Consider the following 55,763-nt stretch of genomic DNA (forward strand, 5'->3'; position numbering starts at 1 on the left):
CTCGATGCCGCCAGCCTGGAGGATGCCCAGGCTTTCTTCGACCAGTTCTATGCCCCCAACAATGCGGTCATCGTGGTCGCCGGCGCCATCGATCGCGACGAGACCCTCGCAACAATCGAGCAGTATTTCTCCGGCATTCCGGCCGGCAACGCCCTGCCCGAGATCGACACGTCCGAACCGCGCCAGGAAGAAGAGAAATTTGCCGTTCGCGAAGACCCGCTGGCCAATCAGCCCGCCCTCGCCGTCGGCTATCACATGCCCGAGCGCGGCACGCCGGAATATTACGCCATGATCCTGATCGATCAGTTGCTGGTGCAGGGGGATGACAGCCGGCTCAACCAGTCGCTGGTCAATGAGGAGGGTTTCGCCTCGGGCGTGTTTGGCGGCATCAACCTTCTGGGCAATGCCTTCAATTACGACGGTCCGATGCTGTGGACGGTCGGCATGATCCACGACAGCGAGTTCACCGTCTCCGACGTCATGACCTCGCTGGACGCGACCATTGAAGGCGTCCGCACGGATCTGGTCAGCGAGACAGATGTCGAGCGCGCCCGCACCAAGCTCCTGTCTGAGTTTTACGGAACCGTCGACACGGCGACCCGCTTCGGCCTTGTCGACCTGCTCGCCTCCTTCGCGATGTTTGATGACGATCCGAGCCGGATCAACCGCATCACGGACGGGTTCGAACAGGTCACGCCGGAGCTGATCCGCGCCACCGCGCAGGAATATCTGCGCCCGACCAATCGCACCGTGCTGGAAGTCCGCCTCGCGGACGAAGACGGCTCTGAGTGACCAGGACCCCGGAAGGAATGAGACAGATGACCATTCGACTTTTCCAGGCGGCCCTGTCGGCTGCCAGCCTCGCCCTCCTGCCCGGCCTCGCCACGGCCCAGCAACCCAGCGAGCAACCGCCCATCGGCGAGCCCGTGCCCTTCGAACTGCCGCAGACACAGGGCTTCACGCTCGATAACGGGCTGGAGGTGACCTTCATCCCCTTCGGCCTCGCACCGACGGTGACCCTCTCCCTGCAGGTCCGCGCCGCCAATCTCGATGATGGTGAACAGACCTTTCTCGCCGACCTCACCGGCGCGATGATGGAAGCCGGCGCCGGTGGCCGTTCGGCCGAGGCGATTTCCACCGAGATCGCCGCCATGGGCGGCGCGCTCGATGTCGGTGTCGGTCGCCACACCACCAATATCGGCACCGGCGTGCTCAGCCAGTACGGTCCCGACGCCGTCGCCCTCCTGGCCGATCTCGCCTTGCGTCCGAATTTCGACGCGGACGAGTTCGAGCGGGTCCGCGCCAACCTGGTGCGCGATGTCGATGTCCAGCGGGCCCAGCCCGGCGCCATCGCCACGGAAGCCTATGCCCGCATCCTGTTCGGCCCCGATCATCCTTACGGCAATACCCTGCCGACCGAGGAACAGCTGCGCGGCTATGAGCTGAGCGATGTCGAGGCCTTCTATGCGGCCAATTACGGTGCCGGTCGGGCGCGTCTCTATGTCGCCGGCCATTTCGATGCGGCGGTCATGGAAGCCGCGATCCGCGACTCCTTCGGCGCGTGGCCAACCGGCAACGCCGATACGGCGACCGGCGCACCGGCCAGCGGTGGTCCGATCGTCCGGCTGATTGACCGGCCCGGCGCGCCGCAGACGACCATTCGTCTCGGCTTCCCGGCGATGGCGATCGGCGCGGAAGATGCGCCGGCGATGACGGTGATGAATGCCCTGCTGGGCGGATCCTTCACCTCCCGGCTGACCCGCAATCTGCGCGAGGACAAGGGCTATACCTATTCGCCCGGCTCCGGCGTGACCTGGACGATGGATGGCGGCTACTGGACCTTCAACGCCGATGTCACCGCTGCCGACACGGCCGCCGCCCTGCGTGAAACCTTCAACGAGATCACGCGCCTGCAAAACGAGACGCCGCCAGCCGACGAAGCCAACGGCATGCGAAACTGGCTGGCCGGCATCTTCATCCTGCAGAACGCCTCGACCGGCGGGCTGATCAACCAGCTCGGCCAGCGCGACCTCTATAGCCTGCCGGATGATTATCTCGACCGGTATGTGCCGAGCATCCTGGCGGTCAGCGATGAGGATATTTCAGCCATGGCCCGCGATTACCTGCCGCTGGACCAGATGGTCCTGGTGCTGGTCGGCGACCTGTCGGTCATCGGCGACGATGTCCGCGCTTTGCCGGAAGTCGCGGCTGCGGAGATCCGGGAATAGGTGGAGCCAATGGGGGACATGTATGATTAACGCGCGGCGATAATCATACATGTCCCCCTTTTGCGTGAAAGAGACTGCCGATGAATGATCGCGTCATCGCACCGCTGGCCGCGTTCGCGCTTCTGGCGTCGCCAACCCTGGCCGAGACCGGAAACGGCATGCCGGAATGCCGGATCGCCGACGTGGCTGGCGAACTGTCGGCGGACCCGTCCGACGTGCTCGAGAGCGGCTTTACCCGGCAGGATATCCGGACCCTGACAACCAGAATGTGCTCGGGCCTGGTTCTATGGGAATCGGGCGGGCGCGAAGATATTGGCGAAGCAATCGAGATGTTTATCCTCGATTTCAATGGCTGGGATCGGGACACCCCGCATTTTCAGTCGCGCGTGGCAGGGTTCTGGAATGCTCATGTCGAGCACTTCATCTGCCGCAACCACGGGCATGCCTTCATGGACCAGCACTTCTTGATGCGAACCGTGGAAATGCAATACTATCAGTATGTTCTCACGGCCTACATGCTGCAGGATGAAAGCCTCTATCCGTTCGATATGAACATTGTGCAGATCGATCAGCACGGCCGCGCGGAAACGCTGCTCGATCACCTGGACGCGATCATTGCCGATCCGGGTCAGCATCCGGACTACAACATGCCCGAGCTCAGGGGGCTGCGAGAAATGCTCGTGAGCTTTTACGATGCCCGCTCCGCGTCCGAGGTCTGTCCCTGACACACGCGCCTGACGGCCAGACCTAGTCAATCGCCTGCGCAAACATGATCCGGTGACCGTCCGGCGTGGCGACGCCGAATTCGCGCATGCCCCAGGGCTGGTCGGTGAGACGGTGGATGATGTCGACCCCGGGCCCCCTGATTTCGTCATGGAAAGCGCGCACATCCTCCAGCTCGACATAAGCGAAAAACTGGTGATCGCCGAGCTGCGCCGGCGGGATGGCATCCACGCAATGCCCGATCCGGAGATAGCAATTATCGCGGCGCAGGAAGGCCCAGCCCTCGGCTCGCAGCCAGTGCTCGAAGCCCAGCTTCTCGACCCACCAGCGCGCCGTCGAGTCGAGATCATTGACGGCCAGTACATAGGTTGATCGTGTCACACGTGTCGTCATGGCTTGCTCCTGCGTTCCGCTCCGCCTAACCGGAGACCTCCATCCTTATGACAGGCTCCGCCATGACCGGCATCCCCCGGCTCGACGATCCGCACGGCTTCATCCGCAGCCACACCGCCCTGATGGCCCCGCCGCTGGTGCCCGAGGTCTCGCTGCACCTCGCAGTCGAGACCGTGGCGATCTGGGAGCAGACCGAGGAGGCGCTCGGCGAGATGGGCCTGCCGCCACCTTTCTGGGCCTTCGCCTGGGCAGGCGGTCAGGCGCTCGCCCGCTATTGCCTCGACAATCCCGGCATCGTCGCCGGCAAGCGGGTGCTGGACTTTGCCGCCGGCGGGGCCGTGTCCGGCATTGCCGCGATGAAGGCGGGGGCGGCCTCGGTCGAGGCCTGCGAGCTCGATGCCTTCGCCATTGCCGCGATCGAGAGCAATGCAGCGGCCAATAACGTGACGCTGACACCCCGGCTCGGCGACCTGGTCGGCACGGATGAGGGCTGGGATGTGGTGCTGGCCGGCGATGTCTTCTACGAAGCCGAGCCGGCACGCGTGATCGGCGGCTGGCTGGAACAGCTTAATGCCCGCGGCGCCACCGTGCTGATCGGCGATCCGGGTCGCTCCTTCCTGCCGCAGGACCGGCTGGAGAAAATGGCCGAATACGCCGTAGCCGTGACCCGGGACCTGGAAGACCGCGAAATACGCCAGGCCAAGGTCTGGAAATACCGCTGACGCTCCCCTCGGACGCAGAATCAACCCAGTCTCGTCTGCATGGCCCGCGCTCGCGCCGTAGACCGGCGATTATTCCTGCTGCTGGAGATTGCCGCCCGGAAGCTCAACCGGGATGCCGACGCACGCCTGAAATCCGTTGCCGGTGTGACCTCGGCCCAGGCGGCCGTCCTCTTCCTGCTGGCCCGACGCGGCGAGCGGCGCATGGGCGATATCGGCGAGACCCTGTCACTCAATCCGCCGGCCGTCACCGGGCTGATCAACCGGATGGAGGGGCTGGGCCTGGTCACCAAGACCGCTTCGACGACAGACAAGCGGTCCTCGGTCGTCTCCCTGACCGAGAAGGGGCGCGCCCTGGGCGACACCGCCGATCCTATCCTGCGCGATTTCAATACCGAGCTGGAAAGCCGCCTCGGCGAGGATGACAGCGACATGCTGCATCGCGTCCTGACCCGGCTGGCCGTCAATATCTGAGCATGTTTTGCGTATGACCGCCATGCGGCACAAGTGACGTTTACGTAAACTGATTCACGGTGTTCAAGCCCCCCGCTTTTGCTCTAGGCTCGCCGCAGCCAACAAGCCTGAACAGGCAAAACATCACAAGGGAGGCTCGCGTGAGCGAACTGGTTCTGGTCGAAACTGCGGATCGCATCCGCACCATCCGATTCAATCGTCCGGCGAAGAAAAACGCCCTCACCCAGGACATGTACTCCGCCGCCGCCGAGGCGCTGGAGACGGCCGACACCGATGCGTCGGTACGGGTCTGCATCCTTACCGGGGCCGAAGGCGTGTTCACCGCCGGCAATGACATTGTCGACTTCACCCAGCGCCCGCCGGAGTTTGGCGAACATGACACCCCGCCGGTGCGCCGCTTCATGCTGGCCCTGCTCAATGCGCAGAAACCGGTGATTGCGGCCGTCGATGGTCTGGCAATCGGAATCGGCGTCACCCTGCTCTTGCATTGCGACCTTGTCGTGGCCTCGACCCGCGCCGTCTTCAAGACGCCCTTCGTCGATCTCGCCCTGGCGCCGGAATTTGCCTCCTCCCAGCTCATGCCGCGCATCTTCGGTCATGCCGTGGCCGCCGAACTCCTGTTGCTCGGCGACACCTGGGACGCGACACGCGCCCGCGAGACCGGCCTGGTCAACCGCGTCACCGAGCCGGCAAGAATGGAAGAGACGGCCCGCTTCATGGCCGCCATCCTGGCCGCCAAGGCGCCGACCTCGCTGAAAGCCTCCAAGGCCCTGATGCGCCAGCCGGCCGAGAGCATCGAGGCGCGCATGGACCGCGAGAACACGATCTTCGCCTCACAGCTTCAATCGCCGGAATTTGCTGAAGCGGCGGCGGCCTTCCTGGAACGCCGCGCGCCGGATTTCGACAAGCTGGGCTGAGCCGGTCAGACGGCAACAGGGACAAAGGGGACACAACATGAAGAAACGCTATTTCGCCGGCGGCGCGATCGCCGCCCTGCTCGCTGCCGGGGTCATCGCGCTCAACCTGTCACCGATCGGCCGGATCTATCTGCCCTCGGGCACCGGGATCGTGGCCAAGCAGATGTGTTCCCTGACCTGGGTCTCCGGTCTTGAGTCCGACCAGGCCTATGATCTCTACCTCGCCCCGCTGCTCGGCGATGCCGGCAGCCTGATAGGCTATGAGATGGACGCGGAAAATCGCGAGGTCACCTCGTCCGTGCTCGGCCTGTTCTGGCATCAGCGCGCCGTCTGGCGCGACGGGCTGGGCTGTACGCTGGTGCATGGCGGCCACGGCTTCGATGCCGAGCTCACCGTCCCTGTGGAGCAGGACTTCGTCCCGCTGGAACTCGACACCGCCCATCGCGACCAATGGTTCGACACCGAGGCGCTGGATGCGGCCCTTGCCGACGCCTTCGACGAGATCGAGGCCGATAGCCGCCACACGCTGGGCGTCGCCGTCCTGCACCAGGGCCGCCTCGTCGCCGAGCGCTATGCCGACGGCGCCAGCCGCGACACACGTTTCCATGGCTGGTCGATGACCAAGAGCGCCATGACCACGCTGGCCGGCGCCCTGGTCGAGGAAGGCCGTCTGGACATCGATGCCGAAGGCGCGGTCCCGGCGCTGGCGGAGATTGATGATATCCGCCTGTCGGAGATCACCATCTCGCACCTCTTGCGCATGGCCGGCGGGCTGGCCATCGCCGAGGACAATACCGGCACCGACCCCAACTCGGAAATGCTGTTCACCCAGTCCGACATGCCGCTTTATGCGGCCACCCGCGAGCGCCTGCATGCGCCGGGCGAGCACTGGCAATACATGAGCGGCAATACCATCCTGGCGACCGACACCATGCAACGCCTTCTCGGCGACACATTGCCGGACCAGGTCGCCGGCCTGCGCGCCCGCATCTACGAGCCGCTGGGCATTTATTCCGCGATCATGGAACCGGGCGAGAACGGCGTCTTCCAGGGCTCGTCCTACATGTATGCCACGGCCCATGACTGGGCCCGCCTCGCCCTGCTGTACATGAATGACGGCATGGTGGACGCAGAACGCATCCTGCCGGAAGACTGGTACGACATCGTCGCCGAGCCGACCCCGGGCTCGAATGGCGAATACGGAATGGGCTTCTGGCTGCCCGATGAACGCTCCAGCCTGCCGACGGACACCATCATGATGAGCGGTTTCCAGGGCCAGTGGGGCTATGTCATGCCGGAACAGGAGCTGGTCATCGTCCGCTTCGGCGCCACGACCGGCGTGAACTCCCGCTCGGGAGGACTGGCCCTGGCCGTGCTCGACGCGCTGCAACCGCCGGCCATGGATCCGGCCATGGACACCGACAGCGACGTGGATGGCGCACCCGAAGGCGCGCCGACGCCTGATGAGTGAGGGTTTTCAGTGATAGCCTAGGCGGCGACGCAGAGCGGCGGCGTCTCGGCAATCACGCCCAGCATCAGGATCCGGTGGACATACTGGCTGACCGCGAACGGGCCGGCGCGTTTCTCGCTGATGGCGCTGGCCAGGAGATGATTGACGTGCCCGTCCGGCGTCCTGGCCACGGCCCAGGTGTCGAACTGACGGCGCAATACCGGCACGAACTCCAGCACCTGAAGGTCAAAAATCCGTGCATCGGCCTCAGCGCGGCGGTGAAAGGCGCACAGATCGTCGCTATTGCCCTCGATGATCTCGAGCAGAAAACCGGATTCAACAACCAGCCTGCCCGTCAGGACGTCATCAACGCTGGTCTGGAGGCAGCACGCCAGCAATGATCCAAGCTCGCCGCTCAAGGCTGCCGACCCGGTTTCCACCGTGGTGCGGGCCGCGAGGACCATTCTATGCAGCATGCCTGAATCCAGTTCCGTTGAGCAGACGGCGCGATTTAGCGAGAGTTTTTGAACATCTTTTCAATAATTTGACCGGGCTTTGACTCAAACTCTCCTCAAATTTTCACGGTTTGAGGCAAGCCACTGACCCTGCGACGGAAAGCGGGCTGGACTTTCGGCGGTGAAGTTGCAGTTTCGGATGCACAACAACGCAGGACTGCCCGCATGGCCTACAAGTCGCTCCGCGAATTTCTCGACCAGCTGGAAGCCGAGGGTGATCTGGTCCGGGTCACCACGCCGGTTTCGACCGAGCTGGAAATGACCGAGATCCACAAGCGCACCCTGCATGCGGGCGGGCCGGCCATCCTGTTTGAAAACGTTATCAATGAGCGCGGCGAGAAGAGCGAGATGCCGTGCCTGGTGAACCTGTTCGGCACCGTCAAACGGGTCGCCCAGGCGGTGACGCTGGGCGGCGAGGCCCGCACCACCGGCGCCGAACTGCGCGAGGTCGGCGAACTGCTCGCCTTCCTGCGCCAGCCCGAGCCGCCGCGCGGCGTGAAGGAAGCGGTCGAGCTTTTACCGCTGGCCAAAACCGTGATGTCGATGCGGCCGAAGACCGTAAAGAAGGCGCCCTGCCAGGAGGTTGTCCTGACCGGCGAGGATATCGATCTCGACCGTCTGCCGATCCAGACCTGCTGGCCCGGCGAACCGGCGCCGCTGATCACCTGGCCCCTGGTCGTCACCAAGGGCCCCTCGGACGACAAGCAGGATGATTTCAATCTCGGCATCTACCGCATGCAGAAGCTGGGCAAGGACCGCACCCTGATGCGCTGGCTCAAGCATCGCGGCGGCGCCCAGCACTATCAGCGCTGGAAGGATACAAAGCCCGACCCGCTGCCCGCTGCCGTCGTGCTCGGCGCCGATCCCGGCACCATTCTCGCCGCCGTCACGCCCATCCCCGACACGCTGTCGGAATACCAGTTCGCGGGCATTCTGCGCGGCAAGAAGGCCGAGCTGGTGGACTGCAAGACGGTCCCGCTCAAGGTTCCGGCCGAAGCGGAGATCATCCTGGAGGGCCATGTCCTGCTCGACGAATACGGCCCGGAAGGCCCCTATGGCGACCACACCGGTTATTACAATTCCGTCGAGCATTTTCCGGTCTTCCAGATCAGCGCCATCACCATGCGCAAGGATCCGATCTATCTGACCACCTATACCGGTCGGCCGCCGGACGAGCCGGCGGTGCTGGGCGAGGCGCTCAACGAGGTCTTCATCCCGCTATTGCAGCAGCAATTCCCGGAAATCCTCGATTTCTGGCTGCCGCCGGAAGGCTGTTCCTACCGCATCGCCGTGATCTCCATGAAGAAGGCCTATGCCGGCCATGCCAAGCGCGTGATGATGGGCGCCTGGTCCTTCCTGCGGCAATTCATGTACACGAAATGGATCATCGTCGTGGACGGTGACATCGATGCGCGCGACTGGAAGGATGTGATGTGGGCCGTCTCGACCCGCATGGACCCGGCCCGCGACATCGTCACCGTCGAGAACACCCCGATCGACTATCTCGACTTCGCCTCCCCGGTCTCCGGCCTCGGCTCCAAGATCGGGCTGGATGCGACCAACAAGATGGGCCACGAGACCAACCGCGAATGGGGCGAAAAGCTCGACATGGACGACAAGACGAAAGCGCGTGTCGATGCGATCTGGGGCGAGTTGGGGATTGAGCTGGGCTGACGGCAGGTTGCAACAGCTTTGTCATCCCGGGCGAATGGCCTGCGAAGGCAGGCCGCAGACCCGGGACCCAAACGCCCGGTGCTGCCAGCTTCTGCGTCAATGGGTCCCGGATCTCCGCCCGGCTCGAGGCCGGGCCTGCGTCCGGGATGACACTCGAACAAGATATGCGCCACGCCCCATCCTCGCTTCGCTCGGTTCACTTCCCCACGATGTGGGGAAGAAAAGTGCAAGCCTGTCCCCATCCAACGTCCCAAAAGCCATCATCCACCCTCATTTTTCCCGGAGGCGCGCAGCGCCATCCGGGACCGACGGGCGACTCATCGCTAGCCGGAGATGGGAGCAGGTCCCGGCTCTCCACCCCGCTTTCGCGGGGCTCCGGCCGGGAAAAATGGGATCTTTTCCTCCCCACATCGTGGGGAGGTGGCTTGGCGCACAGCGACAAGACGGAGGGGCCGCCGCAGGCGGAGTGGCACGCTCCCCCTCGCTACGCTCGGCCCCATCGACCCAATGCTGTGCATTGGCCCACTTCCCCACAATGTGGGGAAGAAAAGTGGGGTCGCGCCAGCCCTTCAGGTCTGGCCGGTCTTGATGCGCACATCGGCCGGTGGCGCCTTGTACCTCTCGAACGCATCCAGCAGGGTCGTCACGCGATCCGAGACGACGAGCGCGCCACGGTGTTCCGGCGACAGGAAGCCCTGGCCGGTCATCCTGTCGAGGAAAGCGACGAGGTCGTCATAATAGCCGTTGACGTTCAACAGGCCGACCGGATGGCGATGCTGGCCGAGCTGGGCCCAGGTCCAGATCTCGAACATTTCCTCCATCGTGCCGATGCCGCCGGGCATGGCGATGAAGCCCTCGGACAGTCGCACCATCTTGGCCTTGCGGGCATGCATGGACTTGACGACGTGCAGGGTCGTCAGCTCCATGTGGGCGATCTCTTTCAGGGCGAGGAATTCCGGGATCACCCCGATCACCCGGCCGCCGGCGGCCAGGGTGGCGTCGGCGATCCGCCCCATCAGCCCGACCCGTCCGCCGCCATAGACCAGCTCGATTCCGCGCAGGGCCATGACCTGGCCGAGTCGGTCGGCGGCGGCCAGAAAGGCCGGATCCTGTCCGGCATTGGAGCCGCAATAGACGCAAATCGATTTCATGGCGGGCCCAAAAGACTTGGAAACGGACGGACCATCCCTATCCTGCCGGGGAGTCGCCAGGAGACCAGGATGAAAAAGGTCGCAGCCGTGATAATCGCGCTATTGCTGATCGGCAAGGCACAGGCCCAGATCACGGAGCCCGTCGCCTTGCCCTCACAAGTGTGCCGCGGCTATTTTTTCGTGCCGGTGACGCTGGAAGTCCGCGAGGGCGAGAGCCCCGCCGACCGGACATTATGGTTCCTCTACGACACCGGCGCCTCGACCAGCTATGTCGATCCGGACAGTCTGGAACGGGTCGCCGGACGCCGGATCAACAGCGGCGTCCGCGCGAGTTTCGGCGAGGTTTCGGTCGGGGATTTGCAACTGACCGGTCTGCGGGCCCGGGTTCGCGATCTCGATCACCTGTCGATCGCGCTTGGCCGGGAGATCGACGGCATCCTGGAATTCGACGCCTTCGAGGACGTGCTTCTCACCCTCGACTATGCCGTCGGCGAAATGCGGGTGGTCTCCGGTGCGCTGCCGCAACCCGACAATGTCACCATATTCGACGCCAATGGTCCCGATACCCGCCCCTGGCTCCGGATCGGTTTTCCGGGCGGGGAATGGCGGCGCCTGCTGATCGACAGCGGTGCCGCTCTGAGCGGTGTCATCCTGCGCAATATCGAGCGCTATGACACGCTCGCCCCGCCGCGTGCAACCGGCGCCGCGGTCCGCTTTTCGGAAGTCGAGCGGCGCTCGGCGGCGCGGCTGCGCGGCAATCTGATGATCGGCGATCATGCGCTGGAACAGCCGGTGATCCAGTCGACACCGGAGACCGAGCTGATCGGCGGCGAGGTGATGCGGCATTTCAGCTGGACCTTCGACCAGCGTCACGAGCGGGTGCAAGTGCTGCGCAATGATCCCGCTGTGCCGATCACCTTCGAGCCGATGGTCACCCATGGCCTCGTCCTGGTACCCGAGGATGACGGCATGCGGGTGGCCGCCGTGATCGCCAATTCGCCGGCCTTTGATGCCGGCGTCGAGATCGGCGACTTTGTCACCCATTTCAATGGCAGTGAAATGCGCACACGCAGCTGCGAACTCGGCGGCGAGCCACCGGCCACGCTCGATCTCAGCCTCATCCGCGATGGCGCGCCGCTGGAACTGACACTGAGGCTCTACCCGCTGGTCGACTGAGCCTGACGGACATGATCGGCCATGATCCGGATCGCCGCGATGATACGCGCCGGGTCGGCATCAAGAGCGCGCTCGCCAATGACGAGCTCGAGGGCAGGAACCGGATCATGGTCGAAGTGCCAGAAATGGTTGCCCAGCCAGACCCCGCTCGCCTCCGCCGCAGCGTCACGCGCCGCCCCGGCAGTCGCAACATCACAATCAAGGCGCAGATGCATCATGTTGACCTGCGGCGGGTTCGGCGTGATGGCCAGCCCGTCGCGCTGTCCGACGCCGGCCGCAATCTCGCGGGCCCGGTCAACAAAACCCGGCATCTTGCCAAGGCGCATGTCCAGGACCCGCAGGGCATCGGGCACCATCGGCCAGGGCGAAACCAGTCGACCGCCCATCCGGGCCAGCCACAGGCGCGCGGCGTCGATGAAGTCGGTCTCGCCCGCCAGGATCGCGCCGCCGGACGCGCCAAGATCCTTGTAGAAAGAGACATAGACCGAGGCGAAACCGTCACAGATTTCCGGCCAGCCCTGTCCCGGCCAGGCGCTCGGGAGGGCCCAGATCCGCGCCCCGTCCATGTGGAGCGGCAAGCCTCGCGACGCCGCGCGGGCCTTGATCGCGACCAGTTCGTCCCAGGACGGCAGGGCACCGCCATTATGGCGCTGCGGCAGTTCGATGAAGGCACAACCGGCCGACTCGGGCAGGTCGTCTGCCTTGAGGGGCCGTGACCAGGCACCGATCTCCAGCGGGCGCAGCCCGTGCAGATGGATATGGCCATCCTCCTCGTGCAGGGCGAGATGCGAGGTCGGGTGCAGGGCCAGCCGATTGTCCCCGGCATCCGTACAATGCAGCCGCGCCGCAATCCCCTGCGCCATCGTACCGGTCGGGAACCAGGCGGCCGCCGGCTTGCCAAGCAGCTCGGCCATGCGCGCCTCAAGCCGCGAAACACTGCCACCGGTCAGATAGGCTTCCGCGCCGAAGCCTTCTTGCCGCATGAAATCCGCGACCGCCTCAAGCCGGTCGGCCGGAGCGATTTCATGATGGAAGGGAAAGCCGAGATCGAGATCACAGCGCGCTTTCAGCGCCGCATTCATTCCGCCGCGCCGGCCAGGAGCCCGTCCAGACTGTCAGCCGACCAGCCAACGATGACCGTCGATCCCGCCTCAACAACCGGACGCTTGATCAGGGTGGGATGGGCGATCAGGACACCGGCGGGGTCTCCGGCTGCGATCTCGCGGTCTTCCTCGGACATGTTGCGCCAGGTGGTTGAGCGCGTATTCACCAGCGCCTTGGCACCGACGGCATCGAGCCAGTCGGGGACTTTGACAACCAGATCCACATCCTCGCGGATATCAACAAAGGCATGACCCAGGCCGGCCGCGTTGAGCGCCTCGACCGCCTTCTTGCAGCTGTCGCAATTCTTGAGGCCGTAAACCGTCAATCCCGTCACATCCAACTCCCCAGCTTTACGACGCGCCCTGATTACTCGGCGGCTTCCGCGCTGTCACGTTCCGCCTGCAATTCGGCTGCTCTCGCCTCGACCATTTCAACAATGTGATCGACCATTTCCTCATTGGAGACATTGTGGTCGGGACGGCCGGAGACATACATCTTGCCACGCCCGGCACCACCGCCGGTGAAGCCGAGATCGGTCATTAGCGCCTCGCCCGGCCCGTTGACCACGCAGCCAATGATCGACAGCGAGATCGGCTCGGCGATATGGGCCAGCCGGGCCTCCAGTGTCTCGACCGTGCGGATCACGTCAAAGCCCTGACGGGCGCAGGACGGGCAGGCAATGATGTTGACGCCGCGTGTGCGCAGGCCGAGCGATTTGAGGATGTCGAAGCCGACCTTGACCTCTTCCTCCGGCTCGGCCGACAGGGAGACGCGGATCGTGTCCCCGATCCCGGCCCACAGCATCGAGCCGATCCCGATCGAGGACTTCACCGTGCCGATCCGCGTGCCACCCGCCTCGGTAACCCCCAGATGCAACGGCGCATCGGTCGCCTCGGACAGGGCCTGATAGGCAGCCACGGTGAGAAAGGGGTCGGAAGCCTTCACGGAAATCTTGTAATCGCGGAAATCGAGATCATCGAGAATACGGGCATGGTCCAGCGCGCTCTCGACCATCGCCTCGGGACAGGGCTCACCATATTTCTCCAGCAGGTGGCGTTCCAGCGAGCCGGCATTGACGCCGATCCGGATCGCGCAGCCATGGTCCCGGGCCGCCTGGACGACATCCTTCACCCTGTCCATCGAGCCGATATTGCCGGGATTGATGCGCAGGCAGGCAGCGCCCGCCTCGGCAGCCTCGATGCCGCGCTTGTAGTGGAAATGGATGTCGGCGATCAGCGGCACCTTGGCCGCCTTCGCGATGGTCTTGAAGGCCGCGGTGGAGTCCTCGTCCGGGCAGGACACGCGAACGAGGTCGACCCCCGATTCTTCGCAGCGCCGGATCTGATCGATCGTGGCACCGGCATCAGAGGTCGGCGTATTGGTCATGGTCTGGACGCTGATCGGCGCATCGCCGCCAACCTCAAGCGGACCGACCTTGATCGTCCGGCTCTTGCGGCGTTCGATCATCCGCCAGGGGCGGACGCTGCGCGGATCGGTGCTGGCTTGCGACATCGTCACTCTCCCGTCACGGCTTCGCGAAACGTCCGGAAGCCGGGATACGGGGTGGATATAGCGAGTCTGTGGCGGCTGTGCGACCGGGTCAGCGTCAAATTACTGCGGCTGAATGTCCGAGCTGCCGGTTTCGGCCATGACCGGCAGGTTCTCGACCGGCATGCCGGCATCACCGAGCAGCCCCACGGGCTCACCGTCGCGCTCGATCTCGATCGCACCGGCATTGGCGGCGGAGACCGTCAGCCCCGGTTCGAGGGCGCGATAGACTTCACCCGCAGCCAGTTCCCGCGAGAACAGGATGCGGCCCGAGGCATCACGCACTTCGAGCCAGGTCGGCATGACGGCGCGCATCACGACCTGGCCGGAAACCGAGGCAGCTTCGCCAAGCGGCAGACCTGACCAGATATCGTCGACATTGACCGCCACACGCCCGGTTTCGAAATCGGCACGCGCCCATTCCGGCGCCGCATCCGGCGGCGACGGCATGTTGGTGAGCGCACCACCGCCGGCAAATTCTTCAGAATACCACCAGGCTGCACCCGCAACGGCGGCCAGGATCAGCAAGGCCCCGAAGGCGCCACGCGGAAGCTTGATCGGCTCGCGGGTCTTGGCTGCGGCTGTCGGCTGGGCCCGCCCGGTCTCGGTATCCACTTCACGCTTGAACTGGTCGACCATGCCACCGGCATCGAGGTGCAGGAAACTGGCATAGGTGCGCAGATAGCCGATCGCATAGGCCCGGGCCGGAAGGCCGCGCGGATCCATGGTTTCAAGGGCTTCCAGGTAATCGGCGCGAACACGGGTGCGTTCGGCAGCCTGGCTCAGCGTCAGGTGGAGCTTCTGGCGGGCATCCCGCAAACGTTCGCCGGCAGACAAGTGGACATATCCGACGCCATCATCGGAATAGACCGCGTCAACGGGAACAAAGTCCGCACTGGGCGTCTGACTCACCATCACCATACCGCCGCTCATCCTTGCCGGAGCGATCGTCACTCACAACGCGTCTGAAAAGGAACAATCCTTAACGCGGCGTTATAAGATCAAATCCCACGTCCAAATTCAATGGCCTCGCGAGGCAGCCCGGCCTTTTCTCCCGCCTCGAGGAGGAGGGGGCGCAGGCTGTCCACGGGATTATGTCGGTGGTTCGCAAGCCAGGTGCCAAGTTTTCCGACATCGAGGCCAGAGACGAGTTTCTTGATCGGTCCAATATTGCCCGAAGCCATGGAAAGACTTTGATAACCAAGCCCGATAAGGACTGCAGCCTCCAGCGGCTTGGCGGCAATCTCGCCACAAACCGACACCGGCGTGTCGTGCGCGGCACACAGGTCACGGACATGTTTGAGCAGATCCAGGGCGGCCGGAGCGAGGACATCGTACCGTTCCGAGACACGCGTATTCTGTCGATCCGCAGCGTAAAAATATTGCATCAGATCGTTTGCACCGACCGAAACGAAGTCGACGTCGCTGATCGCGTACTGCAGCGCCCACGCCATGCCGGGTGTTTCCAGCATGATGCCGCAGCGGACTTCCGACGGCAGTTCATGACCGGCATGGCTGGCGTGCCGCAGCTCCTTGTCGAGCATTTCGCGAGCGGCCCGCGCCTCCCACGGTGCGGCGATCATCGGGAACATGACGTTCAGCGGCCGGCCCGCCGCCGCCAGGATCAAGGCACGCAGCTGGTAGCGCAGCAGGCCGGGCCGATCGAGGCCCATGCGGATGGCGCGCCAGCCCAGCGCCGGATTGGGCTCGACAGTCGATGGCGCAAAGGGCGCCACCTTGTCGCCCCCCAGATCAAGCGTGCGGAAAATCACCGGCTTGTCACCGGAGGCGTCGAGTACCGACTTGTAGACCGCTGCCTGGGCCGACAGGCGCGGCAGGGTCTCGGCGACCATGAACTGGAATTCGGTCCGGAACAGGCCGACACCGTCGGCACCGGTCTCTTCCAGCGCCGTCAACTCGATCAACAGGCCGGCATTCATGTGAAGGCCGATCCGCTTGCCGTCGGAGCTCACCGAGGGGCCGCGCAATTCGGCATAGGCCAGGCGGCGTTCCGACAGGGCCGCGACGCGAACCTTGTAGGTTTCCACCACGTCCGGCTGCGGGCGGATGTGCAGGATGCCGAACTCACCATCGAGGATGACCGGGTCACCATTCTCGGCCCGGTCGAGCGCGCCTTCCAGGCGTCCGACCAGCGGAATGCCGAGCGCCTTGGCGACGATGGCCGCATGCGAGGAGGCCGAGCCTTCCTCAAGCGCGATCCCCTTGAGCTTGGCGCGGTCGAAATCGAGCAGTTCGGCCGGTCCGATATTGCGGGCAATGATGATGGCATTGTCCGGCAGTTCGAGTGCCGAACCAGCCCCGTCGAGATGGCGCAGCAGGCGGTTGGCGAGGTCTTCCAGATCATGCAGGCGTTCGCGGAACAGCGGATCGGACGCCTTCATCAGCCGCGCCCGGTTCTCGTTCCGCACCCGTTCGACCGCCGCTTCGGCCGTCAGGCCGCGCCGCACCGCCTCGAGCAGGCGCGCGAGCCAGCCGCGATCATGGGCGAACATGCGATAGGCCTGCAGCACGTCACGGGTCGGTCCGCCGAACGGGATCCGGCCGCCCTCCAGCATCTCGTCGATCGAGCTGCGCAGGGACTGGATGGCCGCATCAAGCCGGACTTCCTCGCTGGCCGGATCATCGGCGATCAGGCGTGTTGATTCGACGTGCGGTTCGAACAGGACCGCCACGCCATTGGCAACGCCGCCGGAATAGGCACCGCCCTGAAAGCGCTCCGGGCGCGACTGGCGAACATCGAGGCCGGCCATTTCCTCCGAGTCGAGGATGTCGCCGGAGGCAACGATCTCGGCCAGCACCATGGCGACGGTCTGCAGCGTCTCGATCTCGTCGCCGGCAACCTGTCGCTCGACCGAGGTCTGGGCCGTCAGCACCCCGACCATGCGGCCGCCGCGCAGGATCGGCACGCCGACAAAGGTGTCAAACGGCTCCTCACCGGTTTCCGGCTTGTAGGAGAAGGCGGGATGGGCCCGCGCATTGGATGTTGCCAGCGGTCGCGCCCGGCGCGCGACCAGACCGACCAGGCCTTCGCCCGGCAGCAGGCGCACCGAGTGCACGGCCTCGCGCTTCAGCCCATAGGTGGCACACAGTTCCAGCGCATTGGACTGGCGCGCCAGATAGATCGAACAGACATCCCAGCCGGCCTCCTCCGCGATCAACGAGGTCAGGTGATCAAGACGCGCCTGTGCATTCTCCTGCACCGCCATGAGTTGACGCATGCGCTTGAGAAGATTGCGCGGATCCCGGGCCGGTTTTGTCGTCATGTCTTCCATGCCTACACCTGATCCAAACCATAGGCCCCATGCAAGGCCCGCACTGCGCGTTCGACCGCATCATTCTCGATCAGCGCCGAGATCTTGATCTCGGAGGTCGCGAGAACCTTCACCGCGATATCGTGATCCCCCAGCACCGCGAACAGCGAGCGGGCGACATCGGCACGCTGGCGCAAGCCGGCACCCACGACTGAGACTTTCGCCAAACCGGTCTCGGTCGCGATGCGTACGCCGGTCATGGCATCTTCCAGCGCCGCCTGCGCGCGATCCAGATCACGGTGGGCGACGGAAAATTCCAGCGTCACCATGCCGGGCTGGCGGGCATGGGCCTGGACGATCATGTCGACCCCGACCTCGGCCTCGGCCAGGCAGGCAAAACAGCGGGCGGCCATGTCGGACCGGTTCGACGCCCCGTGCAGGGCGATGCGGGCCTGGTCGCGTGCATAGGCAACGCCGGACACCAGTCGCCGTTCCGCGATATCGCTTTCGGCGACCACATCCGTGCCCTGGCTGGTCCCTGTATCAAGAAAGGAGGAGAGCACTCGCATCGGTACCGACCGCGCCTTGGCGAATTCCACCGAGCGGGCCTGCAGGACCTTGGCGCCCTGGGCGGCCAGTTCAAGCATCTCGTCATGGCTGATCGCATCCAGCCGGCGGGCGGCCGGTTCGAGGCGCGGGTCGGTCGTGTAAACCCCATCGACATCGGTGTAGATATCGCAGCGAGCCTTCAGCGCTGCGGCCAGTGCCGCGGCCGAAAGGTCGGTTCCGCCGCGCCCCAGCGTACGCACGTCACCGCTCTCGGTAATGCCCTGGAAGCCGGCCACGACCGGAATGATGCCGGCCGCAATGGCGGCTTCAAGCACGCTGGCGTCCATGCCGACGATGCGCGAGGCGCCGGGCGGTCCGTCCGTGATCACCGGCAATTGCCAGCCGAGGAAGGATTGTGCCAGCAATCCGCGCTCGCGCAGGGCCAGCGCCATCAGCGCTGCGGAGACTTGTTCTCCCGCCGCCAGCGCGACATCGGTTTCGCGATCACCGAGGCCGGACCCGAAAGCGTCGGCAAGGCCGAGAATGCGGTCGGTTTCACCGGCCATGGCCGAGACGACAACGGTCATGACCTCGCCGCGCGCAGCCGCATCGGCGACCCGTCCGGCGGCGTGCCGGATGCGCTCGATCGAGCCGACCGAGGTGCCACCGAATTTCGCCACGACTCGTGTCATGCTGCCTGTCCCTTGCGCTTCCCCTGCGAGCCTGTCGCGAGCATAACGTCGCACCGGTCTCGATTAGGCGCACCGTTGGGGCCATATTAGGGCTGAAGCGGGGCGCCGCGCTGGCGGTTAGGTAAGCGCGAAGCGGCCCGCACGCAACGCCTGAACGCAATCAGACGCGGTTTCGCCCGCGAGGAGAAAAGCATGAGCAGCGCCGCCGCTCCCGACACGCTGAACCGTCCCTCGATCGACCCGGAAGAGGTTGAGAAATTTTCGCGCATCGCCGCGGAATGGTGGGATCCGGACAGCAAGTTCAAACCGCTGCACAAGTTCAATCCGGTCCGGCTCGGTTTCATCCGTGACACGATCTGCGAGCATTTCGGCCTCACCGGAGACAAGCCGCTCACCGGCCTGCGCATCCTTGATATCGGCTGCGGGGGCGGCCTGGTCTGCGAACCCATGGCCCGCCTGGGCGCGGCTGTCACCGGCGTTGATGCCGCCGAGGCCAATGTGAAGACCGCCAGCGTGCATGCCGCCGAACAGGGTCTCGATATCGACTATCGCCACGGCGTGGCCGAGCAATTGATCGAGAATGGCGAAGCGCCCTTCGATGTCGTGCTGAATCTGGAAGTCATGGAACATGTCGCCAATCCGCACACCTTCCTCGTGGATTGCGCGCGCCTGGTGAAGCCTGGCGGTCTGATGATCTGCGCCACCATCAACCGGACCTCAAAGGCTTTCGCCCTGGCCATTGTCGGTGCGGAATGGGTGATGGGCTGGCTGCCGCGCGGCACGCACCGCTTCCACAAACTGGTCAAACCGGACCAGATCCGCGCCGCCCTCAAGGAAGGCGGCATGAGCCTGCGCGCCCCGGTCGGGGTCAGCTACAACCCGATCACCGACCAGTTCTCGCTCGGCGAGGACACGGCGGTGAACTACATGATGGTGGCGGAAAAGCCGGCCTAGGAAACGCCGGGCGACTTGCCTGACCCCACCCTGCAATCTAAGATGGCTTCACGTGGAAGCCACAGGGGGAGGCGCACGTGCGGGACGTCGAAACAGCCGGGCCATTTCCATTCCCTGAAATGCGCCTTTCGCCGGACTTTCGAGCTTTGCACACCGAAGCTCACAGGCGCTATCCCGATCAGATACAGCCTCCGTTTCTGACATGGCACATTGTCACGACCCTGACAGACAAGCTGGCTTCAGACCGGTCGTCGCAAGAACCTTTGTCAAACACACGACAAGAAGCCTTCACATCGTCCAGCTTGCGCCGGCAGCGCGAAATCGATCAGGTCAATGCCTTTGTCACGTCGGTGACCGGCGACAGCCAAAGGGTGGTGAAGCTCGCTTCGCCGTCTGATGACGGCGTGAAACTGCCCTTCATTACCAGGGATGTGATCACGTCGGAGGGAACCCGGATCAGTCCTTCCCTCGTCTTCCGGTGCGAGTATCACTACGAATTCGTCACCTATTGCTTCTTTCTGCCAATCCGGCACCCTTTGGAGGCAATTCGCGACGCTGAAGAGCGGGCCCCTGAGGCCAATCAGGCCGCCGCGATTTCAGGAAGGTCCTTCAATGTCACCGACGAGCAAGTCGACGCGCTGGCTGCGGAGGTCTTCAAGAAGACCGTTCTGACAGACGCGGAAACAGGCGACATTCTCGCCGCGCGTGAGCGAACCGCGCTGGAATGGGATCGTCTCTATGACGAAGCCTGGAGCCTGGCGTTCCGAAACGCCCCCGGGCAGCTTCTCCCGCCGGTCCCGGGAAAGATACTGGGCAATTTCCGCGGCATCGTGCTGCCAAGAATCTGGCTTGCCAATGCGTATGGCGGTCGGGAAGCCGAAATCCACCAATTCGAATGGAAGGGGCATCAGGACCGCTTCATCCCCACCGACATTCTCGACGAGCCCCGCATCTCCGGGGATGATTCCCCCCAACATCATATTGACGAGAAGAACAGGCCGAACTCACCGCGTCGCTGGAACAGGGTCAGCGCAGGTCGCTGCCTGAGGGATAATTATGGCCTCCGGCATGCGCTCCACTGGCCGGGAGGCAAGGTCGATCCGCCCGATTCCAATGACCCCTTGGCCCGGCGCCGAACCGTCGCCAACCTCGTGCTGAATGGACGTGCACTCTATGCCTCTGCCCTCGCGCCACCATTGCCCGTTGCAGAGATGAAGGCGCGGATATCCGATCTCCGGACCCTGAATCGGTCAGCGAGCCGGTTTTGTATTTTCTACTGCGAGGAACACGCAGGGCGGGCACAAGACGGGATTTCGGCGCGGCTTGATCGACTGATGCTCAGACTGCACAACCTGGCCAATAACAGGCTGATGGCATTGCGCGGCCTCGACCGGGTTCCCTATGTAAAGCAAAGCCTGGACTGGATAGACCGACGTCTATCCACGCTTGAAGCCGAAGCCAGTACGGCAACGCCGCTCGACATCAACGATATCAAGGCACTCTATCGCGAGTTGACCGATGCGACGTCCTCCGACGAAATCCCGGGCGGCGTCTACCTCCGCGCCGCGCAATCAAGTCACTACGCCTCAACCTTCAAGCGAATGATCCCCTCGCTGCATATCCATCGGATCGAGGGTTGGGAGCCGTACGACATGTTCGCATCGCGCAAGCTCTACAACATGTTCGACAATATTACCGGCTTGGGAGAGCGCGCCGAGGGACTGAAGCGTCGGCTCGACCGTATCGTGGAAATTGCGCAACTCGAGGCAAGTCTTGAACTCGCCAAGCAGAATACGAACCTGGCCAGAACATCCCTCCAGTGGACCTGGCTGATCGGCATCATGACATTGGTGACGACGCTGGCAGCGACGCCCGAACTGATCCGGCTGGGGCGAAGCCTTTTCTCCGGCGGGTGACCCGTCAGTTCGCCTTTTTCGGTGGCGTGGGCGCCAGGGCGTCCGGCAGCGCGGCAACCGGAACACCGTCTTCGCTCAGGGCCCTGGCGTCAGTGAGGCTGGCTTCGCCGTAGATCAGCCGCGCCGGCTTTTCGCCGTCATGCATGGCCCGGGCCTCGCTGGCAAAGTCCTCGCCGACATAGTCGTAATTCTTGCGGATATGCGCCGTCACCTTGGCGGCCATCTCGGCCATGCGGGATCCGGCTCTGGCTTCGCGCTTTCGAGACGTTGCCACAGCCGGGGCGGCCAGCGCCTTGCGGATGGTGATCGAGCCGCAATGCGGACATTCGACAAGGCCGCGGGCGCTCTGATCGTCATACCCGGCTGAATCCGAAAACCAGGCCTCGAATTCGTGATCGTCTTCACACAGGAGAGCGTAGCGGATCATGGCCGGCCTGTCAGAGCGGACCGCTCAGGGAGCGGTCATGCTGCAGGGCGGGAATGCGCTGGCGGGCCTCGGCAACCTTGCGCAGGTCGAGCCGGGCGCGCAGCAGGCCCGGATTGTCATGATCGAGTTCGGCGACGGTCTCGCCCCAGGGCCCGATGATGATGGAATGGCCCCAGGTCTTGCGGCCATCAGCGTGCTGACCGCCCTGCGCGGGAGCAAGCACATAGCTGCCGGTCTCGATGGCACGGGCCCTCAGCAACACGTCCCAATGGGCCCGGCCGGTCGGCCGGGTGAAGGCGGCCGGAACGGTCAGGATCTCGGCACCGGCCTGGGCCAGGCGGCGATAGAGATAGGCGAAGCGGACATCATAGCAGATCGACAGGCCAAGCCGGGCGCCGTCAATGTCATGCACCACAAGCCGGTCCCCGGCTTCATAATTGTCACTCTCGCGATAGGTCTCGCCCTGGCCGAGCCCGACATTGAACATGTGGGCCTTGTCGTAGGTCGCAGCGATCCCGCCTGTCGGTGCGAAGAGGAAGCTGCGATTGGCTGCCCGGCGCTCGGCAATGCGCACCGCCAGCGAGCCGATCAAAAGCCAGATGCCGAGCTCCTTTGCCAGCGCCGCGAAAGCGGGAATGGCCGGGTCATCCTCGGCCGTCCGCATGACGGCAAAGGCGGCATCGGCATCCTTTTGCACCAGATGGGTGGTCTCAGGCGTCGCGATGAAAGTCGCACCGTCCGCTGCGGCCGCGCGGACCAGCGCGCTGGCTGTGGCCAGGTTTTCCACCGGGTCGATGCCCGAACGCATCTGGATGAGGGCGACCTCCATGCCGCATCAGGCCTTGAGCAGGGCGTCGAGCTTGTTGCCGCGCTCGAGCGCCATCAGGTCGTCACAGCCGCCGACATGCATGTCGCCGATAAAGATTTGCGGGAAAGTGCGACCGCCATTCGAACGCTGGATCATTTCCGCGCGCTTGGCCTGGTCGAAACCGGCATCGATCTCGTCGAACCTGACGCCCTTTTGCCTCAACAGCGAAACCGCGCGGGCGCAGTAGCCGCACATCGGTCGGGTATAGATGGTTATGTCTGCCATGAATTCACTCCGGATGATCCGACTTAGATAGTTGGATCGGTTTCGCGTACAACTCGGCACAATGCCACAACCCGCACCGAGGCGGCACCGGCCCGTTTCAGCTGGCGTGCACAGGCGGTCACCGTCGCGCCGGTCGTCATCACATCATCAATCAGGACGAGGTGCCGGCCGGCCGTCCGCGACGGCCCGGTCACGGCAAAGGCGGCCGCCATGTTGCGGCGGCGCATGCGGGCGGTCCGCCCCGCCTGGCTGGGTGTCGGGCGGTGCCTGACCAGAAGGTCGGTCCAGACGGGCAGGCCGGTCAGCGGCGCCAGCGCCCGGCACAGCAGGGCCGACTGGTTGTAGCGCCGGGCGATCAGCCGGCGCCAGTGCAACGGCACCGGGACCAGCGCATCGGCCCCGTCGAGGCAATCAGAACCGGCCCGCGCCATCCAGCGCGCGAACTGGCCGATCATGTCGCGCCGGCTGCCATGCTTGAAGCCGACAACCAGCGGGCTGGCCACGCCGTCATAAGCCAGGGGGGCACGGGCCCGGTCATAGCGCGGCGGATTGGCGATGCATCCGGCACACAGCGTGAGCGAGGCGCCGACCCCGCCGGGATAGGGAAAGGGCCAGCCGCACTGGTCGCACCAAGGCGCCTCCAGAAAGGTCAGACGCTGCCAGGCCTGCGCCGACAGGTGCCCGGAGCGGTCCACAGCCTGGCCGGTCAGCGGACAGACCGGTGGCCAGATGATGTCGGCAAGCCCCCGCCCCAACCTGTGCAACCCTGTCTCGACCAATCTGGCTCTCCGATCCGCTTTTCCTGCGCTTCCTGCGCTTCCTGCGCTTCCTGCGTTTCCTGCGTTTCCTGCGTTTCCTGCGCCTGGCCCCTTTTCGCGGCGGCGAGCAGGGGGCATATCCGCAGCATGACTCCTGCTGCCCCGCCTGCCCTGTTCGACCGCGCCGCGCTGCGCCGGCGCCGCGACCGCGCGGCAGGCAGGATGACAGACTACAACTTTCTCGCGCAACGGGCATTTGACGACATGGCCGACCGGGTCGCCAGCGTCACCCGCAATTTCGATCGGACAGCCATTCTTGGCGGCGGCCCGGATCTGCTGTCCGGCGCCGCGGCCGGGCTGCTTTCTGACAAGACCGGCTGGATCATCCGCTCAGACCTGTCACCGCGCGTCGCGACCCGGCTGGAGACGCCGGCCCTAGCCCTCGACGAGGAAGCCCTGCCGCTGGCGGCCGAATGTCTCGATCTTGTGCTGGCGCCCTGGGGGTTGCACTGGACCAATGACCTGCCGGGCGCCCTGGTCCAGATCAATCACGCGCTCAAGCCCGACGGGTTTTTCGCCTGCGCCCTGCCCGGCGGTGCCACGCTGACCGAATTGCGCCAGAGCCTGATGGCGGCCGAGAGCGAGTTGATGGGCGGTGTCACGGCGCGGGTTTCGCCGCTGGCCGGGACCTTCGACATGGCGGCCCTCCTGCAGCGGGCCGGCTTTGCCATGCCGGTCGCCGATGTCGACCGGATCACCGTGCGCTACGACAACATCTTCGCCCTGATGGCCGATCTGCGCGGCATGGGCGAGACCTCGGTCCTGGCCGACCGGCCCCGCACCGCCGCGCCGCGTACCCTGTTTGTCCGCGCCGGCCAGATCTATGCCGAACGCTTTTCCGACCCGGACGGCCGCATCCGCGCCACCTTCGAAATCATCCACGCCGCCGGCTGGGCCCCGCATCCCGACCAGCCCAAGCCGAAACGGCCGGGCTCCGCCACGCACCGGCTCGCGGATGCGCTCGGGGTTCGGGAAACATCACTGGGTGAGAAGGCCGGACGCTAGCATGGGGCCGCCTAGAACGGCGCCTGCGCACTCGCAAACATGTCCATGACCGCCGGGCCGATGATCGCCAGGGCGCCAATCCCGGCGATCGAGATGATGACCGCGATGATCGAGTATTCGATCGCGGTGGCGCCGCGCTGGTCGCGGGCAAAGCGTGTCAGGAGCTTCATCACAGTCTGGGTCACAGGCGATCCCTCAGCTCGGCGGCCAGGGAGATGTCGGCGGCGGACATCTGGTAGTCGCGCAGGCGTTCCTTGCGGACCCAGGCCAGTTCCTGGCCTTCATTGGGGTGCGGGAAACCGTCCCAGGTGCGGCACAAAAAGAGCGGCATGACGATGTGGAAGGCGTCATAGGGGTGCGAGACGAAGGCAAAGGGGTGCAGGCACCGTTCACACGGCTCCACACTGAGCTCTTCCCGCAATTCGCGAACCACAGCCTGCTCCGGCGTCTCTCCCGGCTCGATCTTGCCGCCCGGGAATTCCCAAAGCCCCGCCATGGCCTTGCCCTCGGGCCGCCTGGCGATGAGGATGCGACCATCGGCATCCAGCAGCGCGCACGCGGCAACATAGAGCACCGGTTTGGGGCTACGAGCGGTCATGATCCCACATCTCCCTTAAGGACCTGTGCAGAAAGGCGGTTAATTCCGGCCTATCCGGGTTCGTCTAAATCGAGATTGTCTTCGGCCTCGTCAGGATCGGCTGATCCCTGTTCCTCATCGCCAGCCTCGCCCGCCGGGGCAAGCAGGCGTGACAGGTCTGCCCGCTCGATCTCGGCCTCGGTGCGCAATCCCTCGATCAGTGCTTCCAGCTGGTCGAAGGTGTAAAAACGGATGATGTTGGGTCGCAGCGCCTCCAGCGAGGGCGGCGGCTGACGGCGGCGGTCGACCACGGTCAGGATGTGCCAGCCGAACTCGGACCGGAAAGGCTCGGACACGCCGCCCTCGGGCGTCGCGAACGCCACCGCCCCGAAGGCCGGCAGAATGCCCTCACGGCTGAAATAGCCCAGATCGCCGCCTTCCAGACGGGTTGCCTGGTCCTCGCTCATGGCGACGGCGAGCTCGGCAAAGTCCCGGCCCTCATCGAGCAGGGCCTTGATCGCAAGGGCTTCTTCACGGGTCTGGACCAGGATGTGACGGGCCCGCACTTCCTCGCCGAGCGGGATGAGCCGGATCTGCTCTTCATAGATGCGCTGGATGGTCTCGTCGGTCACCGCATCGGCCAGTGCCGTCTCGACCAGGACATTGCCGAGAATGCGTTCCTCGGCGAGGGCCAGGCGGCGACGGGCTTCCTCGGACTGGTGAAGGTCGCGACGCCTTGCCTCCAGAGCCAGCAATCGCTGGTCGATCAGCTCCTCGAGCACGCGGTCGAAATCCTCGGACCCGACCGCCGGCGGAGTGCCGCCCGAATCGCCGTCCTGCGCCAACGCCTCGCGCTCGACATCGGAGCGCCGGATCATCGTACCATCGACTCGCGCCATGACCGGATCGGCCTCGTCCAGCGCAAGGACAGGACCACGGCTGTCGAAATCCTCCACCGTGCGCCGCGGCTCAGGACCGCAGGCTGCGCAAGTTGCAGTCAGCACGAAAATGCAAAAGAGCCTGAAAACAGACACCTATAGCGCCTCACCTGTAGACGGCGCAGGATGGACGAGCCGCGCGCCTTGATTGACAGTTACACCCCTCATCCTTAAGTCACCCTGACGTTTCAAAGCAATGCTGTCGTCCCCGGCGAACGGAACGAAACCTGGGCGCCGGACGCCAGCTGCCCAGTAGTTCGCAAAGCCTGATCCAGATGCTCTCCATTGCCCGCAAGCTCTTCGGAACCGAAAATGATCGCAAAGTCCGCCGTCTGCGGCCCGCGGTCGAGAAAATCAACGCAATGGAGCCGGAGTTCGAAGCGCTCTCCGACGACGCGCTGAAGGCCAAGACGGTCGAATTCCGCGAGCGGCTCGACAAGGGCGAAAAACTCGATGCCCTGCTGCCGGAAGCCTATGCCGCCGTCCGAGAAGCCGCCAAGCGCGCGCTGGGACTGCGGCCCTATGACGTCCAGCTGATGGGCGGCATGGTGCTGCACGAGGGCTCGATCGCGGAAATGAAAACCGGTGAGGGCAAGACCCTCGTCGCGACCCTGCCCTGTTATCTCAATGCGCTGCCCGGCAAGGGCGTGCATGTGGTCACGGTCAATGACTATCTGGCGACCCGCGACAGCGAGTGGATGGGGCGGGTCTTCGCGCAGCTGGGCATGACAACCGGCGTGATCGCCCACGGCATGACCGATCCGGAACGCCGCGCCGCCTATGCCTGCGACATCACCTACGCGACCAATAACGAACTCGGTTTCGATTATCTGCGCGACAATATGAAATACTCGACCGACGAGATGGTGCAGCGCGGCCACGGCTTCGCCATCGTCGACGAGGTCGACTCGATCCTGATCGATGAGGCAAGAACCCCGCTGATCATCTCCGGCCGGACCGAGGACCGCACTGAATTCTACAAGACGATCAACGAGCTGATCCCGCTTTTGGGCGAGGAATGCTACGAGATCGACGAGAAGGCCCGTACCATCCTTCTGACCGAGGAAGGCAACGAGGAAATCGAGCGGCTGCTGAATGAACGAGAACTCCTCGCGGAGGGAGATCTCTATGATGTCGAGAACATCCAGGCCGTCCACCACGTCAACCAGGCCCTCAAGGCGCACAAGATTTTCGTGCGCGACAAGGACTACATCATCAAGGACAACGCGGTTGTCCTGATCGACGAATTCACCGGCCGCATGATGCCCGGACGCCGCCTGTCCGATGGCCTGCACCAGGCGATCGAGGCCAAGGAAGGCACCGAGATCCAGCCGGAAAACCAGACCCTGGCTTCCGTCACCTTCCAGAATTATTTCCGCCTCTACGACAAGCTGGCCGGCATGACCGGCACCGCGCTCACCGAGGCCGACGAATTCTTCGACATCTACAAGCTTGGCGTGGTCGAGATCCCGACCAACAAGCCAATCGCCCGGATCGATGAGGAAGACGAGGTCTACCGGACGCTGGAAGAGAAGTATGCGGCCATTGTCGACGAGATCGTCGACTGTCAGGAACGGGGCCAGCCGGTCCTGGTCGGCACGGCCTCGATCGAGAAGTCCGAAGTGATCGACCGGCTGATGAGCGACAAGGCCGTGTTCAAGACAATGCTCGGCCATCTCTACCCGAAGGATGAAGCGGCCAAGGCCGAGTTCGAAAAATCGGCCCGCCCGGTCGAGCGTACCCTGCCGGACATGCTCAAGCTGATCCCGATTGAGCACCAGGTGCTCAATGCGCGTTATCATGAGCAGGAAGCCTTCATCGTCGCCCAGGCGGGCGTGCCGGGCGCTGTGACGATCGCCACCAACATGGCAGGTCGCGGCACCGACATTCAGCTTGGCGGCAATGCCGACATGCGTCTGGACGCCTGGAAGGCCGAACAGGAAGCCGCCGGCAAGACACCGACCCAGACCGAGATCGACCGCGAGAAGGACGCCATCAAGGCCGATATCGCCGAGAAGAAGCGCAAGGCGCTCGACGCCGGCGGGCTCTATGTCCTCGCCACCGAACGCCATGAAAGCCGCCGTATCGACAACCAGCTGCGCGGCCGGACCGGTCGCCAGGGCGATCCGGGCCGCTCGAAATTCTTCATCTCCGTGCAGGACGACCTCTTGCGCATTTTCGCGCCGGAACGTCTCGACACCATCATGCGCACGCTGGGCATGAAGGAAGGCGAAGCCATCCAGCACCCGTGGATGTCCAAGGCGCTGGAAACCTCCCAGCGCAAGGTCGAGCAGCGCAATTTCGACATCCGCAAGAACGTCCTCAAATACGATGACGTGATGAACGACCAGCGCAAGGCGGTGTTCGAGCAGCGCATCGACTTCATGGTGTCCGACGATGTCGCCGACGTCATCAAGGACATGCGCCAGTCAACCGCCGAAGACCTGGTTACCGCCCATATCCCGCCGAAAGCCTATGCTGACCAGTGGGATATCGAAGGCCTGAAGGCTGAGCTTCAGACCACGTTCGGCCTCAACCTGCCGGTTGAGGACTGGGCGGAGGAAGAGGGCATTGCCGACGAGGAAATCCTCGAACGCGTAAGCGAAGCGGCCGACCGCGCCTATGCCGAGAAGGCCGCCAATGCCGGGCCGGACCTGATGCGGCGCATCGAAAAATCCATCCTGCTGCAGGCCATCGACATCAATTGGCGCGAGCACCTGCAAAATCTCGATGCCATGCGCTCCATGATCGGCCTGCGCTCCTACGCCCAGCGCAATCCGCTGAACGAATTCAAGACGGAAGCCTTCAACCTGTTCGAGCGCATGATGGACAATCTGCGCGGTGAGGTGACCAGGCAGCTGATGCTGATCCGCTTCGAACGGGCTCCGGCACCGCCGCGCGAGCCGGAAGGCCTGACCGCAACCCATATCGATCCGCGCACCGGTCGCAACGAGATGGGCGATCCGGGCGCCGGTCCGGTCGCACCACGTGTTTCGCCGACCCAGCGCCGGGTCTCGACGCCGGTCGATGCGAACAAGCCGGAAACCTGGGGACGGGTCGCCCGCAACGCACCCTGCCCGTGCGGCTCAGGCAAGAAATACAAGCAGTGCCACGGTGCCATCGACACCGGCGCTTCGGCCTGACCGGGACGAACGGTGAGCGAGGTTCGCCTTCGCCCGGCCCGTGCCGGAGAGGAAGACGCGCTCTCCGACCTGTGCCTGAAATCCAAGGCGCACTGGGGCTATGACGAGGCCTTCATGGCCGAGGTCGCGCCCTATCTGCGGGTGACGAGCGAGGCGATCGCGGCCGGTCACACCACTGTCGCTGAACTGGATGACGGCACGATGCTGGGCGTCTGCCAGATCGATCCGGGCGGCCATCACGGCACGCTCGACCTCCTCTTCATCACCCCCGCCGCGATCGGCAAGGGCGTCGGCCGCGACCTGTTCGAGGACGCCAGGGCCAAGCTGAAGGCCCGCGGCGAGACGGTGATGACCATCCTCTCCGACCCCTATGCCGAAGCCGCCTATATCCACATGGGCGCCCGCCGCGTCGCCATGCGCCCCAGCGAGGTCTTCAAGGACCGAAAGCTGCCCTGGCTTGAAGTGGCGCTTTAGGGGGATCTTTCCTCCCCGTTCCATGGGGCGGTGTCGTAACCCGTCCTCGCTCCGCTTGGCCCCCTTCGACCCGAGGCATCGCCTCGGCCCACTTCCCCCGCAAGCGGGGGCAGAAAGCACGGCCAGACGGAGTGGGTGACGAAACGCAGGCGCGTTTTCCTCCCCATTCCATGGGGAGGTGGATCGCCGCGAAGCGGTGAGACGGAGGGGTGACGCCGCAGGCGGCATGGATCACTCCGCGCCAACCCTATCCTCGCTACGCTCGGACCCCATCGACCCGATGCTGCGCCTCGGCTCACTTCCCCACGATGTAGGGAAGAAAGCCTACGCCCCCGGCAGGGTCCGGCCGATGGCGAGGAAGCGTTCGCGGCGTTGCTGGCGCAGGGCCTTGGCGTCCATCTGCTCGAGCTGGCCGAGATGCTTTTCGATCGCATTGCCGACCGAGGTCATGGTCTGCGCCGCGTGACGGTGCGCGCCGCCAATCGGTTCGGGGATGACCTGATCGACGATCTTCATCGCCAGCAGATCCGGCGCGGTCACTTTCATGGCGACGGCGGCGTCCTTGGCCCGCGCTGAATCCTTCCACAGGATCGAGGCGCAGCCTTCCGGCGAGATCACTGAATAGATCGAATGCTCCAGCATCATCACGACATTGGCGCTGGCCAGGGCCACGGCGCCGCCGGACCCGCCTTCACCGGTAATGGTGGAGATCAGCGGCGTGCCCAGGGTCAGGCAGCGCTCGGTCGAGCGGGCAATCGCCTCGGACTGGCCGCGCTCTTCCGCGCCAAGACCGGGATAAGCCCCCGCCGTATCGACAAAAGTGAGGACCGGCAGGCCGAATTTCTCGGCCAGGTCCATCAGGCGGATCGCCTTGCGATAGCCTTCCGGACGCGCCATGCCGAAATTGTGCTTGATGCGGGTCTCGGTGTCGTGGCCCTTTTCATGGCCGATCACGACCACGGAGCGACCGCGGAAACGGCCTAGGCCACCGACAATCGCGGCATCCTCGGAGAAACGGCGATCACCGCACATCTCCTCGAAATCCTCGATCAGCGCCTTGCGATAGTCGCGGAAATGCGGCCGTTCGGGATGACGGGCGACCAGCGTCTTGCGCCATGGGTCAAGCTTGGAATAGAGCGCGGCAAGCTGCTCGCTCGCCTTCTGGCGCAGGCGCGCAGTCTCTTCTGCCGTATCCGGAGAGTCTTCACCCGCTAGGGATTCGAGCTCTTCGATCTTGGCTTCCAATTCGGCCAGCGGCCGCTCGAAATCGAGATAGGTACGTGTGGGGTCGGACATGCCCTGCCAACGCCTGTGAACACAAAGTGGAGGGCAACCTAACCACCCGGTCCCGGCGCTACAAGCCTGAAAAGCCGCGCTTACGCATACGTCAATCAGACGCCTCATCATCGGCGCGGCGGGCCAGGGGGTGGGCCGACTGGACGAGAGATTTCAGTCTCTCGTCAAGCACATGGGTATAGATCTGCGTGGTCGAGACATCGGCGTGCCCCAGCAGCATCTGGACACTGCGCAAATCCGCGCCGCGGGCCAGAAGATGCGTGGCAAAGGCGTGGCGCAGCACGTGCGGCGACACCCTGGCCGGATCCATGCCGGCGGCCAGCGTCAGATCGCCGAGGATCTGGGCGAAGCGCTCGCGGGTCAGATGTCCGCCCTTGGCCGTGCGTGACGGGAAGAGGAAGCGCGACGCCTTGCCAGTCTTGGTCTTGTCCGGTGGCAGATGCGCCTCGCGCACCGCCTTGTAGGCGGCGACGGCCTCGAGGGCGGCATCGGTCAGCGGCACAAGGCGCTCGCGTCCACCCTTGCCCGTGACCTGGATACAGCGTTCGGCGCGCACGAAGGCCCCCAGCGGCAGCGAGACGAGTTCGGTCACGCGCAATCCGCCGGCATAGAGCAATTCCATCAGGGCCCGCGTACGCACCCCGCTGACACCGGGCAGGCCGGCGGCGGCATCGAACAGGGCATCGACATCCGCCTCAGAGAGAATCCTGGGCAGGGCCCGTCCCTGCTTGGGTGCGCGCAGCGGGGTCGCCGGATTGTCGTCGCGCACCCCGTCCGACAGGAGGAAACGGTAAAAGCGCCTGATTGCCGACAGACGCCGTGCCGCCGTCGACGCCGCCAGCCCGTCGGCCGCAAAGCCGGCCAGCACGCCTTCCAGGTCCGGGGTTGCGGCACTGTCGAGACGGCGCCCGGCCGCCCCGAGGCGGGCCGCAACATCGGTCAGGTCACGGCGATAGGCATCCAGCGTATTTATGGAGGCGCCGCGTTCGGCAGCCATCATGTCGAGAAACAGCGCAATCAGGGCGCCATTGCCATTGCGACCACCGGGATCGGCTGGGCTCACCGCGCCCTCGCGACGATACGCTCCAGGACCAGTGCCAGCGCCTGGCGCCGCAAGCCGGCGGCATCAAGCGCCGCGATCGCCCGGCTGAAGGCTACGGGTTCGGTGGCGGTCGCGGGGCGGTTGAGCAGGCTGATCGCCAGCATGGCCATCTCGGCCCTGGCACCGGCCCGCACAGCCATTTCCATGGCTGGCAATTCCGGACCGATGGCTGCGGCATCCAGCCCGAGAACAACCAGTCGGCTCTCACCGGACAGATGCCCGCGCAATTCAGCGAGCGCCAGTTGCACACCCAGGGCGCTGTCGCCCTGGCTTTCGAGCCAGGCCGCCAGCACGGCTTCAAAATTGCCACCCGACAGGGCATCGCGGGCGACCGCCAGCGACAGGTCCAGCGCGACCATGCGATGCGGCGCTGGCGGCACCCATTCCGGCATCGCGGCATCAACCGGCGTGCCGTCGGCATAGACCAGCCGCCCGTCAGCCGTCTCCAGAATCGCCTGACCGGCCAGCGCTGCCGGATTCGGCCGGCGCGGCGGGCCATCGACCAGCGCATCGCGCCAGCGGGCTGCGGCCCGCAAGTCGCCGACGATCATGGCGGCCAAGGCAATTTCATAGCCGTGAGCGAGGGTCGTCTCCGTCACCGGCAGGGTCTCGACCTCGCTGCCGTGATGGCGGGCAACATGGATGAAGCGGGACGCATCGCTGGCGTCGGCCAGCATGTGACCGAGGGCAAGAGCGGCAATCTCGCGGTCACGGCCTTGTCCGAGAATTTCCTCCAGCGCATGGTGCCGGTCGCGACCGGAAAGCTCCAGGGCTGCCTCAAGGGAAGCCGCCGGATCGGTGATCGGCACCGGCTCGAAAACCGGCGTATGGCCGAGCGAGCGCAGCCAGGCCGGTGCCGTTTCAGCAATGGCCGGCGTGTCGGCTTCCGGATCGACCAGGTAACGCGCCATGGCAAAATCAAGACCGCTGTCCGGCGGCGCCACGTCTTCCGCGACCGTGCCCAGCGTCATTGAGAACAGGCGGGCGTCGAAATCATCATCCCCGGAACGGGCACGGGCGAGTTCGGCGGTGAGTTCAGCAGCAGCGCCCTGCCCGTCGAGCGCAAGACAGAAAGCCCGGCGGCGCAGCCAGTCCGGCGCGTCCCGGTTCTCGATCAGCGCATTGGCGGTCTGGCAGGCGCGCTCACTCTCGCCGACCGCGAATCCCAGCTCGGCATGCCAGCGGGCCAGTCCCGGGCGCCGGTTGATGTTGGGGGTGCGCTCGAGCAGGTCAAACGCGTCATGGGCGCCGCCGGCTGCCAGCAGGCGGTCGACCCGCAGCTCTGCAAGACGGGCATCGCCGCGACCACCGGCCGGCGGCTGCCCACCTGTCAGCAGGATCAAGCGGGCGGTTTCGGCAAGGGCCTCGCTCGCATAGCCCGGACCGTCGGAGGCAGGCAGCCGTGTCAGGACGGCTGCCGCCATGTCACGGCCGGAACCCGCCCAAAGGCCATCGCCAAGCCCACGCGCGGTCAGCGACACCTCAAGCGGATCAAGTGCATCCAGGCGTTCAACCTCGATCGGGTCCTGGGCAGCGGCCGTGCCGCAAAGAAGCGCTGCCAGCAGGCTAGCGCGGGAAATCGTCATCCAGCTCGACACGTACATTCTCCCGGGTCGGTTCCAGGCCATTGGCGATCAGGACCAGCGTGCCGAACCCGATCGCGACGAGACCGGCGATCACCATCACACCCACCAGAAAACCACGCATGAACCGACTCCTCAGACCCCTCGAAGACCCGCCATCGCACTGCAGGTCAAACCGGTGACGAGCCTAACCCTGATTGCGGCGATTTCCAGACCGTTTATACCGCTGACATGTCGTGCGTTCACAAACCGCAGAAATCGCTCGTCCTGATCGGCCTGATGGGTGTCGGCAAGACCACGGTCGGCCGCCGCCTCGCGCATGCCCTGAAGCTGGACTTCCGCGATGCCGACGAGGAGGTCGAGAAGGCTGCCGGTCGCAGCGTCTCGGAAATCTTCGCTGACTTCGGCGAAGCCGCCTTTCGCGACGGCGAGCGCAAGGTCATTGCCCGCCTGCTCGAAGAACCGCCCATGGTCCTCGCGCTCGGTGGCGGGGCCTTTGTGGATGACGAAACCCGCGCCAATGTGAAGGCGAATGCCATCTCGATCTGGCTGCAGGCGGACGTCGAGACGCTGGTCAGGCGGGTCACCCGCCGCGACACCCGTCCCCTGCTGCGCGGTGACGATCCGGAAACCGTGCTGAACGCCTTGCTCACCAGACGCCAGGCCGCGTATGCAGAGGCTGACATCCATGTTGATGCGTCGGGCGGTTCGCACCAGATCACGCTCGACGGGATTTTGCGGGCGCTCGACGCCCGGGAGGCCGAGGCGTGAGTGAAATAATGCGGGTCAATGTGGGCCTGGGTGAGCGCAGCTATGACGTGCTGGTGGGGGCCGGCGCGCTGACGGCTGCCGCCCCGGAACTGGTCCGGCATTTCCCGCGCGGCCGGGCCATCCTGATTACCGACCGGCATGTCGCCGGGCTGCACCTGGAACGGGTCAGCGAAACGCTGGCCGCACACGGGCTGGAAGTCGAGCCGGTCATTGTCGAGCCCGGTGAGACATCCAAGAGCTGGGCTGGCCTGGCCCGTGTGGTCGATGCATTGCTCGACCATAATATCGAGCGTGCCGAGGCGGTCATTGCGCTGGGCGGCGGTGTAATCGGTGATCTCACGGGCTTTGCGGCCGCCATCACCAAGCGGGGCATCGACTTCATCCAGATCCCGACCACCTTGCTCGCCCAGGTCGACAGTTCGGTCGGCGGCAAGACCGGGATCAACACCACGCACGGCAAGAACTTCGCGGGCGCCTTCCACCAGCCGCGGCTGGTGATCGCCGACCGCGACCTGCTCGCCACCCTGCCGCTGCGCGAACGCCGGGCCGGATATGCCGAGATCGTCAAGGCTGCCTTGATCGGCGACGCCGCCTTGTTCGAGCAGCTGGAGGCTGCCGGTGCGGACGGGCTTGATGGGGCCGGGCTCGATGCGGCCGTCGCGGCTGCCATTGCCTTCAAGGCCCGCATCGTCGCCGAGGACGAGCGCGAGGGCGGGGTGCGCGCCCTGCTCAATCTTGGCCACACGTTCGGCCACGCCTTCGAGGCTGACGCGCCCAAGGATGTGATCCGCCATGGCGAGGCGGTGGCCGCCGGTATCGCGCTGGCCTTTGCGTATTCCGCTCATCGCGGCGTTTGCAGCGCGGGCGACGCCGCGCGGGTGGAGGCCCATCTGCGCGCCGTCGGCCTGCCGGCCAGCGCCGCAGAACTGGCCCATACGGATTGGCAGGCAAGCAGCCTGGTGTCACGCATGCGTGACGACAAGAAAAACATGGATGGCCGGATCACCCTGATCCTGGCTCGCGGCATCGGCGCCGCCTACATTGACCGGGCGGCCGATGAAGCCGACCTTCTTTCCTTTATGGAGACCCAGCTCTCATGAGCCTCGACTGGACCCTTATCGGCCCCGCGCTGACTATTTTCGGCCTGCTCCTCCTGTCTGCCTTCTTCTCCGGTTCGGAGACTTCGCTGACGGCCACGTCGCGGGCACGCATGCTGCAGTTGGAGCGCGAGAAGAACCCCGCCGCGGCGCGCGTCAATATCCTGATTTCCGACGGTGAAAGCCTGCTTGGCGCCATCCTGCTCGGCAATAATCTGGTCAACATCCTGGCCTCGATGATCGCCGGCCAGCTGTTCGAAACCCTGCTCGGTGGCAACAGTGTCGTCTGGGCGACCCTGGTCATGACGATCCTGGTCCTCGTCTTCGCCGAGGTCATGCCAAAGACCTACGCCCTGTCGAACCCGGAACGCTTCGCCCTCGCCGTCTCGCGCCCCATCCTGATCGTGGTCCGCGTCTTTGCACCGGTCGTCGGGGCAGTGCAGTTCGTGGTGCGCAATGTGCTGCGGATCTTCGGCGCCAATGTCGACGGGCCGGTCCTGTCCGCCCATGACGAGCTGCGCGGCGCGATCGCCCTGCACCACGAGGAAGGCGGGGTGGTCAAGGATGACCGCGACATGCTGGGCGGCGTGCTCGACCTGCGCGACCTGACGGTCGACGACATCATGGTGCACCGCAAATCCATCTTGATGATTGATGCCGACAAGCCGTCCGAGGAGATCGTCACCGAGGCCCTGCATTCACCGCACACCCGTCTTCCGATCTACAAGGGCGACAGCGAGAATATCGTCGGCATCCTGCATGTCCGCGACATCGCCCGCGCCCTGCACGAGGCCGACGGCAATGCCTCGGTCATTGATATCGACACGCTGCGCCGCGAACCCTGGTTCGTGCCGGAAACCACCGAGGTCCTCGACCAGCTCAACGCCTTCCGCGAGAAGCGCGAGCATTTCGCCCTGGTGGTCGACGAGTATGGCGCCCTGATGGGGCTGGTGACGCTGGAAGACATCCTTGAAGAGATTGTCGGCGCCATCGAGGACGAGCATGACGTGACCGTCGAGGGCATCCAGCCCGATGGCGAGGGCATCTGGGTCGTCGACGGCACCCTGCCGATCCGCGATCTCAATCGTGCTCTCGACTGGGAATTGCCGGACGAGGAAGCCGTCACCATCGCGGGCCTGGTGATCCACGAAGCCCAGACCATCCCGGAACGCGGCCAGGTTTTCGGCTTTCACGGGGCCAGGTTCGAAGTCGTCGAGCGACGCCGCAACCAGATCACCCGGCTGCGGGTTTCGGTCAGCCCTGACGATGTCGAGGCGAATGGCGGCTAGCCCAGCTCTGCAGCTTCATCGTCGATCAGCGCCTCATAGGCGTCGCACGTCCCGCGCGGTGTGTCGGCCTCGATGACCGCAGCGTCCTGGTCCGCGCGCGCCTCTTCAAGCAAATCGCCCAAAGCGTCGGCGAAGACGCTCGACAGGTCCATTACATCGGCCAGGTCGGTAAAGGCATCGGGACCGTCGAGGATGGTCGTCACCCCGCCGCCCGAGGCGAGATGATTCTGCGACGCCCAGCGGATGGCAGCGACCTGGCGCCCCGTATCGTCAAGGATTTCCGCCTCGACGCCCAGCGCCCCGATTCCCAGCGGCACGCGCGGATTGAGCGGGCCCGGCACCGCCACGCCGATCAGGCGTGACATGCCGGTTGTTGCAACATTATTGCGTCGGATGCCGCTGATCGCGGCGCTGACCTCGCCATCAACCGTCATGTCGATATCGCCGGCCGTCGCCAGCACCGGACGAACATCAAACCCGGCCCGCGCCAGGCGCTGGCACAGGTCCCGCGACAAACGACGGCGGACATCATCGAGGCGGGCCGGCGGAATATCCGGATCGATATCAGCCCCGGGCGCAAGCCGGACCGGCGGCAGATAAAGGCGCTCCATGGCAGCAAGAGCCGGGCCGTCAGCATATTCCTCGACTGCCAGCAGGCGCCGCTCCCCTGCCGTCAACTGCGCGCCGGTCGACAGCGAGGACGGTGCATCGAAACGGGTCGAGCAGGCCGACAGGCCGAGCACGGCAACAAGCGGCAGGGCGAGACTGGCGAATTTGGGCAACATGGGCAGGTCCTTCGCGCCGCGACCGGCCGCCCGTCGCGGCCCGGCATCGCTCCTGTCTTATTCGCTCGCGCCGCGCGCCCGGATCACCAGGGCGTGCACCGGGCCCGCCAATTCCTCAGCCAGGAGATCATTGACCAGGCGGTGACGCGCAACACGGCCGAGCCCGTCAAACCGGCTGGCCGTGATGTCAACGGTGAAATGGCTTTGACCGCCGGGCCGCGCACCGGCATGACCGGCATGCAGATGACTGTCATCGGTCACCGAAAGGGCGATCGGCGTCAGGGCTTTTTGCAGCTTGCTCTCGATCCGTGCGGCGACGTCGCCCATATTCTCACCTCTTTGTTCACCGGCTTCATTGCCGCTTTACATACGCATGACCATAATCGGGGATCATGTCTGAAGCCTACAATTACAAGCCGCGGTTCCGGGATATCCGCATCAAGCCGCCCAAGGACAAGCCGGCGCCGGAGGAGCGTGTCTGCGAATGGCCGGGCTGCCGCAAGCATGGCGACAGCCGTGCGCCGAAATCCAATGACCGGCTGAACGACTTCTACTGGTTCTGCCAGAGCCATGCCTCGGAATACAACAAGTCGTGGAATTTCTTCGAGGGAATGAGCGAAACAGCCGCCCAGTCCTTCCGCGAGAGCGCCTCCTATGGCCACCGGCCGACCTGGAACTGGCGCAACACACATTCGGCCTCTGCCAAGGCAGCCAAGGCGAGTCGTGATTTTGCCGACGGGTTCAACGACCCCTATGGCATGTTCGGCGACCGCAAGGATCCCCACAAGGAAGCGCCGCGCGAGAAATCCATGGGCCGGCTGCAGACCAAGGCGCTGGAAACCATGTCGCTCGATCCGGACGTCGATCCGGCCACCGTGCGCAAGCGCTACGCGGAGCTGGTCAAACAATTCCACCCTGACGCCAATGGTGGCGACCGCTCGAGCGAGGAACAGCTGGGTCGCGTGATCGCCTCCTACCAGATCCTCAAAAGCGCCGGCATGGCCTGATACACGCGGGCTAACACTTTTTTTGCCTTTCCGAACCGAGTCTGCGATCGGGCAAGCAATTCCGGGGCGTTTCATGTCTGACAGTTTGGGGGCATCCCTGCCGGTGCGGGTCGCAGCGATCGGTCTTTCAGTGTTCCCGCTTCTCTACATGATGCTGTGGTCGGCGATGATCATCGGCAGTTTTTCCGGCCTGTGGCTTCCGCGCCTTGGCGACCTCGATATCGGCACCGCCATCCTGCGCTCGGACGGGCTCGAAATTGGCGGCTTTTCCGCGATGGCGGTCTGCTGGCTGGCCGGCTTTGTCGGGCTGGTCCTGAACCGACGCGCGGCCTTGTATGCCCTGATCGCCGGCAGCCTGATCCACATCCTTGTCTGGCTGAAGATCACGGACGGGCAGTATTATGCCGGCCAGTTCGGGCTGATTGTCATCCTGCTGGAAATGCTCGCGATCACCCTCGCCCACTTCGTGACCCGCGGTCGCCGACTGATCTGAATCGCTTGCAGTCACCGTCCTTGACTTGAAGCCGCGGCAGGCGTGCGATACCTCGATAGCATCCGATTATACGCACCGCAGCAAATGACGCGTGCGTCCAGCCATAAAGACCGGTTCGATGAGCGATAGTTTCCCCCTCTCCGCGCCTGATGCCAAAGCCGACTGCCAGAAGCTGTTCGGCTTCGATCCGGGCTTTGACGTCGCCATGTTCTCGACGCCGGACGAGCACACACCCATCCTCGATCCGGATTATGTCTTCGACCCGGCCACCACGCGCGCCATCCTGTCGGGCTTTGCCTTCAACCGCCGCGTCATGATCCAAGGCTATCACGGCACCGGCAAGTCGACCCATATCGAACAGGTCGCGGCGCGCCTCAACTGGCCGATGGTGCGGGTCAATCTGGACAGCCATGTCAGCCGTATCGACATGGTCGGCAAGGACGCGATCGTGCTGAAGGATGGCAAGCAGATCACCGAATTCCAGGAAGGCATCCTGCCCTGGGCCCTGCAGCGCCCGGTCGCCCTCCTGTTTGATGAATATGATGCCGGCCGCCCGGACGTGATGTTCGTGATCCAGCGCGTGCTGGAAGCCTCGGGCTCGCTGACCCTGCTGGACCAGACCAAGGTGATCCGGCCGCACCCCTATTTCCGCCTGTTTGCGACCACCAATACGATCGGCCTGGGCGATACGACCGGCCTCTATCACGGCACCCAGCAGATCAACCAGGGCCAGATGGACCGCTGGTCGATCGTCGCCACGCTGAACTATCTGCCGCGCGAAACCGAAAACGCCATCGTGCTGGCCAAGATGAAAAAGCTCGCCGCCACCGAAGAGGGCCGCAAGCAGGTCGCCGACATGGTCAAGGTGGCCGACCTCACCCGCGAAGCCTTCATCAATGGCGACATCTCCACCGTGATGAGCCCGCGCACCGTGCTGACCTGGGCCGAGAACCAGGAAATCTTCGGCGATCTCGGCATGGCCTTCCGCCTCACCTTCCTGAACAAGTGCGACGAACTGGAACGCCCGGTCATCGCCGAGATGTACCAGCGCGTGTTCGGCGTGGACCTGCCGGAAGCCCCGGTGAAGAGCGTGAGCGCGGCTTAGCCCACGCTCTCATCCACCTCGGCGGCGATGATGTGCAGTCCGTCCTCTCCGCGGGTGACCGTGACGATGAGGGCGGCGCCGGGTTGGAAGAGGTCGATATTGACCGCCTCATCAACGGTGAAGGGCATGACCATGGCGCCCATGCCCAGTTCCGGCATGGCTTCGTGGCGCAGGAGGGTGGTGCGGGCGTCGTTGTCAACCGTGCGCACATCCGCCGGGACCACCGATTGCGCCGTCGTCTCGGCCTCATGCATGGCGTGTCCACCGTGATGATCCTGGCCGTGGTGCTCGCTTGCGCTCGTGGCAAGCAAGAGGCTGGTGGCGAGAAGCGTGATCATGGGTGAGGTCCTTGATGGGAGTTGGTGGAGGCCGGCGCATCGATCGTGTCCGGATCAATGCCGTCGCGGGCCAGTTCGTCGGCACGGGCCGGGCGGGCCTCGCCCTCCGGATTGTCATACCAGCCCGGATCGCCATCGCCGTGAAGACGGTCGCGGACCTTCAGGATGGTGAACATGCCGCCCATGGTGATGTAGTCACGCGGGCCGCGGGCGCCGACCATGGGCAGGGAATTGTCCGGCACCGGCATATGGCCCATTTCGATGTGCTGGCCCATCTCGCCCATCCCGTCCTGTCCCATCGTCATGTAGGTGGGCAGGAGAGCGCCGACGGCGCGGTCGATGCGGCGGGCATTGACGCCGGTGAGATTGGGGATGCCATGGCCCATCTGGTTCATGACGTGATGGGTCATGTGGCAATGCATGGCCCAGTCGCCCGGATTATCGGCGATGAATTCGACCGTGCGCGTGGAGCCGGTGGGCACCAGCACGGTGGTATCGGGATGGCGCGCCGAAACCGGGATCACGCCGCCATCGGTTTCCGTGATGGTGAAGGCATAGCCGTGCAGATGGATCGGGTGATGATCCATGGCCGAGAGATTGCCGAAGCGGATGCGGACCCGCTCGCCCCGCTCGGCGATGAGCGGCGATGTGCCGGGATAGCAGCGCGCATTCATGGTCAGGATGTTGAAATCACCCATGGCATTGGGATCGGGCCGCTCGGCACCGGGATGCAGCACCCATTCCGACAGCATGATCGCATAGTCCCGGTCCGGGCGCGGCCCGGCCGGTTGGCGCGGATGGACCACGATCATGCCCATCATGCCCAGCGCCATCTGGGTCATCTCGTCATGATGCGAGTGATACATGAAGGTGCCGTGCTGGCGGAAGGTCCACTCATAGACGAAGGTCTCGCCGGGATAGATGGCGCGCTGGCTCAGACCGCCAACCCCGTCCATGCCCGAGGGCAGGATGACACCATGCCAGTGCACGGTTGTCGGTGCCGGCAGTCGATTGGTGACATAGACCCGCACCCGGTCACCCTCGACCGCCTCGATGGTCGGGCCGTGCGTGCGGCCATTATAGCCCCAGGTCTTCGCCTCGAGGCCCGGCGCAAAACTGTGTTCGACCTCTTCGGGGATGAGATGGAAGACCTTCACCCCGTCGACAATCCGGTAAGGCAGGGTCGCGCCGTCCGGCGTGATCACCGGCGTGTAGTCGCGGCCCGGCCGGCCCGGCGAATAGGTCCGGTCATGCGGAACCGAGGCGCTGTGCGCGCGCGGTGGCACCGGCTGGGCCGAGGCCGACCCGGTGGCCAGTCCGGTGGCCGCCAGACCGGCAGATCCGGCCAGCAGGGCATCGCGTCTGGAGATTCCCATCAATGGCCTCCCTCGCCCCGGGTCGGGGCTGTTTCACCGGCAGTGCTGACCGTCACCATAGCCGGAGAGCCGCCGGCACGGATCTGCTCGAGCGCAATCCGGGCCCGGTGCCAGTCCGCCAGGGCATCAACATAGGCCTGGCCGGTCCGGCTGCGCATCTGCACGGTCGCCATCAGGTCAAAGACGGAGACCTGCATCGCATTATACTGGCGCATCGTCGCGTCCATCAGACGCTCACTGGTCGGCAGGGCATCCTCTTCGATGTGGGAGACGCGGCGCTCGGCCAGGCGCGCCATGGCCTGGACCGCGTCCAGGGCGTTGCGGATTTCATGGGCCAGCGCCGCATGCTGATGGATGGCCTGCTCGGCCCGCAGCTGTGCCGCTGTGCGACGGGCCGCACCGGTGTCGAAAACCGGCAGGGCAAATTCCAGCATCCAGCCGCGCGTCCAGTCGCCATCCTCGCGTTCGAACACCCCGCCCAGTTCGACATGCTCGAGCAGGCTGGCCCAGTTCTCCAGACCGGCCTCCCCGGCCGTCGCCTCGACATTGGCGCGTGCTGCGGCCAGCGGCAGGCTGGCCGTCAGGGCGGCCTCGGTCTCGAGCATCTCCAGGGGCGCCGCGCCCGGTTCCAGCCGGGTCGGGAGCTGGTCGGCTGACACAGCCACACCCAGCTGACGACCCAAAGCGAGCCGGGCCTGCAGGGCCGCGTGTTCGGCTTGCAGATAGTCCAGCTCGGCCTGCTGGGCGAAGACCCGCTCGCGCTCCAGTTCGAGCTCCGGCGCATTCCCGGCGGCGCGGATTTCCTCGGCCACGACCAGGCTAGCTGCAGCGGCATCGCGAATGCGCGCCTGCAGGTCCAGACGCTGCCGGGCTGCCACAGCCTCGACCCAGGCGCGGCGAGTGTCGGCGACGAAATCCAGGGTCGCCAGAAGCGTCTCGGCCCGGCGGGCTTCATAACGGTCCTGTGCGGCGGCTGCCCGCCAGGGAGTCGCGGCAATACCCAGCAGGGACGCGCGCAAATCGACATCCCAGACGCGGCCATGTCCATCCCCCGGCAGGGTCACCACCTCGACAATCGGATTGACCGGGCGGGACTCTCTCACCTGGTCCGCGCGGGCCAGGCCGGCCTCGTTCAGACGGGCCAGAAGGCGGTGATTTTTGGCCAGCGCGAGGGAGACGGCCATGGCCTCGCTGACGGTTTCACCGTCGCGGGGCATGACCGGGTCGGCAACCGGACCGTCCCGTTCGGCGAGACTAGCCATCACGCCAGCCCGCTCGGCCACCGGGTCGACGCTCGCACAGGCCGAGACCAGAAGAAGGCCGGCCAGCACCGGCAAAGCTTTCAAGCGAATTCCTTCCATGCGCTTGCGCTACCATACCCCCCGGGGGTATACAAGTGACATGGTCGACACGCACACACCCCTCACCCCTGCCCGGGAAAAATCCCTGACCCGCCTCAAGCGCATTGAAGGTCAGGTACGCGGCATTGGTCGCATGCTGGAAGACGATCGCTATTGCATCGACGTGCTCACGCAATTGTCAGCGGTGAAGTCGGCCCTGGCGGCGGTCGAGGGCGAGATCCTGCGCGACCATGCCGGCCATTGCGTCGCCCATGCGATTGAGAGCGGCGATGCCGAGGCGCAGAAGGCCAAGATGGACGAGCTGATCGGCCTGCTGGCCAAACACTACCGGCTCTAGGTTTCCAGGATGCGCTCGGCCAGCGCCCGTCCCGAGAGATAGGCGGCCTCGACCCGAGGTCCGAGACACCAGTCGCCAGCCAGCCCGATCCCGGCCTCGCCATCCCACAGGCAGGGCGCCTCAAGCGCCTTGAGGACGCGGGCATAGCGCCAGCGATGGACCTGGCTCAGCCGGATGTCCGGCAGGGCCCCGGCCCAGGATTCGAAGGCGCCCTGCAGCAGGGCAGTCACCGTATCCGATGTCTCTTCCAGATGGGTCTGGCTCCAGCCGGGACCGGCCTGGATGACCCAGTTCTCGCCCCCACCCGAACGCCCCGGCTTGGTCGTGTTGCAGGCGATCCAGGCACAGGGGCCGTCCGAGGCGCGATAAAGACGCGGTGCCTGGTCCAGCGGCTCGGCGAGGCTGAGCATCAACGTCCAGCACGGCGCGTAACGGACCGCGTCGAGACCATCGGCCAGGGGCGTGACACCGGACAGTAGAGCCTTTGCCTGGGGTGCCGGGATCGCGACCGCAAGCTGGTCCGCCTTCAGGTTCTCGCCGCCCTCGCAGGCTATGGCCCAGCCCTCACCCTCGCGCCGAACCTGTTCCACGCGGCAAGATCTGCGGACATCCAGCCCGTCGGCGAGCGGCGCGACCAGCTTGCTCATGCCCGGCGCGCCGACCCACCAGGTGCGCTCGACGCCCAATTGCGCCCAGGGTGCCGCTGACCCTGCCATCGCTGCCCGGTCCAGCCAGGCGGCGAAGCCGGCGTCGCGGGCCGTTACGTACTGGGCACCATGATCGAACGGCCCGTGTTCCGTCCGGCGCGTGGCCAGACGGCCACCAAGGCCGCGGCCCTTGTCGAGCACAATGACCGTCTCGCCGGCATCGGCGAGATGCCGGGCACAGGCCAGGCCAGCCATGCCGGCGCCGATCACGATGGTTGATGTCATGCTGGTCTCTACCGCCGCTCAACCGCCCAATTAGAGCGCTGCACCGATCACGGCAAGCGGCACCGTCCTACTGGAAGAAGCTGAGAATGATGCGGGGGGAGCGATTGGCGATTTCAAGCGCCTGGATACCCAGCTGCTCGCGGACCTGGAGGGCCTGAAGCCTGGCGCTTTCGCGGCCGAGATCGGCATCGACGAGATTGCCGATACCGGCGCTGGTCGCATCCATCTGCTTGACCAGAAGTGTCTTCTGGATGGTCAGCGATTTCAGCCCGACACCGAGGCGGGAGATCGCGGAATTCACATCGGTCATCGAGCTTTCAAAAGCTGTGACATCGGCTGAGGTCGGCTGGGTGACCACGATCGAATTGTCGCCCTGCGGCAGGGTCGCCGCCAGACCGGCATCGAAGATCCCGCCGCCATCGCTCAGATCCTCGGCGGAAATCGTCAGCGTGCTGCCGGGATTGGCACCGATCAGGACGGACAGGTCCTCGCCGCCGCTCTTGAGCAGGTTGAGATCATTGAAACTGGCATTCTCGGCCAGGCGGGTCGCCTGGTTGCCCAGCTCGATGAAGTCGGTCATCAGGCTGCGCCAGCTTTGTTCGTCCAGCGTGGTATCGGTCGCGGCAACGAGTTTGGCGTGCATCTCGACCATGAGATCGGAAATGCCCTCGGACCCGGCCAGGGCGGTTTCGACGACGCCGGTTCCCAGATCAATGGATGTGAGGGCGCTGGCCCGGGACTGATTGTCCGTGCGCATGACCTGGGCCATCGCCCAGACTGTGCCATTATCACTGGCACTGCCTACCTTGAGACCCGTCGCGATCCGGTCGTGCACCTTGGCACTTTCCGATTGCAGCATGCTCATATGCTGCAGCGCTGAGTTCACGGAGGCCATGGAATGAACCGAAAAGGTCATCCTGCCGACACTCGCCACCATCGTTGCGGCCCGGCCGGAATTTTTGCCGATACGGGTCCAAAGACCAGTTTTCCACAATTGGGTTAGCGAGAGGTTGACGCCAAGGCCTGTCACTCACTGGAAATCAATGGTTCCAATGGCTCGATTTCCGTGATCAATCGGCTAGGTTTGCCGCCATGAGCCAGCCGCCTTCCGATCCCGACGCCTTCAAGCGCGCCCTGTCCATCACCACCCGCGCCATTGCCGGCGACCGCGAGCTCGACGTGCGTTTTGGCGGCGAGATTGCCGGCCTGTCGGGTGGACGCATGGTCCTGCCCAATCCGGGCAGCGAACCCTCGCCGGAAGCGGCCGCCGCCGTGCGCGGCCGGGCCGATGCGCTGGCCCTGCGGCTCGCCCATCATGACGAGGCAGCGCATGTCCGCGTGCTGCCGCCTGGCGCGACGGCGCGGGCTATTTTCCATGCGGCCGAGCAGGCCCGTGTCGAAGGCCTCGGCGCCCGCGACATGCGCGGCATGGCCGGCAATCTCGATGCCGCCCTCGCCATGCGCTGCAAGCAGAAGGGCTGGACGCGGGTCGAGGACCGACAGGCCGCGCCGATGGAGGAAGCCCTCGCCCTGCTCGTCCGCGAGCGCATCAGCGGACGTCCGGCGCCAGCGGAAGCGGCGGGCCTGATGGCACTCTGGCGCGACCAGATCGAAAGCGTGGCCAGCCTCTCGCTCGACGCCCTGGCCGAGAATGCAGACGACCAGAAGGCTTTCGCCGACCTGCTGCGCACCGTGATCCAGGATCTCGACCTGTCGGATGAACTCGGCGGTGATCCCGACCCGTCGGAGAATCCCGAGGACGAGGATGAAGGCATCGACCGCGAGGAACGCACCGGCGATGAGTCCGAGGGCGACGACCAGCAGGGCGATCAGCCTGACACGCCCGATGCCGCCGGAACGGCAGGCGATGAGGACGAGATCAACGCCGATACCGATGATGCCGACACCCGTGTCGATGCCATGGATGATGAAGGCGCGGCCCAGACCGCCATGCGCCCGAACTGGCGGCCCGCCAATGACCCCGATGCGAAATCCTACAAGGTCTTCACCCGCGAGTTCGACGAGATCATCCAGGCCTCCGACCTGTGCGACAATGAAGAACTGGAGCGGCTCCGCAAATATCTCGACAACACGTTGAAAGGTCTCGACCAGGTTGTCGGCCGCCTTGCCAACCGGCTGCAGCGCCGCCTTATGGCGCAACAGGAACGGGCCTGGAAATTCGATCTCGAAGAGGGCGTGCTCGACGGTTCCCGCCTCGCCCGGGTCATTGCCGACCCGACCCTGCCGCTGTCCTACAAGCAGGAAAGCGATACCGAGTTCCGCGACACCATCGTCACCCTGGTGCTGGACAATTCCGGCTCGATGCGCGGCCGGCCGATCATGGTCGCAGCCGCCTGTGCCGACATCCTCGCCCGCACGCTGGAACGCTGCGGCGTGAAGACCGAGATCCTCGGCTTCACCACCAAGGCCTGGAAGGGCGGGCGCTCGAAGGAGAAATGGCTAGCCGAGGGCAAGCCGCCGAATCCGGGCCGGCTCAATGATCTGCGCCATATCATCTACAAGGCCGCCGACACGCCCTGGCGCCGCGCCCGGGTCAATCTCGGCCTGATGATGCGCGAGGGCCTGTTGAAGGAAAACATCGATGGCGAGGCCCTGATGTGGGCCTGGAAACGCATGGCCGCCCGCCCGGAACAGCGCCGCATCATGATGGTGATCTCGGACGGCGCCCCGGTCGATGACGGCACGCAGTCAGCCAATTCCGCCGGCTATCTGGAACGCCATCTGCGCGAGACCATCGCCATGATCGAGACCCGCTCGGAAGTCGAGCTCCTCGCCATCGGCATCGGCCACGACGTCACCCGCTGGTATCGCCGCGCCGTGACCATCAACGACGTCGAACAGCTCGGCGGCGCCATGACCGACCAGCTCGCCGCCCTGTTCGAGGAAGATGGCGGCAAGGGTACCGGCTTTTCCAGCGGCCCGCAGGCGATGAACCGCACGGATTTCGCCTCGATCGCCGGACGTGTCTAGGGGGACAGGAATGATCAATCCTCGCGACTGCAAACAGGGTCTGCCCATGCGCTTTTTGAGTCTTCCCCTCCTCCCGCTTGTGTTGGCGGCCTGCTCGCCCGATCTCGACCTGACACCACCCGGCAGCCAGGCCGTGCCACTCTACGACCAATCGCCGGAACGGACGGACCTGGATCGGTTGAGCTATCTTGGCGGGGTCACGCTGACCAACCCGGATGAGCGGTTCGGCGGCTTCTCCGCACTCACCCTGTCGCCCGATGGATCCCGCCTTCTGGCCGTGTCCGACAGCGCCTATTGGATGACCGCCAATATCGGCTGGAACGAGACCGATGGCAGCCTCTCCGTCGGCGCGTTTTCAATATCCCCCATCCTCTCCCGCAGCGGCGATCCGCTGGACGGACGGGCCGCAGACAGCGAGGCCATCGCGGATCTGGGTGGCGGCGTCCATGCCGTCAGTTTCGAACGCGAACACCGGATCAACACCTATGCGCTGGGTGAGGACTGGAGCCGGTTGGACAGCGTCGGCGAAGCCTTTCCGGCGCCGCCGGGCGCCGATGACTTCGTCGATAATGGCGGCATGGAAGGGCTCACTTCCCTGCCTGATGGCGCCCTGCTGGCGGGGATCGAGGGTGGCAGCGATGGCGTCCATCCGCTCTGGCTGCATCGCGACGGAAGCTGGGCCCGGTCCGAGCTGGCCGCCGCACCGGACTATGGCCTGACCGCGCTGGATTATCATGATGGCCATGTCTATGCGCTCGAACGTTTCTGGCAGTCGGGGATCGGCAACCGGATCCGCATCCTGCGTTTTCCGGCCGCGGCACTGGACACGGGCGGGCGCATAGAGCCGGACTTGCTGGGCACGTTGGAGGCCGGAAAGGCGGTCGACAATTTCGAGGGCCTCGCCATCACCGAACGCGGTGACCACACCGTCCTGCTGGTGATGTCCGACGATAATTATAGCCGGTCCCAGCGCACGCTGCTTCTGGCCTTCCAGCTCGACTGAAACCACTCCGCTTCCCCGTCGAGCCGCCTTCCCGCCAGCCGGGCGACGCAAGTGCGTCAGACAGGAATGCCCGGACAACCGGCGGGAAGGCGCGCCCGATGGTCTCCTTTCATGTGTTGAGGTGGTCGACAGGTTTGCCCGCGCCACGACGAGATCGCCTGGCGGTTCGGGCAGTAGAGGGGTGCGAGGTGCCTTGCCGGTGCCTTGCTATGGAATTTGTGTATGTGGCGCCGGGGGCACCTCGCACACGGAGATTTGCTCAGGGCCGTTACCGGCCCCGTCTCGAAACCGGCAGGAACAAACGGTCGAGCTTTGTGCCGCCGTCCTGCCGATGGCCACGCCGGGTCGGGTGGTGGTCAACCCCACCAAACCGGACGAGCTCCGTCCTCCCCACGCCCCCGGATAACCAATCCGGGCCTCAGGTGACGCGGGAACGGGAAGGATTATGGGGCGGGCCGGATGGGGTGCGGATAAGTTTTTGGCGGTCAGGCAATTTCCCTCTCCCTTGGGAGAGGGCCAGGGTGAGGGGTAAATCCCGGTGAGTGCAGGAGGAATCCCCCTCATCCGGCCTCCGGCCACCTTCTCCCAAGGGAGAAGGAAAGGGGTGCGTGGGCGGGGATAAACTCCCGCTTTTCTTCCCGACGACGTGGGAAAGAAAAGATCCCATTTTTCCCGGCCGGAACCCCGCAAAAGCGGGGTGGAGAGCCGGGACCGACGAAACTATCCGGCCAGCGATGAGTTTCCCGTCGGTCCCGGAAGGCGCTGCGCGCCTCCGGGAAAAATGCGTGTGGGTGATAGGATGGACGGCATCCTGCGCCCCCGCTTGCGGGGGAAGGAGCACTCGCCGCTGCACCTATTCGCCGTGATGGAAACTGTCCGGGCTTTCATACACGACCGCGCCATCGACCACGGTCATCCACGGCTCCACGGTGAGAATCTCGGCAACCGGAATGGTCATGATATCGCCCGAGAAGACCGTGAAGTCGGCGCGCATGCCCACCGCGATCGTGCCGAGTTCGTCCTCGCGGAAGGAGGCATAGGCCGGCCAGGCGGTGAAGAATTTCAGCGCATCCTCGCGCGACAGCGCTTCCTCGGGATGCCAGTTCTCACCCTGGAAGCCGGACAGGTCGGCGCGGGCCACGGCAGCGTAGAATTCGATCCGCGGATCGCCCTGTTCGACCGGCGCGTCCGAGCCTCCGGTGATGTGGGCGCCGGCATCGAGCAGGCTTTGCCAGGCATAGGCGCCTTCCAGGCGGTCATCACCCAGGCGGGCCGGCGCGAAGTGCAGATCTCCAATGGCGTGGCTGGGCTGGAAGGAGGCGATCACGCCCAGCTCGGCGAAGCGGGGAATATCGGCCGGATCGATGATCTGGCTGTGCTCGTCACGCCAGCGCGGATCGGCCAGCGCCCACGCCTCCGGAGAGACCTGGTCGCGCGCTTCCTCGACCCAGTCCAGGAAGTAGCGATTGCCGCGATCCCCGATGGCGTGGACATTCATCTGGATGCCGTCGCGCAGGGCCTGGGTGAAGATACCGATGGTCTCATCGGCCTCGGCAATGGCCAGACCGGAGGTTTCCGGCCGGTCGGCATAGGGTTCCAGCAGCGCCGCGCCGCGTGAGCCCAACGCCCCGTCCATATAGAGTTTCACGGCGCGGGTGATGACCCGGCCCTCGGCCACATCGCGCATCCCGCCCGCGGCCAGCGGCGCATAGCCTTCCGGTCCGACCGAGAGATAGGTCCGCAGCGGCAGCTCTCCGGCTTCCGCGAGGCCTTCAATGATCGGCACCATGGTCCAGGGCACGGACATGTCATGGGCTCCGGCCCAGCCGAGGCTGGCCAGACGCCTCGCCCCCTCGGCATAGGTCTCGCGGGCGACCTCTTCAGACGGCGTCTCCAGCAGCGGTGACATGGCGAACATCGCCGTATCGACCAGCAGGCCAGTCGGCTCGCCATCCGCGTCAAACAGGATTTCCCCGCCCGACGGCGCGACACTGTCGCGAGTGATGCCGACGGCCGCAAGGGCGGTGCTGTTGGCGATCAGGGCATGACCGTCGGCGCGGTACAGAATAACGGGATTGTCCGGCGAGACCGCGTCCAGGTCATCCCGGGTCGGGAAACGGGCTTCCGGCCAGTGCGTCTCGATCCAGCCGCGTCCGGCCAGGGTCGCGCCTTCCGGCGTTTCGGCGATCGCCGCTTCGACGCTGGCGACCATGTCGGCGAGCGAGGTGACACTGTCGAGATTGAGCGTGCGTTCGCGCTCACCCACTCCGTAAACATGGACATGACTGTCGGTGAAGCCGGGATACATGGCGCCGCCATTGAGATCGACGAGGCGGGTGTCCTCACCAATCCAGGCCTGGGCCGCTTCCTCGGGACCGGCAAAGGCGATCCGGTTGCCGCGCACGGCAACGGCGCCGACCATGGGCTCGTCATCGCGGGCGGTGTAGATCGCGCCACCCCAGATCACCAGATCGGCCGCGCTCTCGCTCGGTCCTGCCTCATCCGCGGCAGGAGCTGGCGCGATGTCCGCACCGCCGCCGCATCCGGCCAGAGCCAGGACTGCCAGCGAAATCATCCATTTATTGGCGTACATAAGAAAGCCTCCCCGCTTGTCGCGGGGAGGCTATAGTGTGTCAGCAGACACGACAACGCCCGCGGCAGGCCGCGGGCGCTGGACGTCATCAGCTCGTCGGGTGCCTAGGCAGCCAGAGCCTTTTTCAGGTCGCGCTTGATCTTCAGGGCCTTGTCCGAGAGCTTCTCGTCACGGGCCTTGAGGAGGAAGGCGTCGAGACCGCCCACATGGTCCACCGAGCGCAGCGCCTTGGCAGCAATGCGCAGCTTGAAGTTCTGACCCAGCTTCTCGGAAGCGAGCGTCACGTCACACAGGTTCGGCAGAAAACGGCGGCGGGACTTGTTCTGGGCGTGGGAAACATTGTTTCCCGTCAAAACGCCAGTTCCCGTCAGTTCGCAACGACGCGCCATAGTCGCACCTTTCAAATATAAAAATCCGTGCGCACCGGTATTGCGACCAGTGCGAGAGCGGGCGAAATAAAGGAGGCAAGGCGGGCCGTCAAGCTTGCGGCGTTCATCTTGCAGCCGGTTTCGATCAGTTATTGCAGTTGATCGGACAAATGGGTTAGGGCCTTGGGGGCTCGGATCGGGAGAGTATAGCGTGAAAAAGACTTGGATTTTCGGGGCAATGGCTGTCGCAGCCCTGTCCTGTTCCGCCCTCGCATCAGCCGATGACGCCGCCTTGGCGGATTCTGCAGCGGCCAACCAAGGCGTGACGGTCCAGTATGCCGGATCGGTCATGGTCTTCCAGGTCGCCAATATTGTTGTCTCAGGTCAATTCGCCAACGACACCTACCAGGCGTCCGCCCGTTTCACCGCCGCCGGCCTCGCCGCCCTGTTCACGGATGCCGATATCGAGGCCGGTGTCAGCGGCTATCGCGACGGCGGTGCGCTGCGCCCCTGGCACTACAGCCACCTCAATCATGCCAGCTCGAAAAACAGGGTTGTCGCGATCGACTTCCCGGACGGCATTGCGACCCCGGACATCAGCCCGCCCTTCGGCTCTATGGGCGAACCCCCGGCCACCGACGCGGAGCGCGCCGGCGCGGCGGACCCGCTTTCCACCCTGCTGGCGATGGGCCTCGGGGCTGTCGCCCGTGGCGAGAGCCATTGCGCCGGCACGCTGCCGGTCTTTGATGGTCGCGCCCGCTACAATCTGCGCTTCGAGGATGGCGGCTCCGATCGCGTCCGCACCCGGGCCTGGTCCGGCAATGCGCTGGTCTGCCACGCTTATTACGAACCGATCTCCGGTTATGAGGTGGACGAGTTCCCGAGCGAGGACGATGTTTCAAGGCCAATTACCTTTTGGATGGCACCCGTGCATGGCGGCGACATGCATGTACCGGTGCGCATCCGCACCAATGCCGGTTTCGGGGGCGTCACGGTCGTGGCCCGCTCCATCGAGGAAAACTGACCTCTCGCCCTCGGGCCTGCGCGATCAGGATTGCCTAGGTCCGATCAGGTGTGTGAAGGAGTTGCGGCATGGCATCCTACCGCAACGAGCCGGGGCAGATTACCGCCGCCCTGGGCCCGACCAATACCGGCAAGACCCATCTCGCCGTCGAGCGCATGCTGGGCCGTGCCTCCGGCATGATCGGCCTGCCCCTGCGCCTGCTGGCGCGGGAGATCTATGACCGGGTGGTCAAGGCAAAGGGCCTCGGCGCGGCGGCCCTGATTACCGGCGAAGAGAAAATCGTGCCGCCCTCGGCGCGCTATTTCATCTGCACGGTTGAATCCATGCCGGTGGAAAAGCGGGTCGCCTTCGTGGCGGTCGACGAGATCCAGCTCGGGGCAGACCCCGAGCGCGGCCATGTCTTCACCGACCGCCTGCTGCGCGCGCGCGGCACCGAGGAAACCATGCTGCTGGGCGCCGGCACGATGTACAACCGGGTGCGCGAGCTTGTACCCGAGGCCGAAATCACCTTCCGCGAGCGCTTCTCGCAACTCGCTTACAGTGGGCCGGCCAAGCTGACCCGCCTGCCGCGCCGCTCCGCTGTCGTCGCCTTTTCGGCCGAGGCGGTTTACGCGATCGCCGAACTCCTGCGTCGCCGCCGTGGCGGAGCCGCCGTGGTCATGGGCGGTCTGTCGCCGCGCACCCGCAATGCCCAGGTCGAGCTCTACCAGTCCGGCGAGGTCGACTTCCTGGTTGCCACCGATGCCATCGGCATGGGTCTGAACATGGATATCGACCATGTTGCCTTCGCCGAGAGTCGCAAATTCGATGGCCGCAAGCGCCGACGGCTCACCCCGGCCGAGCTGGCGCAGATCGCCGGACGCGCCGGTCGATTCCGCAGCGATGGCACGTTTGGCGAGACCGCCGATTGCCGCGCCTTTGAACCGGATCAGGTCGAGGCCGTCGAGAATCATCGTTTCGCGCCGGTCGAGCGGCTGCGCTGGCGCAATCCCGATCTTGATGAAAGCTCGCTGGAGGCGCTGCAGTTCTCGCTCGGCAAGCCGTCCCGCAATCCGTCGCTGGAACGGGTCGCCGAAGCCTCGGACGAGAAGGCGCTGGGCGTGCTGGCCGGTGATCGCGAGATCCGCGACCGCGCGACATCCCCGGCTGCGGTCGGACGCCTGTGGGATGCCTGCCGCCTGCCCGATTTCCGCAAGGCGACGCTGGACGCCCATGCCCGGCTGATCAAGTCGATCTACATGCATCTGACCGGGCCGGGCAACCGGCTGCCGGATGACTGGATGGCCGGCCAGCTGGAACGCTTCCGCAAGACCTCCGGTGATGTTGACGCCCTGGCCGCCCGCCTTGCCCATGTCCGCACCTGGGCCTATGCGGCGCACCGCGCCGACTGGACCCGCGACCCGGCCCACTGGCGCGGCGTCACCCGCGAAATCGAGGACCGCCTGTCCGACGCGCTGCACGAAAGACTGATGCAGCGCTTCGTCGATCGCCGGACCAGCGCCCTTGTGAAGGGGCTGCGCGATGAAAGAGACTTGCTGGCCGGGGTCGCCAGCAATGGGGAGGTTACGGTAGAAGGCCATTTCGTCGGTCGTCTGGCCGGCCTCACCTTCAAACCCGATGCCGACGGGCGGGACCTGGCGGCGCGGACCCTGAACTCGGCAGCGCTGCGTGCACTGCGTCCTGAAATCAACCGACGGCTGGGAGCCCTGGCGAAAATCACCATGGAAGACCTCACCTTTTCCGATGACGGCAAGATCAGCTGGAACGGCGATGCCGTCGCCCAGCTCATTCCCGGCCCGACGCCCCTCAAGCCCGCCATCAAGCTGATCGGCGGCGATCTTGGCGCGCAGGAGACCCAGTCACGCGCCCGCGCCAGCCTGGAAACCCGGCTTGCCGCCCATATCGAGGCCCAGCTGGCGCCCCTGTTCAAGCTGCGCGAGGCCGGCCAGTCCGATGACATGCCGGGTCTGGCGCGCGGGCTGGCCTGGCGGCTCTACGAGGCCGGGGGGGCCCTGCCACGCCTGACCGTCAGCGATGATGTGCGCAACCTGTCCCAGGTCGAGCGCCGCTCGCTGCGCGCTGCCGGCGTGCGGATCGGCGAGCACATGATCTATGTGCCGGAACTGGTGAAGCCCGCGCCGGCGCGTCTCAATGCATTGCTGCACGCAATCGCGGCCGGACGGACCGATCTCGCCTGGCTGCCGGCGCCGGGCCTGACCTCGGTCGCCAATGACCGCTCGCGCACGCGGGCCGAATACGCCGCCATCGGGTTTCAGCCCTGCGGACCGCGCGCGGTGCGTTTCGACATGCTCGAGCGCCTCGCCGACACGCTGCGTGAAGCCGGCAAGGATGAAGGCCAGGGCTTCCCGCTGACCGCCGACATGACGGCCGTGCTGGGCTGTTCGGTCGAGGATCTGCGCGGCACCCTGACCGAGCTGGGCTATCGCCGCATTCAAAAAGGGCCGGATCCGGACAAGGCAGAAGGCGAGCGCTGGGACCGGCGTCGCCGCAAGCACCCGCCGCGCGGCCCCCGTGTCAATGAGCGTCGCCCGGCAAAGGCTGCCGCCCCGGCGCCCGTCCCGTCCGACAGCCCGTTTGCGGCCCTGGCCGCCCTCACCCTGACCGAAGCACCCAAGCGCAAACCACGGCCCAAGCGCAAGCGGCGCAAGGGCGGCGGCGACAAGGCTGGCGCGGCACCGGTCGAGGCTGCCGCGCAGACGGCGGTCGCCAGTGAGCCGTCTGCCACCCCTGAGAAGGCGGAAAGCCCGACCCAGGCCGACGCCGACACAGCGCGCAAGCCGAAATCCGACAGCCAGGCATGACGGAACAGCGATGAGCGAGATCAGCGACGGCCTGCGGATTGATGTCTGGCTCTGGCATGCCCGCCAGTACAAGACCCGCAGCCTGGCGACGGCAAAGGTCCAGAAGGGTCGCATACGGCTCACCAGTGCCGGTACGACGCGGCGGATCAGCAAGCCGGCC

General features: G+C 65.2%; 55 protein-coding genes (1 of these 55 running past the window's edge). 26 read left to right on the forward strand and 29 right to left on the reverse strand.

The features are described 5' to 3' along the window. The 3 genes from QZZ02_RS14240 to QZZ02_RS14250 all read left to right on the forward strand — a co-directional run. The coding region (locus QZZ02_RS14240; RefSeq protein WP_291845366.1) for an insulinase family protein at positions 1–792 on the forward strand (792 nt) is incomplete at its 5' end. 26 nt (positions 793–818) lie between these two features. Then, positions 819–2,228, forward strand: coding sequence for a pitrilysin family protein (locus QZZ02_RS14245; protein ID WP_291845368.1), 1,410 nt, complete (start codon positions 819–821; stop codon positions 2,226–2,228). A gap of 80 nt (positions 2,229–2,308) precedes the next feature. Beyond that, positions 2,309–2,953, forward strand: coding sequence for a hypothetical protein (locus QZZ02_RS14250; RefSeq protein WP_291845370.1), 645 nt, complete (start codon positions 2,309–2,311; stop codon positions 2,951–2,953). A gap of 22 nt (positions 2,954–2,975) precedes the next feature. Here QZZ02_RS14250 and QZZ02_RS14255 read toward each other — a convergent pair whose 3' ends face one another. Next, positions 2,976–3,344 (reverse strand): VOC family protein, encoded by a 369-nt coding sequence (locus tag QZZ02_RS14255; protein ID WP_291845371.1) that lies wholly within the window; start codon positions 3,342–3,344, stop codon positions 2,976–2,978. 62 nt (positions 3,345–3,406) lie between these two features. Here QZZ02_RS14255 and QZZ02_RS14260 point away from each other — a divergent pair, with 62 nt between their 5' ends. The 4 genes from QZZ02_RS14260 (at position 3,407) to QZZ02_RS14275 (ending at position 6,925) form a co-directional block, all read left to right on the forward strand. Then, a complete protein-coding gene (locus tag QZZ02_RS14260) occupies positions 3,407–4,066 on the forward strand; it encodes a methyltransferase (RefSeq protein WP_291845372.1) in 660 nt (219 codons plus the stop codon). A 39-nt stretch (positions 4,067–4,105) separates the two neighbouring features. Beyond that, positions 4,106–4,537: a MarR family winged helix-turn-helix transcriptional regulator gene (locus QZZ02_RS14265; RefSeq protein WP_291845373.1), complete on the forward strand. Its 432-nt coding sequence runs from the start codon at positions 4,106–4,108 to the stop codon at positions 4,535–4,537. A 140-nt stretch (positions 4,538–4,677) separates the two neighbouring features. Next, on the forward strand, positions 4,678–5,454 hold the full coding sequence (locus tag QZZ02_RS14270) for an enoyl-CoA hydratase-related protein (protein ID WP_291845374.1): 777 nt from the start codon (positions 4,678–4,680) through the stop codon (positions 5,452–5,454). A 37-nt stretch (positions 5,455–5,491) separates the two neighbouring features. After that, positions 5,492–6,925 (forward strand): serine hydrolase, encoded by a 1,434-nt coding sequence (locus tag QZZ02_RS14275; RefSeq protein ID WP_291845376.1) that lies wholly within the window; start codon positions 5,492–5,494, stop codon positions 6,923–6,925. A 17-nt stretch (positions 6,926–6,942) separates the two neighbouring features. On the opposite strand, the gene QZZ02_RS14280 is transcribed toward QZZ02_RS14275, so the two are convergent. Beyond that, entirely contained in the window at positions 6,943–7,380 is a 438-nt protein-coding gene (locus QZZ02_RS14280) for a BLUF domain-containing protein (RefSeq protein ID WP_291845377.1), read from the reverse strand. 204 nt (positions 7,381–7,584) lie between these two features. Here QZZ02_RS14280 and QZZ02_RS14285 point away from each other — a divergent pair, with 204 nt between their 5' ends. Then, the gene (locus QZZ02_RS14285) at positions 7,585–9,093 is read left to right on the forward strand and encodes a UbiD family decarboxylase (RefSeq protein WP_291845378.1); all 1,509 of its coding nucleotides are present in this window, start codon (positions 7,585–7,587) and stop codon (positions 9,091–9,093) included. A gap of 569 nt (positions 9,094–9,662) precedes the next feature. Here the strand turns inward: QZZ02_RS14285 and QZZ02_RS14290 are convergent. Beyond that, positions 9,663–10,244, reverse strand: a complete 582-nt coding sequence (locus tag QZZ02_RS14290; protein ID WP_291845379.1) for a TIGR00730 family Rossman fold protein — start codon at positions 10,242–10,244, stop codon at positions 9,663–9,665. Positions 10,245–10,313: 69 nt separating this feature from the next. On the opposite strand from QZZ02_RS14290, the gene QZZ02_RS14295 reads away from it, so the two are divergent. Then, entirely contained in the window at positions 10,314–11,420 is a 1,107-nt protein-coding gene (locus QZZ02_RS14295; RefSeq protein ID WP_291845381.1) for a PDZ domain-containing protein, read from the forward strand. On the opposite strand, the gene QZZ02_RS14300 is transcribed toward QZZ02_RS14295, so the two are convergent. The 6 genes from QZZ02_RS14300 to QZZ02_RS14325 all read right to left on the reverse strand — a co-directional run bounded on the left by QZZ02_RS14300 (position 11,402) and on the right by QZZ02_RS14325 (position 18,585). After that, entirely contained in the window at positions 11,402–12,502 is a 1,101-nt protein-coding gene (locus tag QZZ02_RS14300) for a beta-eliminating lyase-related protein (protein ID WP_291845382.1), read from the reverse strand. The two genes, QZZ02_RS14295 and QZZ02_RS14300, sit on opposite strands and share 19 nt — an antisense overlap. Further along, positions 12,499–12,858: an ArsC/Spx/MgsR family protein gene (locus QZZ02_RS14305; protein ID WP_291845384.1), complete on the reverse strand. Its 360-nt coding sequence runs from the start codon at positions 12,856–12,858 to the stop codon at positions 12,499–12,501. The genes QZZ02_RS14300 and QZZ02_RS14305 overlap by 4 nt, the downstream gene beginning before the upstream one ends. A gap of 32 nt (positions 12,859–12,890) precedes the next feature. Continuing rightward, entirely contained in the window at positions 12,891–14,036 is a 1,146-nt protein-coding gene (gene ispG, locus QZZ02_RS14310) for a flavodoxin-dependent (E)-4-hydroxy-3-methylbut-2-enyl-diphosphate synthase (protein ID WP_291845385.1), read from the reverse strand. 99 nt (positions 14,037–14,135) lie between these two features. Beyond that, positions 14,136–14,993, reverse strand: coding sequence for a helix-turn-helix domain-containing protein (locus tag QZZ02_RS14315; RefSeq protein ID WP_291845388.1), 858 nt, complete (start codon positions 14,991–14,993; stop codon positions 14,136–14,138). A gap of 80 nt (positions 14,994–15,073) precedes the next feature. Beyond that, positions 15,074–17,356, reverse strand: a complete 2,283-nt coding sequence (ptsP, locus tag QZZ02_RS14320) for a phosphoenolpyruvate--protein phosphotransferase (RefSeq protein WP_291845390.1) — start codon at positions 17,354–17,356, stop codon at positions 15,074–15,076. Between the two features lie 11 nt (positions 17,357–17,367). After that, positions 17,368–18,585 (reverse strand): aspartate kinase, encoded by a 1,218-nt coding sequence (locus QZZ02_RS14325; RefSeq protein WP_291845391.1) that lies wholly within the window; start codon positions 18,583–18,585, stop codon positions 17,368–17,370. A 192-nt stretch (positions 18,586–18,777) separates the two neighbouring features. On the opposite strand from QZZ02_RS14325, the gene ubiG reads away from it, so the two are divergent. Then, on the forward strand, positions 18,778–19,539 hold the full coding sequence (gene ubiG / locus QZZ02_RS14330; protein WP_291845393.1) for a bifunctional 2-polyprenyl-6-hydroxyphenol methylase/3-demethylubiquinol 3-O-methyltransferase UbiG: 762 nt from the start codon (positions 18,778–18,780) through the stop codon (positions 19,537–19,539). A 77-nt stretch (positions 19,540–19,616) separates the two neighbouring features. Then, entirely contained in the window at positions 19,617–21,455 is a 1,839-nt protein-coding gene (locus QZZ02_RS14335; protein WP_291845395.1) for a DUF3422 family protein, read from the forward strand. 4 nt (positions 21,456–21,459) lie between these two features. On the opposite strand, the gene QZZ02_RS14340 is transcribed toward QZZ02_RS14335, so the two are convergent. The 4 genes from QZZ02_RS14340 to QZZ02_RS14355 are packed head-to-tail and all read right to left on the reverse strand — an operon-like array spanning position 21,460 to position 23,754. Continuing rightward, the gene (locus tag QZZ02_RS14340; protein ID WP_291845397.1) at positions 21,460–21,882 is read right to left on the reverse strand and encodes a DUF1178 family protein; all 423 of its coding nucleotides are present in this window, start codon (positions 21,880–21,882) and stop codon (positions 21,460–21,462) included. Positions 21,883–21,892: 10 nt separating this feature from the next. Beyond that, the gene (locus QZZ02_RS14345) at positions 21,893–22,711 is read right to left on the reverse strand and encodes a carbon-nitrogen hydrolase family protein (protein ID WP_291845400.1); all 819 of its coding nucleotides are present in this window, start codon (positions 22,709–22,711) and stop codon (positions 21,893–21,895) included. A gap of 6 nt (positions 22,712–22,717) precedes the next feature. Continuing rightward, positions 22,718–22,975, reverse strand: coding sequence for a glutaredoxin 3 (gene grxC, locus QZZ02_RS14350; protein ID WP_291845403.1), 258 nt, complete (start codon positions 22,973–22,975; stop codon positions 22,718–22,720). 23 nt (positions 22,976–22,998) lie between these two features. Further along, positions 22,999–23,754: a ComF family protein gene (locus QZZ02_RS14355; protein ID WP_291845405.1), complete on the reverse strand. Its 756-nt coding sequence runs from the start codon at positions 23,752–23,754 to the stop codon at positions 22,999–23,001. 126 nt (positions 23,755–23,880) lie between these two features. Between QZZ02_RS14355 and QZZ02_RS14360 the strand changes: the two genes are divergently transcribed. Then, complete coding sequence (locus tag QZZ02_RS14360; RefSeq protein WP_291845407.1) at positions 23,881–24,798, forward strand: methyltransferase domain-containing protein; 918 nt, start codon at positions 23,881–23,883, stop codon at positions 24,796–24,798. Between the two features lie 11 nt (positions 24,799–24,809). Here QZZ02_RS14360 and QZZ02_RS14365 read toward each other — a convergent pair whose 3' ends face one another. The 3 genes from QZZ02_RS14365 to QZZ02_RS14375 are packed head-to-tail and all read right to left on the reverse strand — an operon-like array spanning position 24,810 to position 26,409. After that, the gene (locus tag QZZ02_RS14365; RefSeq protein ID WP_291845408.1) at positions 24,810–24,983 is read right to left on the reverse strand and encodes a Flp family type IVb pilin; all 174 of its coding nucleotides are present in this window, start codon (positions 24,981–24,983) and stop codon (positions 24,810–24,812) included. Next, positions 24,980–25,396, reverse strand: coding sequence for an 8-oxo-dGTP diphosphatase MutT (gene mutT, locus QZZ02_RS14370; protein ID WP_291845409.1), 417 nt, complete (start codon positions 25,394–25,396; stop codon positions 24,980–24,982). The genes QZZ02_RS14365 and mutT overlap by 4 nt, the downstream gene beginning before the upstream one ends. A gap of 50 nt (positions 25,397–25,446) precedes the next feature. Continuing rightward, a complete protein-coding gene (locus QZZ02_RS14375; protein WP_291845410.1) occupies positions 25,447–26,409 on the reverse strand; it encodes a peptidylprolyl isomerase in 963 nt (320 codons plus the stop codon). A gap of 179 nt (positions 26,410–26,588) precedes the next feature. On the opposite strand from QZZ02_RS14375, the gene secA reads away from it, so the two are divergent. Both secA and QZZ02_RS14385 read left to right on the forward strand, forming a co-directional pair. Continuing rightward, the gene (gene secA / locus QZZ02_RS14380; protein ID WP_291845413.1) at positions 26,589–29,456 is read left to right on the forward strand and encodes a preprotein translocase subunit SecA; all 2,868 of its coding nucleotides are present in this window, start codon (positions 26,589–26,591) and stop codon (positions 29,454–29,456) included. A gap of 12 nt (positions 29,457–29,468) precedes the next feature. Then, positions 29,469–29,930 carry a GNAT family N-acetyltransferase gene (locus QZZ02_RS14385; RefSeq protein ID WP_291845415.1) on the forward strand — a complete coding sequence of 154 codons (462 nt, stop codon included), beginning with the start codon at positions 29,469–29,471 and terminating at the stop codon, positions 29,928–29,930. A 324-nt stretch (positions 29,931–30,254) separates the two neighbouring features. On the opposite strand, the gene QZZ02_RS14390 is transcribed toward QZZ02_RS14385, so the two are convergent. The 4 genes from QZZ02_RS14390 to QZZ02_RS14405 all read right to left on the reverse strand — a co-directional run bounded on the left by QZZ02_RS14390 (position 30,255) and on the right by QZZ02_RS14405 (position 34,035). Continuing rightward, positions 30,255–31,226 carry an acetyl-CoA carboxylase carboxyltransferase subunit alpha gene (locus QZZ02_RS14390; protein WP_291845417.1) on the reverse strand — a complete coding sequence of 324 codons (972 nt, stop codon included), beginning with the start codon at positions 31,224–31,226 and terminating at the stop codon, positions 30,255–30,257. A 91-nt stretch (positions 31,227–31,317) separates the two neighbouring features. Next, complete coding sequence (locus QZZ02_RS14395; RefSeq protein ID WP_291845418.1) at positions 31,318–32,289, reverse strand: site-specific tyrosine recombinase XerD; 972 nt, start codon at positions 32,287–32,289, stop codon at positions 31,318–31,320. Continuing rightward, complete coding sequence (locus QZZ02_RS14400; RefSeq protein ID WP_291845420.1) at positions 32,286–33,926, reverse strand: hypothetical protein; 1,641 nt, start codon at positions 33,924–33,926, stop codon at positions 32,286–32,288. Before QZZ02_RS14400 ends, QZZ02_RS14395 begins: the two co-directional genes overlap by 4 nt. Continuing rightward, complete coding sequence (locus QZZ02_RS14405; RefSeq protein ID WP_291845423.1) at positions 33,895–34,035, reverse strand: hypothetical protein; 141 nt, start codon at positions 34,033–34,035, stop codon at positions 33,895–33,897. Before QZZ02_RS14405 ends, QZZ02_RS14400 begins: the two co-directional genes overlap by 32 nt. 107 nt (positions 34,036–34,142) lie before the next feature. On the opposite strand from QZZ02_RS14405, the gene QZZ02_RS14410 reads away from it, so the two are divergent. Genes QZZ02_RS14410 through QZZ02_RS14420 form a run of 3 tightly spaced genes read left to right on the forward strand, consistent with a single transcriptional unit; the run spans position 34,143 to position 37,068 of the window. Then, positions 34,143–34,682, forward strand: coding sequence for a shikimate kinase (locus QZZ02_RS14410; RefSeq protein ID WP_291845425.1), 540 nt, complete (start codon positions 34,143–34,145; stop codon positions 34,680–34,682). Beyond that, complete coding sequence (gene aroB / locus QZZ02_RS14415; RefSeq protein WP_291845427.1) at positions 34,679–35,782, forward strand: 3-dehydroquinate synthase; 1,104 nt, start codon at positions 34,679–34,681, stop codon at positions 35,780–35,782. Before QZZ02_RS14410 ends, aroB begins: the two co-directional genes overlap by 4 nt. Continuing rightward, complete coding sequence (locus tag QZZ02_RS14420) at positions 35,779–37,068, forward strand: HlyC/CorC family transporter (RefSeq protein WP_291845428.1); 1,290 nt, start codon at positions 35,779–35,781, stop codon at positions 37,066–37,068. The genes aroB and QZZ02_RS14420 overlap by 4 nt, the downstream gene beginning before the upstream one ends. On the opposite strand, the gene QZZ02_RS14425 is transcribed toward QZZ02_RS14420, so the two are convergent. Both QZZ02_RS14425 and QZZ02_RS14430 read right to left on the reverse strand, forming a co-directional pair. After that, positions 37,065–37,853, reverse strand: coding sequence for a DUF3313 family protein (locus QZZ02_RS14425; protein ID WP_291845429.1), 789 nt, complete (start codon positions 37,851–37,853; stop codon positions 37,065–37,067). The genes QZZ02_RS14420 and QZZ02_RS14425 overlap by 4 nt on opposite strands. Before the next feature lie 57 nt (positions 37,854–37,910). After that, a complete protein-coding gene (locus QZZ02_RS14430; RefSeq protein ID WP_291845430.1) occupies positions 37,911–38,180 on the reverse strand; it encodes a BolA family protein in 270 nt (89 codons plus the stop codon). 65 nt (positions 38,181–38,245) lie between these two features. Here QZZ02_RS14430 and QZZ02_RS14435 point away from each other — a divergent pair, with 65 nt between their 5' ends. The 3 genes from QZZ02_RS14435 to cobS all read left to right on the forward strand — a co-directional run bounded on the left by QZZ02_RS14435 (position 38,246) and on the right by cobS (position 40,458). Continuing rightward, positions 38,246–38,860, forward strand: coding sequence for a J domain-containing protein (locus QZZ02_RS14435; RefSeq protein ID WP_291845431.1), 615 nt, complete (start codon positions 38,246–38,248; stop codon positions 38,858–38,860). A gap of 73 nt (positions 38,861–38,933) precedes the next feature. Then, positions 38,934–39,353: a hypothetical protein gene (locus tag QZZ02_RS14440; protein ID WP_291845432.1), complete on the forward strand. Its 420-nt coding sequence runs from the start codon at positions 38,934–38,936 to the stop codon at positions 39,351–39,353. Between the two features lie 118 nt (positions 39,354–39,471). Further along, the gene (cobS, locus tag QZZ02_RS14445; RefSeq protein WP_291845434.1) at positions 39,472–40,458 is read left to right on the forward strand and encodes a cobaltochelatase subunit CobS; all 987 of its coding nucleotides are present in this window, start codon (positions 39,472–39,474) and stop codon (positions 40,456–40,458) included. Here the strand turns inward: cobS and QZZ02_RS14450 are convergent. The 3 genes from QZZ02_RS14450 to QZZ02_RS14460 are packed head-to-tail and all read right to left on the reverse strand — an operon-like array spanning position 40,455 to position 43,518. Next, the gene (locus tag QZZ02_RS14450; protein WP_291845436.1) at positions 40,455–40,796 is read right to left on the reverse strand and encodes a copper-binding protein; all 342 of its coding nucleotides are present in this window, start codon (positions 40,794–40,796) and stop codon (positions 40,455–40,457) included. The genes cobS and QZZ02_RS14450 overlap by 4 nt on opposite strands. Next, positions 40,793–42,172, reverse strand: a complete 1,380-nt coding sequence (locus QZZ02_RS14455) for a copper oxidase (protein ID WP_291845438.1) — start codon at positions 42,170–42,172, stop codon at positions 40,793–40,795. The genes QZZ02_RS14450 and QZZ02_RS14455 overlap by 4 nt, the downstream gene beginning before the upstream one ends. After that, positions 42,172–43,518 carry a TolC family protein gene (locus QZZ02_RS14460; protein ID WP_291845440.1) on the reverse strand — a complete coding sequence of 449 codons (1,347 nt, stop codon included), beginning with the start codon at positions 43,516–43,518 and terminating at the stop codon, positions 42,172–42,174. Before QZZ02_RS14460 ends, QZZ02_RS14455 begins: the two co-directional genes overlap by 1 nt. A gap of 55 nt (positions 43,519–43,573) precedes the next feature. Between QZZ02_RS14460 and QZZ02_RS14465 the strand changes: the two genes are divergently transcribed. Continuing rightward, the gene (locus tag QZZ02_RS14465) at positions 43,574–43,870 is read left to right on the forward strand and encodes a metal-sensitive transcriptional regulator (RefSeq protein ID WP_291845442.1); all 297 of its coding nucleotides are present in this window, start codon (positions 43,574–43,576) and stop codon (positions 43,868–43,870) included. On the opposite strand, the gene QZZ02_RS14470 is transcribed toward QZZ02_RS14465, so the two are convergent. Both QZZ02_RS14470 and QZZ02_RS14475 read right to left on the reverse strand, forming a co-directional pair. After that, positions 43,867–44,802: an FAD-dependent oxidoreductase gene (locus QZZ02_RS14470; RefSeq protein ID WP_291845444.1), complete on the reverse strand. Its 936-nt coding sequence runs from the start codon at positions 44,800–44,802 to the stop codon at positions 43,867–43,869. The two genes, QZZ02_RS14465 and QZZ02_RS14470, sit on opposite strands and share 4 nt — an antisense overlap. 67 nt (positions 44,803–44,869) lie before the next feature. Continuing rightward, on the reverse strand, positions 44,870–45,739 hold the full coding sequence (locus QZZ02_RS14475) for a flagellin (RefSeq protein WP_366511547.1): 870 nt from the start codon (positions 45,737–45,739) through the stop codon (positions 44,870–44,872). A 155-nt stretch (positions 45,740–45,894) separates the two neighbouring features. Between QZZ02_RS14475 and cobT the strand changes: the two genes are divergently transcribed. Both cobT and QZZ02_RS14485 read left to right on the forward strand, forming a co-directional pair. Further along, on the forward strand, positions 45,895–47,793 hold the full coding sequence (gene cobT, locus QZZ02_RS14480) for a cobaltochelatase subunit CobT (protein WP_291845450.1): 1,899 nt from the start codon (positions 45,895–45,897) through the stop codon (positions 47,791–47,793). A 10-nt stretch (positions 47,794–47,803) separates the two neighbouring features. Beyond that, positions 47,804–48,796: an esterase-like activity of phytase family protein gene (locus QZZ02_RS14485; protein ID WP_291845452.1), complete on the forward strand. Its 993-nt coding sequence runs from the start codon at positions 47,804–47,806 to the stop codon at positions 48,794–48,796. A gap of 853 nt (positions 48,797–49,649) precedes the next feature. Here the strand turns inward: QZZ02_RS14485 and QZZ02_RS14490 are convergent. Next, positions 49,650–51,389, reverse strand: coding sequence for an amidohydrolase (locus QZZ02_RS14490; protein WP_291845455.1), 1,740 nt, complete (start codon positions 51,387–51,389; stop codon positions 49,650–49,652). Between the two features lie 104 nt (positions 51,390–51,493). Further along, entirely contained in the window at positions 51,494–51,778 is a 285-nt protein-coding gene (gene rpmB, locus QZZ02_RS14495; protein WP_291845457.1) for a 50S ribosomal protein L28, read from the reverse strand. A 190-nt stretch (positions 51,779–51,968) separates the two neighbouring features. On the opposite strand from rpmB, the gene QZZ02_RS14500 reads away from it, so the two are divergent. The 3 genes from QZZ02_RS14500 to QZZ02_RS14510 all read left to right on the forward strand — a co-directional run. After that, positions 51,969–52,781 carry a DUF3108 domain-containing protein gene (locus QZZ02_RS14500; RefSeq protein WP_291845459.1) on the forward strand — a complete coding sequence of 271 codons (813 nt, stop codon included), beginning with the start codon at positions 51,969–51,971 and terminating at the stop codon, positions 52,779–52,781. A 68-nt stretch (positions 52,782–52,849) separates the two neighbouring features. Next, entirely contained in the window at positions 52,850–55,603 is a 2,754-nt protein-coding gene (locus tag QZZ02_RS14505) for a helicase-related protein (protein ID WP_291845461.1), read from the forward strand. Between the two features lie 10 nt (positions 55,604–55,613). Further along, on the forward strand, positions 55,614–55,763 hold the beginning of the coding sequence (locus QZZ02_RS14510; RefSeq protein ID WP_291845463.1) for an RNA-binding S4 domain-containing protein. It continues 177 nt past the right edge of the window; 150 of the gene's 327 nt are visible here — the first part of the coding sequence; the start codon lies at positions 55,614–55,616; its stop codon lies off the right edge, out of view.

The organism is Maricaulis sp., assembly GCF_015665295.1.
Lineage (GTDB): Bacteria > Pseudomonadota > Alphaproteobacteria > Caulobacterales > Maricaulaceae > Maricaulis.

What these genes read in the sequence shown, in the direction of transcription:
- QZZ02_RS14420 (WP_291845428.1), top strand. Translation starts at nt 35,779, where the DNA reads ATGAGCCTCGACTGGACCCTTATCGGCCCCGCGCTGACTATTTTCGGC.
- QZZ02_RS14250 (WP_291845370.1), top strand. Translation starts at nt 2,309, where the DNA reads ATGAATGATCGCGTCATCGCACCGCTGGCCGCGTTCGCGCTTCTGGCG.
- ispG (WP_291845385.1), bottom strand. Translation starts at nt 14,036, where the DNA reads ATGTCGCAAGCCAGCACCGATCCGCGCAGCGTCCGCCCCTGGCGGATG.
- QZZ02_RS14245 (WP_291845368.1), top strand. Translation starts at nt 819, where the DNA reads ATGACCATTCGACTTTTCCAGGCGGCCCTGTCGGCTGCCAGCCTCGCC.
- QZZ02_RS14300 (WP_291845382.1), bottom strand. Translation starts at nt 12,502, where the DNA reads ATGAATGCGGCGCTGAAAGCGCGCTGTGATCTCGATCTCGGCTTTCCC.
- QZZ02_RS14295 (WP_291845381.1), top strand. Translation starts at nt 10,314, where the DNA reads ATGAAAAAGGTCGCAGCCGTGATAATCGCGCTATTGCTGATCGGCAAG.
- mutT (WP_291845409.1), bottom strand. Translation starts at nt 25,396, where the DNA reads ATGACCGCTCGTAGCCCCAAACCGGTGCTCTATGTTGCCGCGTGCGCG.
- QZZ02_RS14465 (WP_291845442.1), top strand. Translation starts at nt 43,574, where the DNA reads ATGGTCGACACGCACACACCCCTCACCCCTGCCCGGGAAAAATCCCTG.
- secA (WP_291845413.1), top strand. Translation starts at nt 26,589, where the DNA reads ATGCTCTCCATTGCCCGCAAGCTCTTCGGAACCGAAAATGATCGCAAA.
- QZZ02_RS14410 (WP_291845425.1), top strand. Translation starts at nt 34,143, where the DNA reads ATGTCGTGCGTTCACAAACCGCAGAAATCGCTCGTCCTGATCGGCCTG.
- QZZ02_RS14470 (WP_291845444.1), bottom strand. Translation starts at nt 44,802, where the DNA reads ATGACATCAACCATCGTGATCGGCGCCGGCATGGCTGGCCTGGCCTGT.
- ptsP (WP_291845390.1), bottom strand. Translation starts at nt 17,356, where the DNA reads ATGACGACAAAACCGGCCCGGGATCCGCGCAATCTTCTCAAGCGCATG.
- QZZ02_RS14345 (WP_291845400.1), bottom strand. Translation starts at nt 22,711, where the DNA reads ATGGAGGTCGCCCTCATCCAGATGCGTTCGGGCATCGACCCGGTGGAA.
- cobT (WP_291845450.1), top strand. Translation starts at nt 45,895, where the DNA reads ATGAGCCAGCCGCCTTCCGATCCCGACGCCTTCAAGCGCGCCCTGTCC.
- QZZ02_RS14490 (WP_291845455.1), bottom strand. Translation starts at nt 51,389, where the DNA reads ATGTACGCCAATAAATGGATGATTTCGCTGGCAGTCCTGGCTCTGGCC.
- QZZ02_RS14440 (WP_291845432.1), top strand. Translation starts at nt 38,934, where the DNA reads ATGTCTGACAGTTTGGGGGCATCCCTGCCGGTGCGGGTCGCAGCGATC.
- QZZ02_RS14315 (WP_291845388.1), bottom strand. Translation starts at nt 14,993, where the DNA reads ATGGTGATGGTGAGTCAGACGCCCAGTGCGGACTTTGTTCCCGTTGAC.
- QZZ02_RS14405 (WP_291845423.1), bottom strand. Translation starts at nt 34,035, where the DNA reads ATGCGTGGTTTTCTGGTGGGTGTGATGGTGATCGCCGGTCTCGTCGCG.
- QZZ02_RS14360 (WP_291845407.1), top strand. Translation starts at nt 23,881, where the DNA reads ATGACTCCTGCTGCCCCGCCTGCCCTGTTCGACCGCGCCGCGCTGCGC.
- QZZ02_RS14485 (WP_291845452.1), top strand. Translation starts at nt 47,804, where the DNA reads ATGATCAATCCTCGCGACTGCAAACAGGGTCTGCCCATGCGCTTTTTG.
- QZZ02_RS14390 (WP_291845417.1), bottom strand. Translation starts at nt 31,226, where the DNA reads ATGTCCGACCCCACACGTACCTATCTCGATTTCGAGCGGCCGCTGGCC.
- ubiG (WP_291845393.1), top strand. Translation starts at nt 18,778, where the DNA reads ATGAGCAGCGCCGCCGCTCCCGACACGCTGAACCGTCCCTCGATCGAC.
- QZZ02_RS14430 (WP_291845430.1), bottom strand. Translation starts at nt 38,180, where the DNA reads ATGGGCGACGTCGCCGCACGGATCGAGAGCAAGCTGCAAAAAGCCCTG.
- rpmB (WP_291845457.1), bottom strand. Translation starts at nt 51,778, where the DNA reads ATGGCGCGTCGTTGCGAACTGACGGGAACTGGCGTTTTGACGGGAAAC.
- QZZ02_RS14280 (WP_291845377.1), bottom strand. Translation starts at nt 7,380, where the DNA reads ATGCTGCATAGAATGGTCCTCGCGGCCCGCACCACGGTGGAAACCGGG.
- QZZ02_RS14475 (WP_366511547.1), bottom strand. Translation starts at nt 45,739, where the DNA reads ATGGTGGCGAGTGTCGGCAGGATGACCTTTTCGGTTCATTCCATGGCC.
- QZZ02_RS14340 (WP_291845397.1), bottom strand. Translation starts at nt 21,882, where the DNA reads ATGATCCGCTACGCTCTCCTGTGTGAAGACGATCACGAATTCGAGGCC.
- cobS (WP_291845434.1), top strand. Translation starts at nt 39,472, where the DNA reads ATGAGCGATAGTTTCCCCCTCTCCGCGCCTGATGCCAAAGCCGACTGC.
- QZZ02_RS14265 (WP_291845373.1), top strand. Translation starts at nt 4,106, where the DNA reads ATGGCCCGCGCTCGCGCCGTAGACCGGCGATTATTCCTGCTGCTGGAG.
- QZZ02_RS14450 (WP_291845436.1), bottom strand. Translation starts at nt 40,796, where the DNA reads ATGATCACGCTTCTCGCCACCAGCCTCTTGCTTGCCACGAGCGCAAGC.
- QZZ02_RS14505 (WP_291845461.1), top strand. Translation starts at nt 52,850, where the DNA reads ATGGCATCCTACCGCAACGAGCCGGGGCAGATTACCGCCGCCCTGGGC.
- QZZ02_RS14455 (WP_291845438.1), bottom strand. Translation starts at nt 42,172, where the DNA reads ATGGGAATCTCCAGACGCGATGCCCTGCTGGCCGGATCTGCCGGTCTG.
- QZZ02_RS14260 (WP_291845372.1), top strand. Translation starts at nt 3,407, where the DNA reads ATGACCGGCATCCCCCGGCTCGACGATCCGCACGGCTTCATCCGCAGC.
- QZZ02_RS14290 (WP_291845379.1), bottom strand. Translation starts at nt 10,244, where the DNA reads ATGAAATCGATTTGCGTCTATTGCGGCTCCAATGCCGGACAGGATCCG.
- QZZ02_RS14255 (WP_291845371.1), bottom strand. Translation starts at nt 3,344, where the DNA reads ATGACGACACGTGTGACACGATCAACCTATGTACTGGCCGTCAATGAT.
- QZZ02_RS14325 (WP_291845391.1), bottom strand. Translation starts at nt 18,585, where the DNA reads ATGACACGAGTCGTGGCGAAATTCGGTGGCACCTCGGTCGGCTCGATC.
- QZZ02_RS14275 (WP_291845376.1), top strand. Translation starts at nt 5,492, where the DNA reads ATGAAGAAACGCTATTTCGCCGGCGGCGCGATCGCCGCCCTGCTCGCT.
- grxC (WP_291845403.1), bottom strand. Translation starts at nt 22,975, where the DNA reads ATGGCAGACATAACCATCTATACCCGACCGATGTGCGGCTACTGCGCC.
- QZZ02_RS14285 (WP_291845378.1), top strand. Translation starts at nt 7,585, where the DNA reads ATGGCCTACAAGTCGCTCCGCGAATTTCTCGACCAGCTGGAAGCCGAG.
- QZZ02_RS14425 (WP_291845429.1), bottom strand. Translation starts at nt 37,853, where the DNA reads ATGTTGCCCAAATTCGCCAGTCTCGCCCTGCCGCTTGTTGCCGTGCTC.
- QZZ02_RS14435 (WP_291845431.1), top strand. Translation starts at nt 38,246, where the DNA reads ATGTCTGAAGCCTACAATTACAAGCCGCGGTTCCGGGATATCCGCATC.